The 57,671-nt window shown below is 40.6% G+C and carries 47 protein-coding genes and 1 tRNA gene (1 of these 48 running past the window's edge); 24 read left to right on the top strand and 24 right to left on the bottom strand.

The window, feature by feature from the left end:
- The 4 genes from H6G79_RS24775 to accD all read left to right on the top strand — a co-directional run.
- Positions 1 to 2,192 carry the 3' portion of a mannose-1-phosphate guanyltransferase gene (locus H6G79_RS24775; RefSeq protein ID WP_190593398.1) on the top strand. The gene continues 337 nt to the left of window position 1, outside the view, so only the last 2,192 of its 2,529 coding nucleotides appear in the window; its start codon lies off the left edge, out of view; its stop codon occupies positions 2,190 to 2,192.
- 346 nt (positions 2,193 to 2,538) lie between these two features.
- Positions 2,539 to 2,724 (top strand): hypothetical protein, encoded by a 186-nt coding sequence (locus tag H6G79_RS24770; RefSeq protein ID WP_015112758.1) that lies wholly within the window; start codon positions 2,539 to 2,541, stop codon positions 2,722 to 2,724.
- Between the two features lie 45 nt (positions 2,725 to 2,769).
- Complete coding sequence (gene ychF, locus H6G79_RS24765) at positions 2,770 to 3,861, top strand: redox-regulated ATPase YchF (protein WP_190593397.1); 1,092 nt, start codon at positions 2,770 to 2,772, stop codon at positions 3,859 to 3,861.
- An 823-nt stretch (positions 3,862 to 4,684) separates the two neighbouring features.
- Positions 4,685 to 5,635 carry an acetyl-CoA carboxylase, carboxyltransferase subunit beta gene (accD, locus tag H6G79_RS24760; RefSeq protein WP_190593396.1) on the top strand — a complete coding sequence of 317 codons (951 nt, stop codon included), beginning with the start codon at positions 4,685 to 4,687 and terminating at the stop codon, positions 5,633 to 5,635.
- Between the two features lie 83 nt (positions 5,636 to 5,718).
- Here the strand turns inward: accD and H6G79_RS24755 are convergent, their stop codons facing one another.
- Positions 5,719 to 7,107, bottom strand: a complete 1,389-nt coding sequence (locus H6G79_RS24755) for an MFS transporter (protein WP_190593395.1) — start codon at positions 7,105 to 7,107, stop codon at positions 5,719 to 5,721.
- Between the two features lie 197 nt (positions 7,108 to 7,304).
- On the opposite strand from H6G79_RS24755, the gene H6G79_RS24750 reads away from it, so the two are divergent.
- Entirely contained in the window at positions 7,305 to 8,507 is a 1,203-nt protein-coding gene (locus tag H6G79_RS24750; protein ID WP_190593428.1) for an ABC transporter substrate-binding protein, read from the top strand.
- A 259-nt stretch (positions 8,508 to 8,766) separates the two neighbouring features.
- Here H6G79_RS24750 and H6G79_RS24745 read toward each other — a convergent pair whose 3' ends face one another.
- Complete coding sequence (locus tag H6G79_RS24745) at positions 8,767 to 10,056, bottom strand: bifunctional oligoribonuclease/PAP phosphatase NrnA (protein ID WP_190593394.1); 1,290 nt, start codon at positions 10,054 to 10,056, stop codon at positions 8,767 to 8,769.
- A gap of 522 nt (positions 10,057 to 10,578) precedes the next feature.
- Complete coding sequence (locus tag H6G79_RS24740; RefSeq protein ID WP_062288673.1) at positions 10,579 to 11,076, bottom strand: HNH endonuclease; 498 nt, start codon at positions 11,074 to 11,076, stop codon at positions 10,579 to 10,581.
- 380 nt (positions 11,077 to 11,456) lie between these two features.
- On the opposite strand from H6G79_RS24740, the gene alr reads away from it, so the two are divergent.
- From alr to H6G79_RS24725, 3 genes are all read left to right on the top strand, one after another.
- Entirely contained in the window at positions 11,457 to 12,644 is a 1,188-nt protein-coding gene (gene alr, locus H6G79_RS24735; RefSeq protein ID WP_190593393.1) for an alanine racemase, read from the top strand.
- Between the two features lie 245 nt (positions 12,645 to 12,889).
- Positions 12,890 to 12,971: transfer RNA gene (locus H6G79_RS24730), tRNA-Leu, on the top strand.
- A 238-nt stretch (positions 12,972 to 13,209) separates the two neighbouring features.
- Positions 13,210 to 14,835 carry a hypothetical protein gene (locus H6G79_RS24725; RefSeq protein ID WP_190593392.1) on the top strand — a complete coding sequence of 542 codons (1,626 nt, stop codon included), beginning with the start codon at positions 13,210 to 13,212 and terminating at the stop codon, positions 14,833 to 14,835.
- Between the two features lie 75 nt (positions 14,836 to 14,910).
- Here the strand turns inward: H6G79_RS24725 and H6G79_RS24720 are convergent, their stop codons facing one another.
- The 7 genes from H6G79_RS24720 to H6G79_RS24690 form a co-directional block, all read right to left on the bottom strand.
- Positions 14,911 to 16,089 carry an FtsW/RodA/SpoVE family cell cycle protein gene (locus tag H6G79_RS24720; protein ID WP_190593391.1) on the bottom strand — a complete coding sequence of 393 codons (1,179 nt, stop codon included), beginning with the start codon at positions 16,087 to 16,089 and terminating at the stop codon, positions 14,911 to 14,913.
- Between the two features lie 132 nt (positions 16,090 to 16,221).
- Positions 16,222 to 16,830: a GNAT family N-acetyltransferase gene (locus H6G79_RS24715; RefSeq protein WP_199334088.1), complete on the bottom strand. Its 609-nt coding sequence runs from the start codon at positions 16,828 to 16,830 to the stop codon at positions 16,222 to 16,224.
- 81 nt (positions 16,831 to 16,911) lie between these two features.
- Positions 16,912 to 17,898: a glycosyltransferase gene (locus tag H6G79_RS24710; RefSeq protein WP_190593390.1), complete on the bottom strand. Its 987-nt coding sequence runs from the start codon at positions 17,896 to 17,898 to the stop codon at positions 16,912 to 16,914.
- Positions 17,899 to 17,976: 78 nt separating this feature from the next.
- Complete coding sequence (locus H6G79_RS24705; protein ID WP_190593389.1) at positions 17,977 to 18,579, bottom strand: FHA domain-containing protein; 603 nt, start codon at positions 18,577 to 18,579, stop codon at positions 17,977 to 17,979.
- A gap of 3 nt (positions 18,580 to 18,582) precedes the next feature.
- Positions 18,583 to 19,260, bottom strand: coding sequence for a hypothetical protein (locus H6G79_RS24700; protein ID WP_190593388.1), 678 nt, complete (start codon positions 19,258 to 19,260; stop codon positions 18,583 to 18,585).
- Positions 19,261 to 19,269: 9 nt separating this feature from the next.
- Complete coding sequence (locus H6G79_RS24695; RefSeq protein ID WP_190593387.1) at positions 19,270 to 19,863, bottom strand: Uma2 family endonuclease; 594 nt, start codon at positions 19,861 to 19,863, stop codon at positions 19,270 to 19,272.
- Positions 19,864 to 20,137: 274 nt separating this feature from the next.
- Positions 20,138 to 21,040 carry a hypothetical protein gene (locus tag H6G79_RS24690; RefSeq protein WP_190593386.1) on the bottom strand — a complete coding sequence of 301 codons (903 nt, stop codon included), beginning with the start codon at positions 21,038 to 21,040 and terminating at the stop codon, positions 20,138 to 20,140.
- A gap of 402 nt (positions 21,041 to 21,442) precedes the next feature.
- On the opposite strand from H6G79_RS24690, the gene H6G79_RS24685 reads away from it, so the two are divergent.
- Entirely contained in the window at positions 21,443 to 22,681 is a 1,239-nt protein-coding gene (locus H6G79_RS24685) for a glycosyltransferase family 4 protein (RefSeq protein ID WP_190593385.1), read from the top strand.
- A 38-nt stretch (positions 22,682 to 22,719) separates the two neighbouring features.
- Here the strand turns inward: H6G79_RS24685 and H6G79_RS36940 are convergent, their stop codons facing one another.
- Complete coding sequence (locus H6G79_RS36940; RefSeq protein WP_242048537.1) at positions 22,720 to 24,033, bottom strand: glycosyltransferase family 4 protein; 1,314 nt, start codon at positions 24,031 to 24,033, stop codon at positions 22,720 to 22,722.
- 154 nt (positions 24,034 to 24,187) lie between these two features.
- On the opposite strand from H6G79_RS36940, the gene H6G79_RS24670 reads away from it, so the two are divergent.
- From H6G79_RS24670 to H6G79_RS24660, 3 genes are all read left to right on the top strand, one after another.
- Positions 24,188 to 25,153 carry a DUF1822 family protein gene (locus tag H6G79_RS24670; RefSeq protein ID WP_190593384.1) on the top strand — a complete coding sequence of 322 codons (966 nt, stop codon included), beginning with the start codon at positions 24,188 to 24,190 and terminating at the stop codon, positions 25,151 to 25,153.
- An 80-nt stretch (positions 25,154 to 25,233) separates the two neighbouring features.
- On the top strand, positions 25,234 to 27,555 hold the full coding sequence (locus H6G79_RS24665; RefSeq protein ID WP_191049373.1) for a CHASE2 domain-containing protein: 2,322 nt from the start codon (positions 25,234 to 25,236) through the stop codon (positions 27,553 to 27,555).
- Between the two features lie 78 nt (positions 27,556 to 27,633).
- Complete coding sequence (locus tag H6G79_RS24660) at positions 27,634 to 28,434, top strand: DUF928 domain-containing protein (protein ID WP_190594672.1); 801 nt, start codon at positions 27,634 to 27,636, stop codon at positions 28,432 to 28,434.
- A 152-nt stretch (positions 28,435 to 28,586) separates the two neighbouring features.
- On the opposite strand, the gene H6G79_RS24655 is transcribed toward H6G79_RS24660, so the two are convergent.
- Positions 28,587 to 29,558, bottom strand: coding sequence for a GTP-binding protein (locus tag H6G79_RS24655; RefSeq protein ID WP_190594673.1), 972 nt, complete (start codon positions 29,556 to 29,558; stop codon positions 28,587 to 28,589).
- Between the two features lie 82 nt (positions 29,559 to 29,640).
- Positions 29,641 to 30,840, bottom strand: coding sequence for an RNA-guided endonuclease TnpB family protein (locus H6G79_RS24650; RefSeq protein WP_190594674.1), 1,200 nt, complete (start codon positions 30,838 to 30,840; stop codon positions 29,641 to 29,643).
- Positions 30,841 to 30,994: 154 nt separating this feature from the next.
- Here H6G79_RS24650 and H6G79_RS24645 point away from each other — a divergent pair, with 154 nt between their 5' ends.
- Positions 30,995 to 31,744, top strand: a complete 750-nt coding sequence (locus H6G79_RS24645) for an SDR family oxidoreductase (protein ID WP_190594675.1) — start codon at positions 30,995 to 30,997, stop codon at positions 31,742 to 31,744.
- Positions 31,745 to 31,958: 214 nt separating this feature from the next.
- Here the strand turns inward: H6G79_RS24645 and H6G79_RS24640 are convergent, their stop codons facing one another.
- Positions 31,959 to 32,627 carry an N-acetylmuramidase family protein gene (locus H6G79_RS24640; RefSeq protein WP_190594676.1) on the bottom strand — a complete coding sequence of 223 codons (669 nt, stop codon included), beginning with the start codon at positions 32,625 to 32,627 and terminating at the stop codon, positions 31,959 to 31,961.
- Positions 32,628 to 32,987: 360 nt separating this feature from the next.
- On the opposite strand from H6G79_RS24640, the gene H6G79_RS24635 reads away from it, so the two are divergent.
- Positions 32,988 to 33,605: a Uma2 family endonuclease gene (locus H6G79_RS24635; protein ID WP_190594677.1), complete on the top strand. Its 618-nt coding sequence runs from the start codon at positions 32,988 to 32,990 to the stop codon at positions 33,603 to 33,605.
- Positions 33,606 to 33,794: 189 nt separating this feature from the next.
- On the opposite strand, the gene H6G79_RS24630 is transcribed toward H6G79_RS24635, so the two are convergent.
- Entirely contained in the window at positions 33,795 to 35,087 is a 1,293-nt protein-coding gene (locus H6G79_RS24630) for an APC family permease (RefSeq protein WP_190594678.1), read from the bottom strand.
- Positions 35,088 to 35,542: 455 nt separating this feature from the next.
- On the opposite strand from H6G79_RS24630, the gene H6G79_RS24625 reads away from it, so the two are divergent.
- Positions 35,543 to 37,306, top strand: a complete 1,764-nt coding sequence (locus H6G79_RS24625; RefSeq protein ID WP_190594679.1) for an iron uptake porin — start codon at positions 35,543 to 35,545, stop codon at positions 37,304 to 37,306.
- A 128-nt stretch (positions 37,307 to 37,434) separates the two neighbouring features.
- Here H6G79_RS24625 and H6G79_RS24620 read toward each other — a convergent pair whose 3' ends face one another.
- The 4 genes from H6G79_RS24620 to H6G79_RS24605 all read right to left on the bottom strand — a co-directional run bounded on the left by H6G79_RS24620 (position 37,435) and on the right by H6G79_RS24605 (position 43,511).
- Positions 37,435 to 38,028, bottom strand: coding sequence for a Uma2 family endonuclease (locus H6G79_RS24620; RefSeq protein WP_190594693.1), 594 nt, complete (start codon positions 38,026 to 38,028; stop codon positions 37,435 to 37,437).
- 90 nt (positions 38,029 to 38,118) lie between these two features.
- A complete protein-coding gene (locus H6G79_RS24615; protein WP_190594680.1) occupies positions 38,119 to 39,879 on the bottom strand; it encodes a GTPase in 1,761 nt (586 codons plus the stop codon).
- A gap of 15 nt (positions 39,880 to 39,894) precedes the next feature.
- A complete protein-coding gene (locus H6G79_RS24610; protein ID WP_190594681.1) occupies positions 39,895 to 42,411 on the bottom strand; it encodes a GTPase in 2,517 nt (838 codons plus the stop codon).
- Positions 42,412 to 42,917: 506 nt separating this feature from the next.
- Positions 42,918 to 43,511 (bottom strand): Uma2 family endonuclease, encoded by a 594-nt coding sequence (locus H6G79_RS24605; RefSeq protein ID WP_190594694.1) that lies wholly within the window; start codon positions 43,509 to 43,511, stop codon positions 42,918 to 42,920.
- 90 nt (positions 43,512 to 43,601) lie between these two features.
- Between H6G79_RS24605 and H6G79_RS24600 the strand changes: the two genes are divergently transcribed.
- The 3 genes from H6G79_RS24600 (at position 43,602) to H6G79_RS24590 (ending at position 44,962) form a co-directional block, all read left to right on the top strand.
- Positions 43,602 to 43,967 (top strand): hypothetical protein, encoded by a 366-nt coding sequence (locus tag H6G79_RS24600; RefSeq protein ID WP_190594682.1) that lies wholly within the window; start codon positions 43,602 to 43,604, stop codon positions 43,965 to 43,967.
- A 95-nt stretch (positions 43,968 to 44,062) separates the two neighbouring features.
- Entirely contained in the window at positions 44,063 to 44,413 is a 351-nt protein-coding gene (locus tag H6G79_RS24595; protein WP_190594683.1) for a YtxH domain-containing protein, read from the top strand.
- A gap of 12 nt (positions 44,414 to 44,425) precedes the next feature.
- A complete protein-coding gene (locus H6G79_RS24590) occupies positions 44,426 to 44,962 on the top strand; it encodes a hypothetical protein (RefSeq protein WP_190594684.1) in 537 nt (178 codons plus the stop codon).
- Between the two features lie 98 nt (positions 44,963 to 45,060).
- Here the strand turns inward: H6G79_RS24590 and H6G79_RS24585 are convergent, their stop codons facing one another.
- Together H6G79_RS24585 and H6G79_RS24580 are read right to left on the bottom strand one after the other, a co-directional pair.
- A complete protein-coding gene (locus tag H6G79_RS24585) occupies positions 45,061 to 45,408 on the bottom strand; it encodes a hypothetical protein (protein ID WP_190594685.1) in 348 nt (115 codons plus the stop codon).
- A 175-nt stretch (positions 45,409 to 45,583) separates the two neighbouring features.
- Positions 45,584 to 46,144, bottom strand: a complete 561-nt coding sequence (locus H6G79_RS24580; protein ID WP_190594686.1) for a DUF3611 family protein — start codon at positions 46,142 to 46,144, stop codon at positions 45,584 to 45,586.
- 617 nt (positions 46,145 to 46,761) lie between these two features.
- Here H6G79_RS24580 and H6G79_RS24575 point away from each other — a divergent pair.
- Positions 46,762 to 47,109, top strand: coding sequence for a PadR family transcriptional regulator (locus H6G79_RS24575; protein ID WP_062298395.1), 348 nt, complete (start codon positions 46,762 to 46,764; stop codon positions 47,107 to 47,109).
- Positions 47,110 to 47,161: 52 nt separating this feature from the next.
- On the top strand, positions 47,162 to 47,695 hold the full coding sequence (locus H6G79_RS24570) for a cofactor assembly of complex C subunit B (protein WP_190594687.1): 534 nt from the start codon (positions 47,162 to 47,164) through the stop codon (positions 47,693 to 47,695).
- Positions 47,696 to 48,096: 401 nt separating this feature from the next.
- Here H6G79_RS24570 and H6G79_RS24565 read toward each other — a convergent pair whose 3' ends face one another.
- Positions 48,097 to 48,414: a DUF3155 domain-containing protein gene (locus tag H6G79_RS24565; RefSeq protein ID WP_062294629.1), complete on the bottom strand. Its 318-nt coding sequence runs from the start codon at positions 48,412 to 48,414 to the stop codon at positions 48,097 to 48,099.
- Between the two features lie 283 nt (positions 48,415 to 48,697).
- Here H6G79_RS24565 and H6G79_RS37450 point away from each other — a divergent pair, with 283 nt between their 5' ends.
- Together H6G79_RS37450 and H6G79_RS24560 are read left to right on the top strand one after the other, a co-directional pair.
- Entirely contained in the window at positions 48,698 to 48,829 is a 132-nt protein-coding gene (locus H6G79_RS37450; protein ID WP_277877320.1) for a hypothetical protein, read from the top strand.
- 70 nt (positions 48,830 to 48,899) lie between these two features.
- The gene (locus H6G79_RS24560) at positions 48,900 to 50,243 is read left to right on the top strand and encodes an ATP-binding protein (protein ID WP_190594688.1); all 1,344 of its coding nucleotides are present in this window, start codon (positions 48,900 to 48,902) and stop codon (positions 50,241 to 50,243) included.
- Positions 50,244 to 50,483: 240 nt separating this feature from the next.
- Here H6G79_RS24560 and H6G79_RS24555 read toward each other — a convergent pair whose 3' ends face one another.
- Complete coding sequence (locus tag H6G79_RS24555) at positions 50,484 to 51,725, bottom strand: S-layer homology domain-containing protein (protein WP_190594689.1); 1,242 nt, start codon at positions 51,723 to 51,725, stop codon at positions 50,484 to 50,486.
- Between the two features lie 295 nt (positions 51,726 to 52,020).
- A complete protein-coding gene (locus tag H6G79_RS24550) occupies positions 52,021 to 52,728 on the bottom strand; it encodes a conjugal transfer protein TrbI (protein WP_190594690.1) in 708 nt (235 codons plus the stop codon).
- A 495-nt stretch (positions 52,729 to 53,223) separates the two neighbouring features.
- On the opposite strand from H6G79_RS24550, the gene H6G79_RS24545 reads away from it, so the two are divergent.
- Positions 53,224 to 53,871 (top strand): class I SAM-dependent methyltransferase, encoded by a 648-nt coding sequence (locus H6G79_RS24545; RefSeq protein WP_190594691.1) that lies wholly within the window; start codon positions 53,224 to 53,226, stop codon positions 53,869 to 53,871.
- A gap of 596 nt (positions 53,872 to 54,467) precedes the next feature.
- Entirely contained in the window at positions 54,468 to 57,494 is a 3,027-nt protein-coding gene (sbcC, locus tag H6G79_RS24540; protein WP_190594692.1) for an exonuclease subunit SbcC, read from the top strand.
- The last annotated feature ends 177 nt before the right edge of the window (positions 57,495 to 57,671 follow it).

Here is a 57,671-nt window from a genome sequence, read left to right as displayed (position 1 = left end):
ATTTAACAGCAGCAATTGAATTTCATAAACAAAAACAATCAAAAGCGACTTTGATTTTAACTAGAGTTCCTAACCCCATTGAATTTGGCGTAGTAATTACCGACGAAGCAGGCAAAATTAAACGATTTTTAGAAAAACCATCTACAAGCGAAATTTTTTCCGATACAGTCAACACTGGAACATACATTCTTGAACCTGAAGTTTTAGATTATTTACCAGCTAATACCGAAACTGACTTTTCTAAGGATTTATTTCCGTTACTTTTAGCCAAAAATGAGCCGATGTACGGCTATATTGCCCAAGGTTACTGGTGTGATGTTGGTCATTTAGATGCTTATCGGGAAGCACAATATGATGCTTTAGATAGAAAGGTAAAACTTGAATTTGCTTATGAAGAAATTTCCCCCGGTGTCTGGGTAGGAGAGAATACTTTTATTGATGCAACAGCCCATATTCAAACTCCCGCCATAATTGGCGATAATTGCCGCATTGGGGCAAGAGTTCAAATTGAAGCGGGAACAGTTATTGGTGATAATGTGACCGTTGGGGCTGATGCTAACCTCAAGCGTCCAATTGTGTGGAATGGGGCGTTTGTGGGGGAAGAAGCCCAATTAAGTGCCTGTGTCATTTCCCGTGGTAGCCGCGTAGACCGCCGCGCCCATGTATTAGAAGCTGCCGTGGTGGGTTCGTTATCTACGGTGGGGGAAGAAGCACAAATTAGTACTAGTGTGCGTGTTTGGCCGAGTAAAAAAATTGAGTCTGGTGCAATTTTAAACATCAACTTAATTTGGGGAAATACTGCCCAAAGAAACTTGTTTGGTCAACGTGGCGTACAAGGTTTGGCAAATATCGACATTACCCCAGAATTTGCGGTGCGCTTAGGTTCGGCTTATGGTTCGATTTTAAAACCCGGTTCTAAAGTTACAGTATCAAGAGACCAACGGAACATTTCTCGGATGGTGACGCGATCGCTGATTGCCGGTTTAATGTCTGTAGGCGTTGATATTCAAAACCTTGATGCTACTGCTATCCCCATCGCCCGGACTGTGATTCCGATGATGTCAGTAGCTGGCGGTATCCATGTCAGAGTCCATCCCGATCGCCCCGACTACATCCTGATAGAATTTATGGATGACAAAGGGATTAACATTTCCAAAGCCCAAGAAAAGAAAATTGAAGGGGCATATTTTAAAGAAGATATGCGTCGGGCGTTGATTCATGAAGTTGGTGATGTGGCTTATCCCAGCCAAGTTATTGACAGTTACTGCACAGCCTTTGAAAAATTACTCCACGTTTCTACCCTCACCAACAGTCGCGCCAAAATCGTCATTGACTATGTTTATGCTGTCTCTGGGGCTGTTTTACCCCAAATGCTGGATAAATTCGGCGCGGATGCAGTGGTACTCAACGCCAGTTTAAATAAACACGCTGTCACCACGGCTGACCGCGAAGCCTTATTAACCCAGTTAGGTCATGTGGTGGAAGCCTTGAAAGCTAACTTTGGCGTGCAAGTCTCGGCCAATGGCGAACAGCTAATTTTAGTTGATGAATCAGGCTTTCCCATTCGTGGGGAAATGTTAACCGCCTTAATGGTGGACATGATATTGACATCTAACCCCAGAGGTACGGTAGTTGTGCCAGTTCACGCCTCTAGTGCGGTGGAACAAGTCGCCCGTCGCCATGATGGGAGAGTGATTCGGACAAAGGCTAACCCAACCGCCTTAATGGAAGCTTGTCAAAAAAATTCTAATGTAGTGTTGGGCGGTAGTGGCGACACTGGTTTCATTTTCCCCCAACTGCATCCGGGGTTTGATTCCATGTTCTGCATTGCCAAGATCATTGAAATGTTAACAATTCAAGAGCGATCGCTGGCTACTGCACGTTCCGAATTACCCCGCGTCATTCATAGAACTCAGACAATTCGCTGTCCTTGGACTGCTAAAGGTGCATTAATGCGCTACTTAGTAGAAACTCACCCAGCCCAAAACCTCGAACTCATCGATGGCGTGAAAATTGGTCAACCATTCGATGATAATTGGCTGTTAGTTTTACCCGATGCCAGCGAGCCATTAGTACATTTGTTTGCCAATAGTAGCGATCGCGATTGGGTAGACGACACCATTCGCAACTACCGCCACCGCGTCCAAACTTTTGTGGAAAGACAACAAGAATATCACCCAGCCGAAGTTTAACTTTGCTGGACAGGTGTGTAAGGGTGTAAAGAAGTTGAAAATCTATAGCGGTTCTCGGTTGGATGAGGTACATTTCAACCCCACCCCCAACCCCTCCCCGCAAGCGGGGAGGGGAGCGTTTGCGTCAGCAAATGCGGGGTGGGGTTCCAACTGTATTACAAGCAAGTAAGAACTGCTATATATCCTTACACCTTCCGCCTCCAGTAACTAAAGACCTGTAACCTGTAACCTACTACATTTCATACTTTAGACTTTATACTTCAGACTTTTTCCCATTTTTGAGGAAGATGTCAGCATCAAGGGTAATCATCTAGGTTGGGACAGTCAGGTAATTTAAGAACTACCCATGATTGATATTCAAGCTATTTCGATTCCTGAACCGCAAATTCCGACACCGCAACCCAACCCCCTACCCAGACCGGAACCGACACCACAACCAGTTATTCCCGAACCTGTACCAGAAACTGTACCTGCACCTATTCCGCAAACTGTTCCTGGGACAATTCCCCAAACCATACCTGAACCTGTTTGAATTATCTTAGTAGTTTGAGCCAAAATCTAAAATCTAAAATCCAAAATGCTAAGAGCCGGAATTGTCGGACTTCCCAACGTCGGAAAATCTACTTTGTTTAATGCCTTAGTAGCCAATGCGAAAGCGGAGGCTGCTAACTTTCCCTTCTGCACGATTGAACCGAATGTCGGCGTTGTCTCAGTACCGGATGAGCGGTTAAACGTGCTTTCGCAAATTGCTGGTTCTGTACAAATTGTCCCCGCCCGTGTTGAGTTTGTGGATATTGCCGGTTTGGTCAAAGGTGCGAGTCAAGGTGAAGGTTTGGGGAACCAATTTTTATCCCACATTCGAGAAGTTGATGCGATCGTTCATGTGGTGCGTTGTTTTGAGAATGATGATATTATCCACGTTGCCGGTTCGGTTGATCCAGCGCGGGATATTGAAATTATCAATTTAGAACTCGGTTTATCCGACTTAGCCCAAATTGAACGCCGTATTGAACGTACCCGTAAACAAGCCCGCACCAGCAAAGATGCTCAGTTTGAAATTACAGTTCTCGAAAAATTAGTAGCAGCCTTAAACGAAGGTAAATCTGTCCGTCAAGTCAGTTTAAATGAAGAAGAAGCAGCCATTATTCAAGGGTTAGGACTGCTCACCAGTAAACCGATTATTTACGCTGCCAATGTTTCAGAAGATGACTTAGCTACAGGTAATGAATTTGTCGAAAAAGTCCGACAAATTGCCTCACAAGAAAATGCTCAAGTCGTCATTGTTTCTGCTCAAGTAGAAGCAGAATTAGTGGAATTAGCTGAAGAAGACAAAGCAGATTTCTTAGAATCTTTAGGTGTGAAAGAAGGCGGTTTAAAATCTTTGATTCGCGCGACTTACACCTTGTTAGGTTTGCGGACTTATTTCACTAGCGGCCCCAAAGAAAGCCGCGCTTGGACAATTAATGCTGGTATGTCTGCACCCCAAGCCGCAGGTGTGATTCACTCTGATTTTGAACGCGGATTTATTCGCGCCGAAACCGTTGCTTACGATGATTTAGTAGCAAGTGGTTCGATGAAAAGTGCAAAAGAAAAAGGCTTAGTTAGAAGTGAAGGAAAAGAGTACATTGTCCAAGAAGGAGATGTCATGTTATTCCTATTTAATGTGTAGGTTAATATGAGGGTTTAGAGGTGAAGGGGTGTAAGGGTTCTAGATACATACACCCCCATACCTCTGTACCCTAGCCCTGTCAAGGTGACTTTTTTACCTGAGCTAAAAGCTTGGCAGTTGAGACGTTATAACCTGTTAATAATTGCTCTGACTTACCTCCAACAACTTCAATCAAACTTGCCATTGGTATGCCTATTTCTCTGACTTCCACCGGGATTTGGGTTACAGCTTTGTTCTTCTCTCATGCGATCGCCCCACTCTAGCCAATCGCAAGTTGAATATTCTGTAACCTGCAAGCGATCGCCTGATAAGATAATATAATTAAGATTGTTTACGCGCTTTTTGTGTCCTGTTTAAGACAAGCACTGACGATTATTAATGACTGTAACGGTCATTACCCCATTGCCGCTTCACCTTTTGATAATATTATCAACACTGTGACTTGTATTACCCTCTTAACGAAAGCGACCCTTTGGCAAGACTAAAGCCACAGATGCTAACTGCTCAGAAACTAGCAAAATTATTTACAAAATATGGAAACAGTAGATTGCCGCTAGGGTTGGGTAACAGCATCTTTTTTTCGGGAGTTGGTGTTCCAATGGACTTGACTTGACTAATACATTTACAAAATCATATCCGCGAGAGACTTGTATTGGTATAAGCATTTTCGTTAAGCTGGCAACCAAAGATGCAAAATAAGGTCTGAATTGCTTATAAGCGTAATTTTGGTTACGTAGTCATGAAGCATCTGTCCTTGGCTAATGACAGATGATTTATGACCAATGACTGTTTTTGACCCATACCCCACTTGAATAAGATAAAAATGGCAAACAACGAAGAATCACGCGGTTTAAAGTCTCTGTTTGATTGGTTTGCAAATCGAAAAAAATCAGGCTCTACCAACCTGGAACGACAAGAACGGGAAATTGCTGACGGGCTATGGCATAAATGTTCTCAGTGTGGTGTTTTAACCTATACAAAAGATTTGAGAGCTAATCAAATGGTCTGCGTCGAATGTGGACATCATAATCGGGTAGATAGTGATGAACGCATCCGCCAATTGATAGATAGCAATACTTGGCAACCGATAAATGAGCATTTGCGCCCGACCGACCCCTTACAATTTCGCGATCGCAAACCTTATAGCGATCGCCTGCGGGAAATGGAAACAAAACTCGGTCTTGTAGATGCGGTAAAAACTGGTTTAGGACAAATCAACGGAATGCCTGTAGCCTTGGGAGTAATGGACTTCCGGTTTATGGGTGGTAGTATGGGTTCCGTTGTTGGCGAAAAAATCACCCGCTTAATTGAACAAGCCACCGGACGACGTTACCCTGTAGTTATTGTCTGCACCTCTGGCGGTGCGAGAATGCAGGAAGGTATGCTTTCCCTGATGCAGATGGCAAAAATCTCCGCAGCTTTAGACCGCCATCGTGAAGCCAGATTATTGTACCTTCCCGTATTGACCAACCCGACCACAGGCGGCGTAACCGCTAGTTTTGCCATGTTAGGCGATATTATTTTGGCAGAACCCAAATCTACAATCGGTTTCGCTGGTCGGCGCGTCATTGAGCAAACCCTCCGCGAAAAATTACCAGAAGATTTTCAATCTGCGGAAGATTTACTCAAGCATGGCTTTGTAGACGAGATTGTGCCTCGTACTCAGTTAAAGAAAACTTTAGCACAGCTAATTGCTTTACATCAACCAGTTACAACAGCCCCTTCGATGATGCTGTGGGAGTCGATGACGTTGAGTTCTACAGCAGTTGAGTAATGAGGGAGTAGGGAATAGGGAGTAGGGAATAGGGTGATCGCAAGAACAAATACATAACTCCCCACTCACAACTCCCAACTCCCTTACCTTCCTGGTTCTTGCACAAAAAACAGTGGTACAAGTGCAGCTAGGCGCAACAAGCCAGAGAGGGCGAATAAGCCAAGTAAGCCGCCCCACAGGGCAAATTGAGCGATAAAACTGCCGATAGTTGTGCCTAAAGCGCCACTAGCACCAGCAACCGCAGCCGCGATCGCAAAATAAATTGACTGATTTTTCATGGGTGCGATCGCTAGTTGCAAATTGTTATTACACAAGTCAATTGCTGCCCAAGTTATGCCAGCCAAAATATGTAAAAGTGGCAACCATAGCCAAATATCAAGTTGACTGGCATTAATTCCCAACCACAAAATTGGTGTCAGCCCTACCAAAATTCCCACAAAAATTAAAATAGGCAAATTGCCTACCCGGTCTGCTAATTTGCCCCACCAAATCAGCATCAATAAATTTGCGCCAGCCTGTAAACTGCCGTACAGCGTTACCCAACTAACATCTATATTCAAAGTATCTAACATATAAAGGTTAAAGAAGGGTGCGCTCAAATGAACAGCAAACATCCATAAACTGATATAAATCAGAAATATTAAAAAATTGTAGTTTTTCCAAATACTAATAGTAGGTAACGTAACTAATTCATCTGTTGTGTTGTTTGGAGATATGGAAGCTAAAGAATTTTGCAATTGAGGATTGATGTCTATTTTGAAATATTGGCAACCAATACTAACAATGCCAAATATCACCCCAATTAACAGCACTATTCCATAGCCTTGAATATTTCCACCATCCCAATGAGATACGATTAAACCAGCCAAAGGCATACAAATTAAATTAGTCAAGCTAACCGCACTGTTACGAATCCCGAAATACCTACCGCGCAATCTTCGGGGAACAATTATGGCTAACCAACTCATCCAAGATGCACACCCCAACCCGCCTAAAAGATGAGTGGCTAAAACAATCAACAAGGTTAATACAACTAACTGTTGAGAAGTGATACTGCCCCAACTAAAGATAGCAATAGCGATCGCTAAAATGAGCCACAATAATCGAGATGTTCCGTATATCCCCAGCGCATAGCGAAAACGGCTAGTAGTACGTTCTGATAAATAAGCACCCAAAGGCTGAATCAGATTCACCAACATGGGTATAGAAGATAACAACCCAAACACCACCGGACTAGCATCTAATTCCACAAGGAAATTGCTAAGTAAAATACCGCCTGTAGTTATCGAAAAAACTGTTGCTAAAACAGCATCCACTGTAGAGGCGCGTAAACTAGTCCGAATAGCATCCTTGGGAAAACGAAAAGCAGGTTTTGGAGTTGGAACAAGAGTAGTTGGTGGGGTAACAATCTGGGGTATTTCCAGAGTTTCCAGAGTCAGAGAAGCAGCAGTTTCAAGCTGAACAGAATCCATAGTTGTTTTTGAAGTAACGCACCTCAGCGCAGTTTTGGTTATAATTTTTTGTTATTTTATCTTGCTTATTCTCAACAAAAATTCAGATTTATTAAACATCTGTCTTCAGCAACAGACGATATAAGTGAAGTGAAAACTTATGTCATCCATCTGTGAAAAGAATCAACTTGGGGAAATTTTTGGGTGTAGTTCTAGTGATGGCGATCGCTTTTATTAGCTGTCACCAGCTACCATTAACAACAACCAAAGCAGTCACCGTTAAACTGAGTGGCTGGGCTGGTTCTCAAGTTGAGCAAAAGCTATTAAAACAAGTTCTACAAGACTTTGAAGCCCAGCATCCCAACATCAAAGTTAAATATGAAGTTATTTCCGACCAATATATGGATGTCATCAAAACCCGTTTGGTTGGAGACGCAGCCCCTGATGTATTTTATCTTGATGCACTGGAAGCGCCTTTTTTGATGAGTCAAAATGTTTTGGAACCTTTAGATAATTACATTCAACCAGAATTTGACATAGAAGACTTTGAAGTTACCCTGTTAGATAGCTTTAAATATCAAAACCATATTTATGGGCTACCAAAAGACTATTCTACATTAGCTCTTTTTTATAACACAAAATCTTTGAATGCGGTGGGCTTAAATAGTCCTCCAACAAATTGGTCAGAACTGCGTTCTTACTCCCAAAAACTAACAAGCAAGCTCAACAAATATGGTTTTGGTGAATTACCTGAATTAGCACGACAAGTATATAAAATTAAAGCCTTTAATGGACGTGTTATTGATGAGAACGGTTACGCTACCTTTGCCAGCGAACAAAGTTTACAAGGTTTACAATTAGTTATCGACCAGTATCAAAAAGATAAATCATCCGCCCAAAAATCTGATGTTGGGACAAACTCAGGTAGCGAAATGTTTGGACAGGGTAAAGTCGCAATGGTGATTGAAGGTAACTGGGCGATTCCTTATCTCCAAGAAACTTTCCCTCAACTGGAATTTGCCACAGCAGAATTACCCACCATTAACAATCAAAAAGGCACAATGGTGTTTACTGTTGCCTATGTGATGAACAAGCAATCTCAGCAAAAAGCAGCAGCTTGGGAATTAATTTCTTACCTAACTGGTAAAGCCGGAATGCAAAAATGGACAGCTACAGGATTTGCACTACCAACCAGAAAATCGATAGCACAAAAATTAGGCTATGACAAAGATATTCTGCGAAAACCATTGGTTGCAGGGGTGAATTATGCAACACCGTGGCAAGTTGGTAAATATCCCGCAGCTATTATGAATAATTTTGATAATCAATTTGTCAGTGCTTTGTTGGGACAACAATCATTACAGCAAGCAATGTTAAAGGCGCAAACCACAGCTAATCAACAAATTAAACTGATGGAATAGTCTATGGGAATCCGGTTTGATTTCTGAATTTATTTGTGTAGGTAGGGAATAGGGAATGGGGAGTCGGGAGTAGGACAGAAGGCTGATCTGAATGTACTGATTTTTTTCCCAAATCAAATATGAGTCCCATAGCAGCGAAAAGTAAATGGTGTCCGATTTACTCAAGTTCATAGCATAAAGTAAATAAACAGCCAAGAAATAAATTTCTGGCTGCCAATTTAAATTAAGTTCAACTTTATCCTGTCTTCAATCGCAAGATTTACTCTGACTGAATGGGGTTATCTTTAGGGTTAACTAACTTCAGTAATTTCTGTTTAATCTGAGCGTCAAAAACTTCCCATTTCATCTTGGCGTAGGCTGGATTTTCGTTACTACCTGAGAGGAAACCCATTGGAATTTCAAAACCACCCGCACTGGTTCTACCACCGCCAAAAAAGCGTCCGGTGCTGTCTTGACCAAAGGCTTCTTTGATAAATTCATCGGGGTCGAGGGTGAGTTTGGTGGTTCGCAGGGAGCCGATGACAACTTCGAGTTCATCGTCTTCATCGTGAACAATACCGTAAACTACTGCGGTGTGGACGTTTTCTTCTGTGACTAAGAAATCAGCCGCTTGGGGAATCGCATCGCGGTCGTCGTAGCGCAGATAACCAACGCCGGCGATAGAAAAGTTATTCTGCACTATACGATTTTTTAGCGATCGCTCAATTACATCCATCACTCGCTTAGAACGGTTCGCCTGGAGAATCGCGTTTAATAATTGAGCATCATAAAATCGACTCAGGTAAGCAGCCGCCATAAAATCTTCTTCTTGTGCTTGCATCAGTCGATTTGTATCCGATCTCAAGCCGTGCATCAAGGCTGTAGCACATTTTACGTGTTGGCTAATGCTGCTGTCTAAAGCCAATAAACCTGACTGCAAATACTGAGTAAAAATCGTTGCTGTCGCTCTGACATAAGGACGGACATCAACAAACTCTGATTTAAGTTCTGATTGTAAGCTGTGATGGTCAATCACTGCTACTAAGGGTATGCCTGAATGCTGTACAGTCGCTAATAACTGACTGGTGGTTCCCTGGTTATCAATGAGTACAAAACCTTGATAACAAGACAAATCTTTAGATTTGACGTTTTGCGGTGTCCAACGCTGTGCAGGTAAATTTGTCAGCTTGACTAAGGCAATATTTTCCTGATGGCTCAACGTCCCAGCATAAATAATTTCACACTTAATATCATATTGTTGAGCAATTAGCTGGTAAGCCCACGCACATGAGAGCGCATCAGGGTCAGGAAAATCCTGCAAAATAATTAGCTGGCGCTCATGTCTATGGGCTAATAAGGTCTTTTGTAGTTCCTCTGCTTTTTGAAAAGTTAAGGAATTGTTACGTTGACTGAGATAAACACTCACCCCATCGCTGGTAGATGCTGGTAAGGATGGCCGATTCAGAGGTAGTTCAACTACTTCTTGGTGGTCTACCTCAGCATCTTCTGGATTGGGTTCTGTGGTCAATGAAAAACTCTCTGACTGCTTCAAGGAAGAATTTAGTTGCATAGAAAACATCTTTGTTAAGTGTGAGGCTGGATTGATTGAGAAAGTTACAATCAGGGTTTTACTGATTTAGCCACACATCTTGATCTTCGCAAAAATATAGAATACTTGGGATACGTATCTTGGTGTATTTTTTGTCAAGATAACCCGGCAAAATTTTATGAAGTTCTGCCAAATTACATATAACGGCAGAAAATCAATGTTTCAGCTTTGTGATCAAACTCTAATTTTTCCCTTCCCTAGACCATTCTCTCAGTTGGAGAGAATTTTTGACTCAAGTCTAGATTTTTTTGGTTTATGGATATACAATAAAAGACTGTTGAATTCTTTAGGCAGATGCCAGCACACTACTTTTGCAGCTACTGTCGGGTCATACCCATAAGCAGATGCAACTCCTGTATAGGATGCAACACCAATCATAGTAGTATGTGAGCAATCTAACCTACTGTTGCCCCAACTCAAACAAAACCATCACACCAACAATCAGTCATTGTGGCTGTGCTAACTAGGGTGGAATTATTAGTGTCAAAGACCTATCACATACTTTTGCCACTCTTGATGCAGCCCACTTTTAAGATGCTTACTAACCTCAAAATAGAGGCTGCTGTAAGGTTGGCGGGGTAGATGACGCAGTAGCATGTGGGCTTCTTGAGGCGTGCGATTGCCCTTTTTCACATTGCAACGGACACAAGCCGTAACGATGTTTTCCCAGGTATCGCCACCACCACGCGATCGCGGTATGACATGATCTAACGTCAACTCATCCCCTGTATAGCCGCAATATTGACAAGTGTGACCGTCACGGTGCAAGAGGTTCCGGCGAGTCAGAGGCATTTCCTTATAGGGAACACGCACGTAATGACGTAGGCGGATTACCGTTGGTAATGGAAAACCCGCGTAAAGTAGTCTGCCGTTGTGTTCGACTCGTTCTGCTTTGCCTTTAATTAACAAAACCGCAGCACGTCGCCAGCTCGTAATATTAAGCGGTTCGTAAGAGGCGTTTAAGACTAAAACCTTCCCCATTGATTAACGCTCAAGGTATTAGTTTTACATATATTAACACGATTCTCTTCTCCTTGGGAGATGAGAATAAATTATACTTCCGGAATAATTGAATAATTGTTGTATTTAAATTAGAAATTTGAAAATAAGAGCCGGAAAAGTTAAGTTGCACAGCACAATTTTGATGATAAATCACCAGTTAGCCTGATTTTGGGCAGAAATTTGCGGTATTAAGCAACACCTGTAAATTTTTATTAACTGGGGTTGATGATCTTTCCCAAACTCAAATACTTCTGATCTAAACATTCAATTGGTCTTAAGAAAAACTTTTCAATTAACACGGAAGTAGTTTATATGAGTATGAATATCTATTAGTGGTGGTGTGATAGGAGAACGGAAATATGCTGAGTCGTGATCAAATGACGGGTATTGCATCTAATCAACAGTGTGACACCTATGCGTGGTTTTCCCAGCGTGCGTGGGTAGAAATTGACCTAGAGGCGTTGTCACACAATGTCAAGCAACTAAAACAGTTGTTATCACCACGTACTCAGTTGATGGCGGTAGTAAAAGCTGATGCTTATGGGCATGGTGCAGTTACAGTCGCGCAAACAGCATTACAATCAGGTGCGAGTTGGTTAGGGGTGGCGACAGTCCCCGAAGGGATTCAATTACGAGAAGCAGGGATACAAGCACCCATATTAATTTTAGGGGCAACCCAGACACCAGAACAAATTCATGCGATCGCCCATTGGAAACTCCAGCCGACGTTGTGCAGTCCTAAACAAGCTTTAATTTTTTCCAATATTTTAGAAGCAATTAACTACGGTTCTCCTGTACCTGTACATATTAAATTGGACACAGGAATGTCACGGTTAGGGACTGATTGGCAAGTAGCAGCCGAGTTTGTGCAGTTAGTAGAACGCTTACCACATTTGACCATAGCCAGTGTTTACTCCCATTTAGCGACTGCCGATAGTCCTGATCCGGCAATTATGGCAGAACAGCATAGCAGATTTAAAACGGCGATCGCCCAAATTCAAAAAATCGGCATCAAAATTCCGAGCTTGCACTTAGCCAACACCGCCGCCACCCTAGCAGATTCCCAACTGCACTACGATATGGTCAGAGTGGGTTTAGGGGTTTACGGTCTTGCGCCTGCACCACATTTACAACGCAAGATTAACTTAAAGCCTGTTTTACAAGTAAAAGCGCGAGTTACCCAGGTGAAAACGATTGCGGCTGGAACTGGTGTTAGCTATGGTCATCAATTTGTGGCTGATAGAGAAATGCGTATTGCTGTTGTGGCTATTGGGTATGCGGATGGTGTACCACGTAACCTTTCTAACAAGATGGAAGTGTTGTTGCGTGGTCAGCGAGTACCGCAAATTGGCGCAATTACAATGGATCAGTTAATGATTGATATTAGCCAGCTTCCTGAGATTCAAGAAGGGGAAATTGTGACCTTACTAGGCGACCAAGGAAAAGAACAAATCACAGCTGATGATTGGGCTGCACAATTAAATACAATTTCTTGGGAAATTTTGTGTGGGTTCAAGCATCGCCTACCCCGTGTGGGAGTTATCTAGCATTCTTGGGAATGTTATGAGGGTGAAGTATACATAATTAGGACTAACGCATCAAAACGAAAAATCAAGGGTTTTGGTGAGGGTTTAGGGGTATAGGGGTGTACTTATTCAAAATTCTTACACCCATACACCCAATCTCCACGAATAATCTTTGTGCCTAAGTCCTGATAATTAATTATTTAAACTTCATCCTTTTAGTGTTTCTCTTCCTGGAAGAATATGCTATACTAGGGTAGTTGACTGATGCGGATGTGGCGGAATTGGCAGACGCGCTAGATTTAGGTTCTAGTTCCGAGAGGAGTGAAGGTTCAAGTCCTTTCATCCGCACTAAGTGTAAAAAAGCTATAAATTAAAGGTTTCAGGTATGAGCATTCTGGAACCTTATTTGTTTTTAGAGGAATAACGAACCACAGAGGCACAGAGGTTTCAGAGAAATAAGAGTTGAATAAATGTGATGAAAGGCGGGGAAAAGCGATCGCGATTCTGACTCATACAAGACGCATATATTCTTTTCCAGTCACTGTAATCTAAATACTAAATAGTAATCAAAAATGGGAATCTTGCTATGAGATACTTATTAATAGTTTGGGTACTCATACTAACGTTCATCTTTCCCAGTGAGGTACTTGCAGAAGCAAAACCCTCACATAACTTAATTCCTGGCTTGGGGACTTATCATCATCCAGTTTCCACCCAAAATCCTGAAGCACAACAGTTTTTTGACCAGGGATTAAACTTAGTTTACGGCTTTAATCATGATGAAGCGGTGCGTTCTTTTGAACACGCGGCGGAACTTGACCCAGAAATGGCAATGGCTTACTGGGGTATTGCTTTAGCTTTAGGGCCGAATATAAACGCCGTTATTACTACTGAAAAGGAACAAACGGCATATCAGGCAATACAACAAGCTTTGACACTGGCAGAGAAAGCACCAGTTCCCGAACAAGATTATATTGCGGCTTTGGCAAAGCGTTATGCTGCCAATCCTGATGCAGATTTGCAGGAATTACAGGTGGACTATGCCCAAGCGATGGCAAATCTCACCCAAAAATATCCTGATGATTTGGATGCAGCCACTTTGTTTGCAGAAAGTTTGATGGATTTGCATCCCTGGCAACTTTGGACACATGATGGTCAGCCGCAAGCAGATACAACAGAAATTGTCGCTGTTTTAGAATCGGTCTTGCAACGAAATCCCAATCATCCGGGGGCAAATCACTACTATATTCATGCGGTAGAAGCGTCTCTGCATCCAGAACTTGCCCTCGCCAGTGCAAAACGGTTGGAAACACTCGTTCCCGCCGCCGGACATTTGGTACACATGCCTAGCCATATTTATTTTCGTGTGGGAGATTATCAAGGGGCAATGCGATCAAATGCACAAGCGATCGCCGAGGATGCTGCTTATATCAGTAAAAATAAAATTCAGGGATTTTATGCCCAAATGTACTTTAGCCACAATGTACATTTTCTCATGGTGGCTAGTAGTATGGCGGGTAGATATCAAGATGCACTCCAAGCTGCTGATAAATTAATTGCCCACGCTAATTCTCTGGGTTCTCACATACCTCTGGTTGAGGGATTTTTGGGCAGTAAAATGCTGATACAGTCCAGGTTCAATGATTGGGATGCAATTTTACACACTCCACCACCAGATGCGACTTTGCCAACAACCACAGCACTTTGGCATTTTACCCAAGGTTTAGCTTATACAGCTACAGGCAATCTGCAAAGTGCGGCGGATGAAAGCAGCGCCTTACAAGTTGCAATCCAAAAACTTCCGCCTGGGGTGACTATTGGCTTTACTCCAGCTAATCGCATTCTTTATATCGCGCAAAAAGTTCTGGAGGGCAAAATTGCCAAAGCTAATCATAACTACAATTTGGCAATTAGATACTTAGAACAAGCAGTAGTAGCGGAAGATGCCCTTGATTATGTAGAACCACCAGATTGGTATTTGCCCACCAGAGAAGCATTAGGGGGTGTGCTGTTAGCCAAGGGTGATTATGCTACAGCCGAGAAAGTGTTTCGTGCTGATTTAGAAAAGTATCCCCATAATGGAAGGTCTTTGTTTGGTTTGCAAGCAAGTTTGCAAGCCCAAGGTAAAGATGATGCAGCTAAATTGACGCAGACTGAATTTATTACCGCATGGCAAAACACAGACACGCAGTTAAAAGTAGAAAATTTGTAAAAAAGAAGTGGGTGCGATCGCACCCACTCTGAGATATTCTATAAATTAATGATGGCGAATCTTGGCAATAACCTATCACCTATATAACTTTCGCCGCGATGGAGTTCGGCGTAAAGGTACAACTTCAGCTTCGTTACTTTCCCTGGCTACTCGAATTAACAATGCAGCAGCAACTAAACTAGCAATCATCGAATTACCACCGTAACTAAACATGGGTAAAGGTAAGCCTGTAGTTGGTAAAGCGCCTGTCGCAACGGCGATATGTAATAAAGATTGTCCAATCATCACAATAGTGACACCGATCGCCACTAAACGATTAACGGGATTTTTGGCTTTCATCGCCACAATTAATCCCAAAGTGGTAAACACTGCTAACATCAGCAGCAGGGCGATACCACCTGCAAAACCAAATTCTTCGGCGAAAACAGCAAAAATAAAGTCAGTATCTTGAATGGGTAAGAAAAATTGTTTTTGCTGCGAAAAGCCATAGCCAGCGCCCCAAGTTTGTCCAGAACCAACAGCGAGTAAACTTTGAACTAACTGATAGCCATCACCTGTTGCATCTGCCCAAGGATTGAGAAAAGACATTACCCGCTTGCGCTGATATTCTTTGATGCTAATACTGAGTACGGCTAATAATACTCCGCCTATTGCTGTGCCGGCTAAATATTTATAAGGTAGTCCAGCCGCTAAGGCAATTAGCCAAATTGTCATCCCGCAAAGTGCAGTTGTACTCAAGTTAGGTTGGGCAAGAATGCCCAAAAGTACCAACCCAAAAATTAACAACCAAGTCAAACGCACTCGCCCAGGTATTTGTTCCCATTGTCCAAAAAGTCTGGCACTTTGCAACACTAAAAAAGGTTTGATTAATTCTGATGGTTGGATAGGGATGGGGCCAATGGCTATCCAACGCGCTGCATCAAACGCTTTTTTACCTAACCCTGGGACAAGAGTCACGAAAATTAACAGTAAAAACAGTCCTAAAAACCAATGAGATACCCGCAAAATTTTGCGTAACGGCAGATTCACAATAAAATTGAAGATAACTAGGGAAACTATCACCCAGATAATCTGACGTTTGAAATAATATAATCCGTCACCTTGACGCGCGTCGGCAACTGGGTAAGATGCTGAATACAGCACAATTAACCCAAAAAATAACCAAATCAAGGTTAACCAACGCAACAGCCGCGCCTCTACAGCCCAGCTAGTAACGGAATTATCAAAAATGGGAATCAGTCGAGTTAGATTCACGATTCAGTACAGGTAATGCTTAAAAGTTAAGGTATAAACTCATAACTTATAACTTATAACTCTTCTATAACGACTGGTAAAGTAAATTCAATTAAATGCTTAATGTAGATATTTAAAAGAAATCGATCATTATCATGAACTGCTATGGTCAGCAGGGCTGTTATTTTGCCAGTCTAGTCGGTTAAGACGATAAATAAAGCACTCATCCTCACCGAATCTTCGGTGTTCAACAAATTGGAAGCCAAAACGTTCATAAAAGCGGTGGGCGCGGGTATTGTTGGCAAGTGGATCAATAATTACAGCTGCTACCGATGGCTCGGCAAAACATCGAGCCAGGGCTAACTGCATCATTTTTGTTCCATAGCCTTTGCCTAAATCTGACTCTTCCCCAATCCAGATATCGATAGCCCGCAGATTTTCTGCAACATCTCCCCAATAATGGCTTTCCTCACGAGCCGGATCGATGATCTGGATAAATCCAATGGGACGACCATCGATTTCAGCAATCAATTGCTCTCTCCAATCAGGGGTTTTTTCCAGTTCTACTACCCAGTTCCAGTCATCGTTAGGATCTGAAGCCATCACATGAGGCTGTTCATCCCAATTTCGTAGCAGATCCAAATCAGCAGAGGTGGCAAAGCGTAGGTTAATCACAACTTCCTTGAACTTCAAACTTGTTGTAACTTTGACTATTTTCGCTGGATCAACCGGCGATCGCAGGTGTAGCAGTGATCCACACATGGCCATTGTTTATGGCTTGGCTAAAACTCTATCCTAAGCTTCTGCAAGATTGCTACCACAAGGTTAGTTTCAAGGAGAATTTCAAGCGGAGATGTAGTGTAGTGCTTGGACAGCACCGTTAATATAACTTGGCATAGACAAATTTCTTGTCACCTCTATTCTGTCTAAAAGTGTGCTGACGGTTGTAATGGCCTGTTGTATATTTTGTACCCTGTAAACTTGATTAGCTCTTTTGGCTTGGCGATCGTACAATCTTTTCAAGGCAAATGCTACCAAAGGTACACCCACAGCCGCACATTCGTAAACTGTGTTATATCCTGCGCCACCAACAACAATATCAGCAGCCGCTAGACATTCAATTCCTGGATGGTGTGATATCCATAAAGTTTCGGGAATATCTGCGGGACAATTAGCGGCTAAAATTCTCACCGCACAATGGGGGAAACTTTGCTGTAAGCGCAGGGTGAGTTGGGCAAAGAAAGACAATTCTGAAGCGTTCCCGGCTGCACAAACTAAAATCGTTTTGATATCTGGGTTAACTTTGAAAATATGCGATCGCACACTCATTCTATCCGGTAATTCTTCACAATTGCGAATTAACCAAGGGGCTGTATGCTGCACATTTGGTAAGTCAGCCAAGGGTAAATCTTGCCCTTCGCCGGGAACAATCACTGTATTGTAGTTATGGGCGACAAAAGATCGCAAATTTTTGGCGGTTACATATTCTGGGTTGATATCTCGATGAATTAAAATGCGTGGTATGGCTTGCAACTGCGGTAAGATGTCTGCGAGTTCACCGCCTAAGCCTCTAGGAAAAGTGTCTATAATTAGGCGATCGCATTGAGTATTCAAGATGATTTCTCGTACTTGCTGACAAGTTGCAGAAAAACCAGCCTGTTCAGAAATATAGTTTACTATGCAATTTTCATGATTAATTTTTAAGGCGTAGGGGCTGTTAGTAATAATCGTAACTTTTCTATCTTTAGCGGCAATTCTCCCCAAAGCCAAAGCCCGATTTAAATGTCCCCAACCACCCCCAAGGGCGTAAATTAACCAAGTGTTTGTCAATTGTTATTTGTCATTTTTTATTAACTAATAATTCCCCACTCCCTACTCCCTACTCCCCACTCCCCACCCCCTTCACATTCAACTTGCTCCCATATTGGTTTCAAAATCACTATCTCTTTCTGCTTCAAAACTGACAGCATCAGCTTCGGTAAAGTCTACATTACCTGTTTCGTGGTTGTATGAATAGTTATCGCGGTCATGATAGTAACTACTACCCCAATAACGGTAACTACCATATTCGGGATAATAGGCATAATCATCATCATAAGATGTATTACAGTCAGGGCAGTTGGTTCTATCGGTGCGTCCACAACGGCGTTTAAATAAAAAGCCTACCATGCGATCGCACTCTCCTAGATTGGCAAAGTTGACGACAATTTCACAACTGCCAATTTGAATGCGATCGCCATTTTGCAAGATACCATTAGTTAACTGAGTATCATTAATTTTGATAGAATTATTTGTATTTTGGTTAATAATTATCAACTCTTGATTTTGCCAGTCAATCAAAGCATGGTAATCTGCAATTAAGTCATCCTCGATAACTATTCGAGAAACTCTTTGTTCATAAATTTGCTGTGGCATGGCATTAAATTGTTTACCAATAGCCACTGGAGTTTCTAAGACTGGTTCTCTGCGATCGCCTGTATTTGGATCTATCCAAGTTAGCTGTATTTGCAAAGTCTATTGTCCTCCTGTTAAATTGACTGCATAAGCTAAGGCTGCTTGCTGTTCGCGGTTGAGAACATCGAACCCAAAACAAGCAAATGCAATTGGTGAAATGCTTGATTTGGTATAAAACACGGTTTTACCTGATGGATTTCTTAAAGCCGTCTTACCTTCTTTAATTCTAATTTGATAAACTAGCTGTTTATTAGGTTTTAAAATTTCGATACCTTGATCATTTGATTTAATCTGATAAACTAATTTTTTCCCTCCATCTTCTAAGCCATAATCACCATTACTCTGTTTTTTCAAACTATATAAATCTTGGTTTTGACTAGAATTTTCTAACTTCCAAGACCCTTTTTCCGTAACTACATAACCCAAAGTTTTATCCGCAGGATTTTTAAATTTTAATTTACCAGATTTTTCTGATTTAATTCTAGCTATTTCTTGCTCTTTTCCATCAACTAATTTAGCGCCATCTGCTTGCGGCTTAAGTTCAAATAAATCTGTCCCAGTTTCGGTTTTAATTTTAATTTTATCAGTCCGCGTGGCTACATTAGTTGTATTTTCAGCCACAGGAGGACTATTTACTTGATTTGGCTGTTCTACAGTCTTGTTACTTGCATTGCTACAGCCTAAAATAGCGGTAATCAAAAAAACTAAAGTTGCAATTTTTAAAACTCTATTCTTCATAGATTTAGTTTAGCTTTCTTCATTGTTGTCCGTAAAATTAACTCGTTCATAAATATCACTCAATGCAATTTCAACATTAAGTGTTTGAATCGATAAAGTTGCTGATTGAGTTTCAGTCTCAGTAAATAACCATTGACATTCAGCAGTTTTAACATACTGCATAACATGATAGTTATACTGGTCAATTAAAATATATTCCTTAAACTCAGGAATTGAGCGATAATAAGTAAATTTATCACCTTGGTCATAGTTTTTAGGTGATTTTGATAAAACTTCGGTAATTAAACAAGGGTTCATCACAGTAGTCGTATTTGTTCCTGTATACACAGGTTCTCCAGCAATTACCATCACATTTGGATAAGTATACTGGCGATATCGAGGAACCCATAAGCGGACATCACTGATATATATTTCATAATCTTGAGCCTTCAATATCATTTTTAGAAATACAGCTAAATTCAAAGCGATTTTATTATGATTAGTAGTACCACCAGTCATGGGAATAATTTCTCCATCACGATATTCATTCCTAAATTCTGCTTTCTCTTCCAGTTCTAAATATTCTTCAGGTGTGTAATGGTGTGGTTTGATTTCTAACTGCATATTTCACCTGCTTTTAAGTTTGTTTAATCATTATCAGTCTATTGTAGTATCTTGATCACTATAGTATTTCTATTTGATATGTGAACAACAGAGACAAGGGAGACAAGGATGACAGGGTAGACAAGGGAGAAAGAGGTTTATAAATTATTTTAGGATTGCTATAGATACTACTACTAACAGTTTGTATTATTGCGTTTTTCATTCCAATAAAGTACATTCATCTAGTCTCTAGTCCATATAAACTTGTACTGTACTCAACTGAAAAATGCTGTATTTATTTAGACAAAGCTTTTGCTAGATTCAGCACTTGATAAAGGCTTAAAAACATCGCTGTAACTGTTTGATATATTTCCTCTTGATTGTCAGCGACATTAGGGGCTATTCTAACTGCAAGCTGCATAGATTTATCTGTTAATCTTAAGTTTCGCAGATTAGATAATTTTGGTAATTTTAATGCTCCATCAATTTCGTCTTTTAAAACTTTGATTGCACCATAGCGACGCTGAGGATAGACCATATTTAAGTGAATATCTAATCCTCCAGATTTAATTTTTGATTTATATTTATTTTTACCACTGCTACCACGTTTCCAGCCGTATTGCTTTTTAGATAAAGAAGTTGCAGATAATTCAAAGCGAGTCTTGTCTAAAAACTGTCCTTGAATTTTCATCCATTCATGTTGATAATTATCTATTTTCCAATCAGTTTTACTAGGGTGGGGTGTGGTACTGATTTTATGCTCGTTTTTTTCAGTTATTTTAAAAGATAGATGCAAATCAATAGTTGCATTTGTATCCATATCTCTCGCTAACATTTGTAAGATTTTTTGTGTAGATTGGTAACGATAATTAATCACGTTGATTCTACCGAACTTTGACCGCTTGACTAATGCCAAAATAAAAGCGATCGCCAGCCCAAAAATTGCTAAAGTTAATAAGAGGATCAGCACACCTAATAATTGAGCATCAGGTATAATAATAGAGCCAACAATTATTAAAATAACTGCAATTAATATTCCCCAAAAGTAATTTAATGCCTTTTTGCCATATTCTTTTTGTTTCAGTTCGGCAAGGTGATCAATCTCTGCTATCTCTTGCAAATCAGCTATTACTTGCTTAATTGATGCTTGCGCTGTATAAGTCAAGTTTTGCCGGAATTGTTTTACATCAATAGGCATATTATTTACAACTAAATCAGCTTTAATAGAATTTATTTGATTTTTGTTAAAAAAAGTAATTTTTCAATCTATTTCAATATTTTGAAATATTTTTTAATAAATTATACTTTGCTTTTACCTTGATTATACTCAATTATCAAAATAGAGCAATTGTATCTGATATTTGCAGTATGTGTAAGGTTGGTATTCACGACTATATTCTATAGCAATCCTATTTGAGTTGTGAAAAAGTATTCTTTTTAACGAACCGCAAAGGGCGCATAGACGCGATAGCGGCTTCCCGAAGGGTAGGACACAAAGAAAGAGAAAGAGGAAAAGAAAGAGAATTTCACAAATGATTGAGGATTACTATAGGTTAATTGAAAGTTTAGCTAAAAATGCCTACCTGCCATCTATATATTTATGAAGCAATCAAAAATAGCTTATATTTCATTTGATACTGTACCCGCACCAAAAGGAGCAGCAATTCATATTACAGCATTTGCTCAAGCTTTGGGAACTGCTTTTGATGGCATCCAGTTAGTAACAGTTTCACCAACCAGAGAATGTATAGATAGTCAAGAGATTTATCCACAAGTTACACACACAGCTTTAGCTGCTTGCGGCGATAATTTGATTCAGCGAATTTTGAATTTTCGTCATTTATTGAAATTATGGTTGCAAGACAAGCAATTTCAAGTTATACATATTCGTTCAATTTATGAAGGCTTTGTAATTGCACAAAATAAACAGAAATATTGTCAAAAATTAATTTTTGAAGTGAATGGACTACCTTCCATAGAGCTAAAATATCGCTACCCAAACGTTGTGGATGATCAAGAGCTTTTACATAAGTTATATACTCAAGAGCAAATTTGTCTAGCAGCAGCAGATTTAATTATCACACCCAGTAGTATTACCTCAGAATATTTACAAAGTCGAGGTATATCAGATAATAAAATTCGAGTAATTCCTAATGGGGTAGATTTGGATGTATTTACCTACTCTGGAAAAAACCAAAATTTAAACAATCAATCTATCAATCTCATATATTTTGGTACTTTGTCACCGTGGCAAGGTGTAAATTTAGCAATTGAAGCTTTAGCTTTAATCAACCGCGAGATTCCTGCTGATTTAACAGTAATTGGACAAGCCAGATATGACCAAATTAAAACTTTAAAACAACTGGCTGTGAAATTAGAAGTTGCTGAACAGGTTAAAATACTAGAACCAATATCACAGCAAGAATTAGTTCAATATATTCATCATGCTGATGTGATTTTGGCACCTTTAACACCAAACGATCGCAACTTAATTCAAGGCTGCTGTCCACTGAAGATTTTAGAAGGAATGGCGACAGGTACACCTGTAATTGCTAGTGATTTACCAGTAGTGCGAGAACTTGGAGAAGATGGCGTACATTTTTTGTTAGTTAAACCCAGTTCCGCCAAAGCTATAAAAGATGCAGTCTTGCGCTTACAAAATGAACCAGAATTAGCAACTTATCTCGCTGCTAATGCTAGAGGGCGAATAGAACAGCATTATACTTGGCAACTGGCAGGTGAGGCTTTAATTGCAGCTTATACCGAGTTGGGGGTTGAGGAAGGGGAGAAGGGAGACAAGGTAGACAAGGGAGACAAGGGGGATAGGGTAGTTTGCTGATTTGATTTTGCATTTTGACTTTTGACTTGATTTCACCCTTAGTTTTTTAAAAGACGGTCGAGAACAATTTGCAGTCGCTGTTGTTCTTGAGGGATAGAATATTCTTTGAGGATGCGATCGCGTGCAGCTTGAGTAATTTGAGATTTGATGGTGCTGGGCATTGTCAAACATTCTAAAACAGCTTCACCTAATTTATGCAGTTGCGATCGCGGCAAAATAAAACCATCTTCACCATGTGTAATTACTTCAGTGATACCCCCCGCATCACTAGCAATACAGCAACAACCACAAGCCATTGCTTCTAAAAGTGCATTTGGCATTCCTTCCCACAGTGAAGGCTGGAGATACACATCACACAATTGTAAATGCGCCGCCACAGCTTGAATATCAGGTAAATGTCCCGTCATAATAATTCTTTGTGCATGTTCTGGGTATTGAGTTGCATAAACTTGCAGCACAGATTCCTGAGAAGCCCTTACTTCACCGATAATCAATAAACAAGCTGGACGCTGATTTCGTACTGTGGTTAAAGCATTTAATAAAAATTGCTGTCCTTTCTTCTCCCGCAATTCTCCACAAAACCCTAATACTACTTCTTCTGGCGCAATTCCTAAAGATTCCTTATTAATTTTCCCTACTGCCGACTCTACGGTATACACGCCATTTATCGTATCACTCTTGTTACCCCACCCTAACCCTCCCCTTTCCAAGGGGAGGGAACTAAGATTGCTTATTTCCCCCCTTGGAAAGGGGGGATTAAGGGGGGTAATTTGACTGGTTTGTACACCGCAGATTATCGACTGAGGCGCAAAAATTTCTGTATCTACGGCATTTTTTAACACCAACACATCATCCCTTCCACTCAATAGCTGAATTTTGCGCGACATATCAGCACTCACAGCCGTAATGACTTGAGTTTGTTGCAACGTCCATTGCAAACGGGCAAAATCACCAGGGGGAAACATTTCTTTATCAATATCATTACCACGGGCGCTAACAGTGCTGGGTATTCCTTGCATTCCCCCAAACCAAGTTGCTAAAAAACCGCTTGGAAATACATAATGCCCCCACACTGCATCATAATGCCAACAAGAATGCAACCATTCCAGCACATTTAAAGTATGGGGCATAGTCATATCCCAATTCCGGTATAGCCCAATACGATAAACACGGGATTTGCCATCTATACTTTCCGGTGGTAGAACTTCCCCCGGTTGTAGATAACGACTCCAGGTAACAACATCAACTGCTACACCCAACTGACAAAGCGTTCCCACCAACCTTGTCGCACTCCTAGCCAAACCCCCCACATCCGGGGAAAATCTTTCTGTAATTAACAGCAACCGCTTCATACAAACTTTATATATCTTTGCCTTGCAATAGCACAAATTTATGAATACACAAAAATATCAGGATATTTCTTTTATTTCTTGATTTTGTGGCATAAATTTATTGAGCCTGGGCGATAGATACTACAACACAGTCCTGAACACTAGGTATAACATTATGACTCGCACCACCCAGAGAGTAGATGATTTAGGCATCACGTTGCCTATCACTCAAGCCGCTTGTAAGATGGCTGAAAGATTTGCCCATCAACAACCAAACTCGACCAAAGCGGAACAAGTACGATTAAATACATTAGCCGTCTGGGTGGTGAATGAGTATTTGCAATTAATGGAAATTCCCACCAACCGCAACGTTGGCGATAGTTGGAACCCAATAATGCAGTTATGTAGTAACGTAGCTGACCTAGAAATTACCTCTGTTGGTCGTTTAGAATGTCGCCCAGTCAAATTAAATGAACAAACTTGTTTCATTCCGCCTGAAACTTGGGAGGACAGAGTAGGTTATGTAGTGGTGCAAGTAGATGAATCACTCCATGAAGCCCATATATTAGGGTTTATGCGGAGTGTGCATGATGAATTTTTACCATTGCATCAACTACAACCTCTAGAAGCATTAATTGACCGCATCGCCCAATTACAAGCTTCTCCAGCTAAAGCTTTAGTAAATTTAAGCCAATGGTTTATCGGTCAAGTGGATGCAGGCTGGCAAACAGTGGAAGCTTTAAGAGAATTGTTAGATTCTAGACCTAATTATGCTTTTCGTGGTAGTGTAACTACGGAAGAATCATCGGCTAACCAACAGTCACAAACTACTAAAAGAGCAAAACTCATTGATTTGGGTATTCAAATTGCTCATCAACCCTTAATGTTGATTGTCGAAATTAGCCCAGAAGAAAATAAAACCAGTATTCGTTTGCAACTGCACCCCACAACTAATCAAGTTTATTTGCCAGAAGGTGTAAAACTCACAGTATTAGATGAGTCAGGCGCAGTATTTTTAGAAGCCCAAGCTCGCAGCGCAGATAATTACATTCAATTGCAATTTCGGGGAGACATTCAAGAACAATTTAGCGTCGAAATTTCGTTAAATGATATGAGTGTGAGAGAACAATTTATGATTTGAAAAAACAAGCTAGAGGCTAGGGTCTAGATTTAAATTGTTACTCTGCAATTTGCGATAAAATTTAAAATTTTTTATTGGTCATGGCTAAGTTAGTGGTTTTGAAATTTGGAGACGTTAGTTTTAACCAAGGGTTTGCTGTGACGCTTCAGATTGGTGAAGAAAGCGATCGCCCAACCACAGAAATCACTGGTAGACTACCACCATGCCCAGAAATGCCGCTATACTACACCCGTTGGCAATCAAGTTATCGTCAAATTGGTAATACCTTTCGCTTAGATGCTGAGAAAATTCAAGTCACAAATGTTTCTATTACCCAAAGTTGTCAAGATTTAGCCCATGTTTTACAGGCACGTTTTAATACTTGGTTGCGTTCCGAAGAATTTCGCCCACTGCGGGAGAAATGGCTAGAAAAACTCATGCCTACTGATGAGGTGCGGGTAATTTTACAAACAGATAACAGTCAATTGCAGAGATTACCTTGGCATCTGTGGGAATTACTAGAACGTTATCCCAAAGCAGAAATAGCGATCGCCTCACCAACCTACGACAGCATCCCCCAACTCCGCACGCAAAACCAAAAAGTTAAAATTTTAGCCATTGTTGGCAACAGTCAAGGCATTGACACCCAAGCAGATTTAGCCATTTTACAACAATGTCAAAATGCCGATATCACCTTTTTAGTAGAACCACAGCGTCAAGAATTAAACGATTTTCTCTGGCGGCAAAATTGGGATATTTTATTCTTTGCGGGACACACTTCTAGTCAGGGAGATGATGTCACCGGACGAATTTATTTAAACAAAACCGATAGTTTGACTATTCACGAGTTAAGATACGCCCTCAAACAAGCCATTGAACGCGGCTTACATTTAGCAATTTTTAACTCCTGTGATGGTTTGGGACTAGCGCGAGAATTAGCTGATCTGCATATTCCCCAAATGGTGATTATGCGCGAACCTGTCCCCGACCAAGTAGCCCAAGAATTTTTGAAATATTTTTTAACAAGTTTTGCCGGGGGCGAATCTTTATATCAAGCAGTCCGCCAAGCCAGGGAACGTTTGCAAGGCTTAGAAGATAGATTTCCCTGTGCCACATGGCTACCAGTAATTTGTCAAAATCCTGCCCAAATCCCCCTAACTTGGCGACAAATCACACCCCCAATCAAAAGTAAATCTCAATACCCCAAATTGCACTGGAAATTAGGCATAGCCTCTAGTGTCATTATGACATTAGCAATTTTGGGGCTGCGGTTTTTCGGAGTTTTCCAAAGTGCAGAACTCCAAGCTTACGATCAAATGATGCGATCGCGCCCCGATGAAGGGTCAGATCCGCGACTATTAATAGTGACCATTGACGATGCTGATTTAGTCAACCAACGCCGTAGCGGTCAGGTTTTGAAGGGAACTTCTTTATCTGATCAATCACTCAATGCCTTACTAATCAAATTACAAGAATACCAACCGCGAGCGATCGGCTTAGATATTTATCGTGATTTTCCCGCCGAACTCCCAGAACTAGCTCAAAGGTTGCAAAAAACTGATAATTTAATTGGTGTGTGTAAAGGTAGTGATTCAACTGTCATGACCAAAGGCATTGAACCACCACCAGAAATTCCCAAAAATCGGCAAGGATTCAGCGACTTTCTTCATGATCCTGATGGAGTGGTGCGTCGCCATTTGATGTTTTTTACCCCAGAAACAGCATCTCTGTGTTCTGCTGACTATGCGTTCAGCACACAATTGGCATTTCGTTATCTTTTACCCTTGGGAATTCAACCAAAATTTACCCCCCAAGGAAATTTACAGTTAGGTAATACCATTTTTCCCCGTTTATCATCTCGTAGTAGCGGCTATCAAGGCATTGATGCCAATAGCGGTCAAACCTTACTCAACTATCGCGCTACCAAGAAAATTGCTGAAACCGTCACACTCACCCAAATTTTATCGAGTCCGATGAACTCTAACGCCATCAAAGACCGAATTATTTTGATTGGGGTGACAGCTAAAGGTGATTTTCCTGACTATTGGGCAACACCATTCAACAGCAGATTAGACGCACAAATGCCCGGAGTTACTGTTCAAGCACACATGATTAGCCAAATTATTAGTGCCGTCTTAAATCAGCGACCATTGCTGACAGTGTGGCCTTTTGGATGGGAAATACTTTGGATTTGGGGCTGGTCTGTGGTTGGTGGCTTGCTAGTTTGGCGGTGGCGGCGACTACCCTTGTTGGCATTAGCCTTGGGTCTTACCTCTGGCATACTTTATTTACTGTGTCTTGGTTTATTAATCTGGGGTGTATGGGTGCCGTTTGTGCCTTCAGCTTGGTTGCTAGTAGGAACAACAACTACTATTGCCATCCAAAATTGCCCGTCAAAGTTTTGGCAAAAATTTAAAAAATGAACAATTAACCGCTTGAAACAGTAGTCTACAGAGATATACTCAACTGTCTCAGCCTCACACAACTGGAGTTTACAACTGATGAAACTACCACTCGGATTAACTCTAGGCTATGTAGGTGTTTTAGCCAGCCAAACCCTAGCACTAGCAGCAACACCAAAGCCAATGGCAACACCAATACCAATGGCTAGTCACAACATGAAAACTGTATCCCAAACAGTAAATTTTAATCCACCTAAACCACCAGCAGATCCACCACCAGGAGGTCGGGTATTAGGAGGTGCAAAACGCGGTTCTTGTCCCCAAGTCAAACAAGATTTGACGGCTTTAGTACCGTATACAAAAGAACCATCTTCAATTACCAATGTTTGGTCATTAACTACATCACCACACCCAACCTTTTGGTTTTATGTGCCGTATTCCCAAAAAGACAATCTTCCCTCTATGTTTGTCCTGCAAGAAGATCAGCCGCAATCAAAGGAATTGTATAACCAACCAATAGCACTGCCAAAAAATCCCGGAATCATTAGTGTGACTTTACCTGCTAATGCTCCCAAATTAGCTGTCAATCAACGATACCGTTGGTTTTTGACTTTTGCTTGTGAGACTAAAGAACCATCACCTCCTATTTTTGTGGAAGGAGTAGTGAAACGAGTTAACCTCAGTCAAACAACTATCAAGGAACTGCAAACAGCCACACTTTTAGAACAATTTGCCATCTATGCTCAAAATGGTATTTGGCATGAAGCCATCACAATACTAGCCACCCTCAGACAAGAAAATCCCCAAGATTCAGCCTTGAACACACAATGGCAAGATTTGTTAGCCAGCATCCGTTTAAACGATGTCGCCACAGAACCAATTTTGTCAGATAAGCATTAAATAAGGGTGTAAGGGTTTAGGGGTGTAAGGGTTTAGGGGTGTAAGGGTATAAGGGTGTAAAGGCTTAGGGTTTAGGGGTGTAAGGGTTTAGGGTTCTGAGTCATGTACACTGAGCGAAGTCGAAGTGTACATGACTCAGCATTCAGCACTTTCTACACTAGACAAGCCAAAAAATCTTGTTTGAGTTTGGCTTCATCTAAATTACGACCGATGAAAACCAACTCGTTTTTCCGGGTTTCGGTGGGTTTCCAAGGTCTATCGGGTCTGCCATCAAATATCATGTGTACGCCTTGAAATACAAAGCGATTGTCTTCCCCTGCAATATTTAAAATCCCCTTCATCCGAAAAATATCAGTACCTTGAGTTTGTAATAATTTACTCATCCAAGCGTGTAGTTTCTCGCCGTCGAGTGCGCCTGCTGCTACTAACGCCACAGAATAAACGCTTTCATCATGTTCGTGGGCATCTTCGCCTAAAAAATTCGGGTCAATTTCTAAGGCGCGATTCAAATCAAACGCTTGCACACCCAATAAGGAATCCATTGCTAATTCTGAGTTGCGGGTGCGATAGATTTTGGCGATCGCATTCATCCCCCGAATCCGCTTTTCTAATTCTTCTAACTCTTCTGCTGCAACTAAATCGGTTTTATTAAGTAAAATAACATCCGCAAACGCAATTTGTTCTTGAGCTTCATCAGCTTCCCAATGTTGCCAAATATGCTTGGCATCCACCACTGTCACCACTGCATCTAGAGACAGTTTCGCCTGCATGTCTTCATCAACAAAGAATGTCTGAATCACTGGAGCCGGATCAGCCAAACCAGTAGTTTCAATTACTAAATGGTCAAACTTATCACGTCGCTTCATCAAATTACCGATGATGCGAATTAAATCACCACGAACTGTACAACAAATACAGCCATTATTCATCTCAAATATTTCTTCATCGGCATCAATAACTAATTGATTATCAATGCCCACTTCCCCAAACTCATTCACAATCACAGCCACTTTTTTACCATGTTCATAAGTGAGAATGTGATTGAGTAAAGTTGTTTTGCCTGCGCCCAAATAGCCAGTCAAAACAGTTACGGGAACTGTATCTGTTATTACATCAGCCACCATATCATCAAAACCTCTGCTCTCGCTTGCATGATAATCTCACCCATAATAAGCGGTTTTATATTTTTGTGGTGAACTACCTACACTACCGCAAGCGGTTAGTGTAAGCTTCCTGCCCAACAGAAAGCGTGACAGTGGATTTCTTGCGTCCTCCCTTGACACGACTTACATCTGGGCGACAGGCTTTATCCCCCGTTCCAGAGGTCAAAATTCGTAGTCCCTCATCTCTGAGGTTAATGCTTGCGTTGATATCCCTGTCATGCTTCTCATAGCAGTTTTCGCAAGTCCAGAATCTTACATCTAGCGGTAAACTACCGACTTGGTTTAAGCACACATGGCAGGTTTTTGAACTAGGAAAAAATCTATCAACTTCCTGATATATTTTCCCCGACATCTCCGCTTTATATTTAAGCATTGTGCAGAACATACCCCATCCAACTTGATGTATAGATTTGGCTAGTTTATGGTTTTGCATTATGCCTTTAACATTGAGATTTTCCAGCACTATAACTTGATTTTCGTTAACTATCCTACGCGATAGCTTGTGCAGAAAATCCTCACGGCAGTTAGTGATTTTTCTGTGAACTCTAGCAACTTTTTTTCTAGCTTTGATGCGGTTATTAGAACCCTTCTGTTTTCTAGATAATTGCTGCTGTTTAAGTTTTAAATTCTGTTCATGCTTGCTCAGTATTTTAGGATTATCAAACTTAGACCCATCGCTAGTAACTGCAAAGTGAGTCAGTCCCAGATCAATACCTATCGCTTTACCTTCTGTATTTGATAATGGTTTATCTTTACCATCGTCAGAAATAATTGCCGCAAAGTATTGATTAGAGCAGTTTTTAGATATGGTTACAGTCTTAACTTTACCCTCAATAGGTCTATGAATTATTGCTGATATATCTCCTATTTTTGGGAGGGTCACGCAATTATCAGAAACCTTGACGTTTTGAGGATATTGAATTGACTGTTTACCATGCTTTGATTTGAATCTTGGATATTTAGCTCGTTTTTCAAAAAAATTATTAAATGCTACCCCTAGGTTTAAACAGACTTGCTGCAAGCATTGTGAATAGGTCGATGTTAGCCATTCGTACTCTTTCTTTAACTGGGGAATTATCTTTTTAACTTCGTATCCAGATAACCCCTTACCTGTCTCTTTATATGTTTGGTTCATCAAATTCAAGCAATAATTCCAAAGCCAGCGACAACAGCCAAAAGCTTGCGCTAGTGACTGCTGCTGCTGGACATCTGGATATAACCTGACTTTAACGACTCTTAACATATCATTAGAGTAAACAAAATTTGCTATAAAAAGTGTAGCATAAGAATTGCTAGTAATCTCTGCAAAAACTAGCCAATCTTCTAGGTTTAGTCATGGAAATCTTATGGTAGATTCGCTCTGACTGCTTTAAGCATCTATCCCAAAGGAGGAGCCAATGACGAGTAGCGCATCAAATGGCAAGATTGCACTAATTACTGGCGCAAACAAAGGCCTAGGATTTGAAATGAGCCGCCAACTCGCCCAGCAAGGATTAACAGTTCTGATAGCAGGACGCAATCTCCAAGCCGCGCAAGCAGCAGCAACGACACTGAAAGATGAAGGATTCAAAGCTGAAGCGATCGCCCTCGATATTAATAGTAGTACTCAAATTCACACAGCCGTTCAAGAAATCGCCGACAGATTTGGCCAGCTTGACGTTCTGATTAACAATGCAGGAGTGATGCTGGATGGAGATTGGGGCATTAGTAACGCCAGTTCTGTTTCTCTAGATATCATTCGCAAGACTTTTGAGACTAACTTTTTTGCCTTAGTAGAAGTGACTCAAGCATTACTGCCATTGATTTTGAAGAGTAAAAGCGGACGGATTGTCAATATGGCCAGCATTGAAGGTTCACTCACCCTCCACGCTGATCCAAACTCGTTTATCTATGATGCTAAACCCTTTGCCTACAATGCTTCCAAAGCAGCCGTTAATTCCTTTACCGTTCACTTAGCCCATGAACTACGCAATACACCAGTCAAAGTCAACAGCGCCCATCCCGGCTGGGTAAAAACAGAATTGGGTGGAGAAGGCGCAATGATGGACATTGGCGAAGGTGCAAAAACAGGCGTGCAGTTAGCTACCCTACCTGATGATGGGCCAAGTGGCGGCTTTTTCCATCTGGGTGAGCCTGTACCTTGGTAGTAATGAAGGGTTCGTAGTTGCGATTTATCACTTAAATAAAGGGCTAAAGCCCAACTACAAACTTTAAAAATATAATTAGCCTGCCTTCGCAGGCTTCGTTTGTATAGCCCCAGACTTCAGTCTGTTCGCGTAGCGTGCGCCTTAGCGCAGGGGCTATATGTTGAAAGTGAATGCACACATCTTTGTGCTTCATTCCTGTAAGAAGAGAAAAATTCTATAGGGCTTTTTTGTAAGCTGCTTCCAACTTGGTATGATAGTTATTCTTTTTATAGCCAGGGCCATTGTAGCCCCTAGCAAAACCATCCCAATCTTTTCGCTTTAGCTCATCTAACAAATTATTATTCACAATAAAATTCATCATGTGTCTGGCTTGCCAGTACTCTCCAGCAAAGTTTTCTTCAATAAATTGCTGAATCGAAGCACAACCCGCAACAGGATAATTAAACCCCATCACTTGCCCCAATCCAAAAGATGCGCTTTTTAAAGCCTGAATTTCATCAAATGCCATTGCATCTAATAATCTGTCCCATTCACTAGAACCACCTTTATATTTACTTTTATCCCAACTAGGGTAAGACAAATCAGGACGACTTTTAGAGACAGGTTTAGGAGTTAATTTATAAAACCAATGCCCTTCAAACAAAATTTTTGGGCGTGCTGGCGATGGTTCTTTCAATAAAAATCCAGAACCATTAGATTCAACTTCCATCACAGCTTTCACTAAAGCGACTTCTAGCCCAAATTCATTACTTAAATCTTTATAATCTGATTCAGATAATGCTGTTTGAACATATCCTGAAGGAATAGTACAAATAGATTTTCTACCATCTGGATAAGTAATTAAGGGAAAGGCATATTTGATTCCTGTGTTTACTGGTTTCATAATTTTTCAATCCATTTGATTAAATCAACAACTTACAGCAGTTTTCATTGTTAAGAGGTACACAAAAATAGGCAGAGTGTCTCTATGCCCCTATCGAGGTGTACTTGACTCAACGGAGAAATGCTGGATAAAAAGTATCTTCTATGAATACTTTCATCTTAATTTGCCAGAAATATGCAGAAAATAGGTTAAAAATTCATGAAAACTGTTAATATTCATCAAGAGATAACGAACAGTTGACGTTTTTTAGTACTGATGCAATATTCCAGCAATATCTCAATGTCTCAATTTTTTGGGCGACCAATTCGGGAGCGTTTAGATTAGAGATAATGTTTCCACAGTCGTAATCATTGATTATCTATGACTCAAGCCATCCCCAATTTAGTCACCTTTGCGGAATTTATCGATCGCCTACGTGAAAATTCCGGGGTACGCTACGAATTACATAATGGAAGTATTGTTGAAATGGCACAACCAGTAGGAGACCATGAGGAAGTCAAGGGCTTTTTGACGATCAAGCTTAGTACTGCAATTGATAGATTAGCCCTTCCCTATCTTATTCCCAATCAAGTTATTGTCAGACCACTAGAAAAAGATTCTGGTTATTTTCCCGATGTTTTAGTGCTGAATCGTCCCAATCTGGCAAATGAACCATTATGGAAAAAAGAATCTGTGGTCAGTTTAGGTGCATCAATACCTTTGGTAATTGAGGTTGTGTCAACCAACTGGCGAGATGATTACTACTTAAAATACGCTGATTACGAAGAGATGGGTATCCCCGAATACTGGATTATAGATTACGCAGCATTGGGTGGACGTAATTTTATTGGGAATCCCAAACAACCAACCATCTCTGTTTGTAATTTAGTTGAGGGAGAATATCAGGTTAGTAAGTTCCGAGATGATGACCGAATTATCTCCCACACTTTCCCTGACTTGAATCTCACCCCAAACCAAATTTTTCAAGCAGGTTTGTAGATTTCACATAGCAGTCCTAGTTGATAGGTTCGCAACAAGGACAAGGGAGACAGGGGAGACAAGGGAGACAGGGGAGACAAGGGAGACAAGGTAGACAAGGGAGAGAGATGTTTATAAATCATTTAGGATTGCTATATCTGTAACCTTTCACCCTTAACCCATAACCTGTAACCTATAACCTGTAACCTGTCACCTCTCACCCACCATCCGTCGGATTTTGTGCCAAATTAAGCCAGCTACAATTAACCCTAAGCCGACTTGCCAGATAGCCGAGTCTACCCAAAAGGCGAGGAATAAACAAGATAACAAACCCAACCAGCCTACCCACACAGGATACAGTCTTTCAGATGGCAAAAGTTTGAGAGAAGCTAAGTTAGTAATTGCGTAGTAAATTAAAACACTAAAGGCGCTAAACGACCAAGTAGTTTTGACGTTACCCAACAAAACTAAAAGTGCGATCGCAATTCCCACGAAAATTACCGCCCAATATGGGGAATTTTGTTCGCGGTTGAGTCTGGCTAAAAATCTCGGTGCATCGGAACGGCGACCCATTGCCAACAACACACGGGATAAGCCTAAAATCAAGTTCAACAGCACACCTAACATTGCTGTCATTGCACCTATAGCTAACACCAAAGCGACACCAGAACCAGCCACATTCCGGGCCACTACTTCTAAAGGTGCGGCTTTGCTTTGCCCTACGGTATTACTTAAAAAATCTGCCCCTACAGCCCCAATTGCCACAGTAGCGACAACTATATATAACAGCATTGTCAGCAGCAAACAGATAATCATCGCTTTGGGTATTGTAACTCTGGGCGATCGCGCTTCTTCTCCCATTGTGGCAATACGTCCATAACCAGTATAAGCCACAAACATCAAGGCGCTGGCTTGCAGTACTGCCCCAGGAGAAGTCGTAAAAAAAGGTGTTAAATTTGTCATTCCTACCGTGACTGCACGAGGTAAACAAACCAACACAAATAAACCTAAAGACAGCAATGTCACCGAAACAATTACCGTATTAGCAGTATTAGACCGTCTAATCCCAGTTAATACAATTCCTGTGATCACTACTACCGCCAACATAGCCACAGGTACAAGCCAACTATTACTCCACCCGCAAATATTCAGAAAATAACCAGCAAAACCCAAAGCAGCCGTCGCCGCCGAAGCTGTTTTCGCTACTAAAAACATCCAACCTGCGGTAAAACCAAAAGCCGGAGTTAGATATTTGTAACCATATTCATAAGTACCACCACTAACTGCATGATTAGCAGCTAACTGGGCGCTACTCAAACCATTACAAGTAGCCACAATTGCCCCAATTACAACCGCCAGAATTACTGCTGGCCCGGCTATTCCGGCTGCAATTCCAATACTGACAAATACACCCGTTCCGACAATCGAACCCAATCCCATCAGGGTTGCACCAAAAACTCCTAACTCGCGTTTGAGTTGGGTTGGTGAATTGCTAACGGACATCTTTATGTATCTCCTGATTTAGAAAATTAGAGATGTTGGACTTATTGCTGAGGATATAGCAATCCCAAATGATTTACAAACATTTATCTCCTTTATCTACCTTCTCCCCCTTGTCTTGTCTCTTTAAAGTCTCTTATTCATATCTCAAATAGGAGGGCTATACCACTCTACAAAGATGGCAGAGATGCAGAATTTTGCTGCTTTGTCATTTGTAAAAATATATGATGTAAAAAATACATCAAAATCATGCTTTATTAGAATTGGTGTATTTAGCTAAATATCTTTGTCTTAATAGGCTGAAAAGCTTATAGAGAAGTATTTTTAGACTTTTTAATTTTTTTATACGAAAAAAGTAAAAATATTTTTTTGTATAGCTCAATACTTTTAAGCTGAGTATTTAGACATACAGTAATTGATACGAAAAACCTGAGTAATATTACTGGACAATTTCAATAATGTCTGATATTATGCGTCGTTCTTTGGGGATAGCATCAATAGTTATAGGGTTGAATGCGATCGCGGCAACAACTGTATCTGCCAATCCGACAATCCCAAGCAATGTAATTTCCGAGACAAGTATTGCAGACTCGGAAAATGAGATTCAAGGTCAAGTAACATCGGTCTCGCAACTGACAGATGTGCAACCTACAGATTGGGCATTCCAAGCATTGCAATCATTAGTTGAGCGTTATGGTTGTATTGCAGGCTACCCAAATAGCACCTATCGCGGTAATCGCGCCCTGACTCGTTATGAATTTGCCGCAGGTTTGAATGCTTGTTTGAATCGAGTTAATGAATTGATTGCCAGTAGTACAGCAGACTTAGTAACCAAAGAAGACTTAGCAACTTTACAAAAACTGCAAACAGATTTTGCTGATACTCTGGCAGAAGTCAGAGGCAGAGTTGATGCCTTAGAAAATCGCACAGCTATTTTAGAAAGTCAGCAATTTTCCACCACCACTAAATTCAACGGAGAAGTAATTTTTAGTGTGGGGGGTGTGTTTGGTGAAGATAGAGCCATAGACTCTGACCGTTGGCGGAGAATTGAAGGCGGAGCAAGTACTAGAGAAGCTGAATATGCAGCCTCTGGAGGTCGGCGATTGCAAAATAATACAATATTTAGCGATCGCATCCGCCTTAACTTAGTCACCAGCTTCACAGGTAAAGACCAACTATTAACCCGTTTAGAAGCGAATAACACCGTACTGTTTAACAATGCCATTACGGGTACAAACATGACCCGCCTTTCTTGGGATGGGGATACAAATAATGAATTTTTGATTGGGAAATTATATTATCGCTTTCCCGTTGGTAACAAACTCAACGTCATTGTTGATGCCATTGGTGGGGAATTTTACGACAACTTCAACAACTTTAACCCCTTACTAGCATCAATTCCCTTGGGTTCTATTTCTCGCGCCAGTCGTTTTTCTCCGATTTACCGCGCCAGTAACAGTGGTTCTGGGGTTAATTTTGGTACAGGCGTGAGTGTTAACTACAAACTCAGCGACCAGATTACTTTCTCTGGTGGTTATCTTGCCAGAAGAGCCAATGACCCAACAGAGGGAAGAGGTTTATTTGATGGTAGTTATGGCGCATTAGCCCAATTAGCATTTCAGCCGAACAAAGACCTAGCATTAGGATTTACCTACGCTCACGCTTACTTTAGTGGTGCTAATAATGATGTCGCAGTTTCTGGGTTGTATGGTGGTGCTTTTGCAGATCAACCCTTTGGCGCTGGCCCTGGAAATACAGCTACAAGTCCCCGTGGAATTGCCACCTCTGCCAATTACTACAGTTTCCAAACCAGCTATCGTGTCAACTCAAAATTTGTCTTGTCTGGTTGGGTGGGGTATACTCAAGCGATCGCCGAAACTACATTTTTACCAAACGTCAATCGTGGCGATAAAGCAGATATCTGGAATTGGGCAGTGACTTTCGCTTTCCCAGACTTGGGTAAAAAAGGTAACTTAGGTGGGATTATCTTTGGTCAACCGCCAAAAGTTACAGATAATGACTTTGGTGAAAATGTGCGAACTGCGACTAGCGCCCGTCGGGAAGACTCTGATACCTCCTACCGTTTAGAAGCATTGTATCGCCACCAAGTTAATGACAATATCTCCATTACACCAGGACTACTGGTAATCTTTAACCCCGAACATAACAGCAACAACGATACAATTTACACTGGTATCATTCGGACTACATTCCGATTTTAGTAGTCCGCCACACCAACTATCTCAACTCATAGATCCCCGACTTTTTCAAAAAGTCGGGGATCTGAACACCTGCAACCTGTCAAATTAAATTTCTCCTCGTTATGGGGAATCGAATATGTTCTCACATCTCAAGGATTAAGTATTGTAGTTAAAGATAAGATAAATCCTGGCAATACATCTTCACCAGACAATGTAGGTGGTTGTTCAACAGCAAAATTAATCACTTCCACTGCAATACCAGGGCGATAAATTTCTACTAAAGGTGTGAACGGATCAATTAACCAACCCAAACGCGCACCATTATCTCGATACTCCAGCATCTTATCCCGCAATTTTTTGAGAGAATCAGTTTGAGAACGCAGTTCAATCACAAAGTCAGGGCAAATGGGCGGAAAGCGGCGTTTTTGTTCAAGTGTCAGTGCATCCCAGCGTTCTTGCTTCACCCAGGAAGCATCCGGTGAACGATACGCACCATTGGGTAAGCGAAACTCTGTAGAAGAGTCAAACACTTTTCCCAGCTTGGTTTGACGATTCCATAAACTCATTTCTGTGTTAATGTCTGAATTTCTAATACCGCTTTCGCCGCCAGTTGGTGGCATAATAATTAATTCTCCTTCGGCAGTGAGTTCGATACGCCATTCATCATTGGCTAGACATATTTGATAAAACTGCTCGTCTGTCAAACCTACTGCTGGTGGTATGTTGAGGGTGAGAGGTTCCATCGATATTGTGTCCATCAGATTAATTTTATTATCTGCGATCGCTGATTCCCAAGGAGTCGTTTAGAGCGATCGCCTGCGATGAGATTTTCGTTAAACCACTGTACTTTCTGTTGCTTTATTTATGTAGCGGAGAATTGATTCAAAATCTTGGCGGATTTCCAAAACCTTTTTCACCCAAGTATTTGATGCTGCGATCGCATTTTCTTCTTGCTGACGGGCTGTAGCAATTTTATGTTCTATTTCATCGTAGACTTGTTGTTCAAATTCACGTAATTGTAATTCAATTTGGTTTTCCAAATCTTTAGCAATCACTTGAAACTGACTAATAATATCATTACGAACATCTGCCATTTGTTTTTCTCGTTGTTGTTCCTGTTGTGCTGTGTAAGCATCTGTCGCTAATGAAATTAGTGCCACTGCTGGGCCAAGAAACATGGCAGCGTTACCGATATTTTTAGCGATACCAACTGCTTGCCAAGGTTTAAAATCAAAGCCTACAAATTTTCCTACTGCTAAAACAGTCTGATGTAAACCGCTACCTGCTACATCCATAGAACGTAGAAAAACACTGCTACTACTAGCTGTAGATAAAACCTCTCGTTTGGCAAAATTGCTTAATTCAACTCCTGCTTTCTCACCAATATCTTTCAGCCAGTTAATTTGTCCTTTGATTCGGTCTACATCTATAGCATCATTTGCATTATTAGTAGAGATGTTTTGATTTTTATCCAAGCAAGTTATGAAAGTTTGTACTAAATTACCTTTGAGAACTTCTTCAACTTCTTGTCGGATATCTTCAACTGCTGTATTGATAGCATCTTGTAGTTTTGTTTCGGCTTTTTCATATTGATTTTGAACATTAATTTCAGTTTGTTTGTTCAAAATTTTAAAGTCTTGATCGCTACCCACAGCAGAAGCTAAAGATGTACCTTCTTTGGCTATTGCTGCCAACATTTGCAGAGATATATTTTTTACTTGAATACGCAGGCGATCGCGTTCTTTACGTACTGTACGAGATAAGCGTGTTAAGACTTCTAAAAAAGCAGAATCCTGGTTGGAATTGCGTGTAAAACTTAACTGGGCTTCATCAACACAACTGAGTACTATTCGGATAGGCGTATCAAAACGAGCTAATACTGAACGGCTTTTAACAAATTTATTCAGTTCATTCAGAAAAGTTTGGAAGCGACTGATATCAATTAAAAATTCATCATTTTGATCTACACCATCACAATAGTCTTTAGCATCAATAAAACATACAGGAAATTCATCAAGTCTATGAGGTTTAATCGCTTCTTCTAGACTATGACGATAGTTAGCAATCTTTTGTGCTTCTTCTCCTGCTTCATCTGACATTTTATTGACAACAAGCATCATTTTCCAACGATAGCCTTTTTCGTATGCTAATTTTTTAAAATTAGCTACTGTGACAGAATCAAAGAGCATATATGTCAAGCAAAATACCAACAAATCAGCTTTATTGATAGCATCATAGGTAATCTCATCATGGTCTTGACGGTCTGTAAACAGTCCGGGTGTATCTATAATTTTGATACCTTTATAGTCATAACTAGCAGTTTTATCTGTAGCAATATCAGAATCAATGCGAATATCACGTCTTCCAGTCAGAGCAGAGATTGTCGTAGATTTACCCGCATTATATTGACCAACAAAAGCTAAGGACAGAATTCCTTCTTGATTATAAGCTTTTAACTCATCACGCAGTTTCTTACGAATAGCTAAGATTTCAGTATGTGTACCTTCAGCTAAAATTTCATCAAATTTAACTAAGGTCTTTTTAAATTTATCATTGACAGCAGCAGCATTAAATATTTGCTTATTCTGACTCATTTTTCTGTCCTAATTTTAGATTTGTTCGCTAGATTGAATGGAAATATCTTCCTGAATAATCCGGTTGATATCTTTTGATGATTTGCGTAAAGTTAATTTTGCTTTAGTATAAATTTTCATACTTTTACCAAAATCACGATCTACTTTCGCTATGGTGTTAATAATTCCTTCATCAGTGAGTGTTTCATATTTATTAATAACCCAATCAATGATGCGTTTTGCATAAGCACGATTAAGATAATTATAATTATCATCTAACTTATGTTGAGCTATTTTTAATTCCCTAACAATTGTCTCAATACCTTGGATTAAATTATTGAAGTAATTATCTAGACTGGTTGATACATTAGCTGTATATTGAATCAAGTCATTCTTGGCTTTTTGTTGCGTATTTTGCTTGTTGATATTAATCTGCTCCAGTAAAGATTTAGAAATTTTTTGTACTGCTTCCCGCCGCTTTTCAGATTTACTTTTAAAAAATCCTGTAAGAGTACTAAAAACACCAGCAATTATCCCAACTGCAATACCAACAGGTGGAACAAATGGTATTAATATAGCTCCTGCTATCGTCAATATTAGCCCACTATATCGGAAGAAGTCATGAAAGTTATTTGAATCCTGCTGTGTAAATCTAAAGTAACCACCACCTAATTGAGACATAAATTTAATTTCATTACCTATTTCCTCTAAAAGTTCTTGAATATCTTTATTGAAGTTTTCGATACTTTCATGAAAGACATTAGTTAATCTTTCATCAAATCGGATATTTTTCAGGTTACGTTCCCAGCCTTGATTTAGTCGAGATTCAGTCGAATCCCAATGCTCTTCAGAAAAACTTGCTACAGGGTTAGAAGCATCTTGAAAAATAGATTCTATTTCCTGAAGTAAACTCTGTTGGTGAGATTTGGTAAATTTATGTATGTCTTTACAAATATGTTTTTGTTTCTCTTTGAGAGTTTCTCCTAATTTTTCATATACTAGAAGCTGTTTTTTTATCCATTGGTTAGGATCATCAATCGCACTGACGGTAGAACCTAATAAAGTTTGCGATCGCCGAATTTTTCCATAATCAACTAAAGATAGGCGAATAGAGTCTAAAAATTTTTGCATTTGACTTGCTTGAAATAGCTGGTCTTTAATCTCTTCATGTTCTGGTTCGCGGGACATTTGCGCCGCGAGAAGCATGACCGGAATAATTTCAAAGTAGTCATTAGCATAATTTTGTTTAGCATAGCGGCGAATACGTTCAATATGACCACCCAGATTACTTTGACCATCTACAGCAAATAGTTTTTCTGGATTTGCTAAGAAATGTTCCAAACGCCGAGAATCACGCAAGTTATTTTTGACATTCAACAAAATAATCAGTGGTTTTGCTTTTTCTTTCAACAGTTGTAAAAACTTAAATTCTGTTTCTTGAATACTGTCATTTGTAACCACATAACAAATCACATCAGATTCTTCAATCACACTTTCAGCAATTTCTTCATCTGTTTTACCACCAGGCGCACCAATTCCAGGCGTATCAATAATCCGAATATTTCTCCACTCATAAACTCGATTAAAGCGCGTAGTGCGTTGTTTACCTACACCAATAGCTTCCCATCCACCCCCAGTAATAATAGCGTGGAGAGTGCTTTTTCCCGCTTTAGTTTTACCCATAAACGCAATACTGAAATGATTTAGAGCGCGTTCCTTGGCCGAAAGTGACTGACGTACACTTTCCATTTCTTTGATGATCTCTACAGTTAGAGCTTTTCTAGTAGCTTCAAGCTGCTTTGCTACCTCTGCGGCGGTTTTCGCTTGTCCTTTACCATTTGCTTGGTGCTGAATAGCTGTAAGCTGTTCTTGGATACCTTTTCCCAAATTATGCAGTGTTGATCCAGTCCCCTTCAGAGCTAGTTCTGCATATTTGTAATCTTCACTAGCAATCGCTGCACATTCCTCAACTGATCCCTTGTATTCTTCACCTGATAATAAAATTTCTTGGCGTGATTGCTGAATTTGCCGTCCAATATTTTCCGGTGCAATCTTGGCTACAGAATCTACCAGAGCGCGTGACAAGATAGAATCTGCCCCTTTTAAAAGACGCGCTCCAAAAGATAATTTCGTAACTTCCTTTTCCTCAGAAGATTTATTAATTTTGCTAAAACCTTGTGCTTGCTCAATTAGTGTTTCTATTTCTCCATTTGACCAATTCCAAATCTCTGCTATTTCATCTACCATTGCTCGCTCTATGGCGGAAAAGAAACCATCTATATAAGCTACTGCAAGTACTTGTCGCATTGCTTCACTTTGCCCACTTAGCGGTATTTGGCGAGCTACATCATCTACCGATAAATAGTCTTCGTCTTGAGCTAGAATCTTTTCCATCTCCTCAATAGTGCGCTCTCCAATCTTGCTTCTTTTAGCAAGTTCTTGCAGAGCTTGTGCTTCTTCACTGTGGATTTGTTGATCAGCACACACCATGTGTGTAATTAGTAAAAATGCAAAGTTTAATTGCTCTACAACTACGGCTATTTGCTCAGACATGTTTTTACCGCGAATTATAAATTTAGACTAAGCAATAACCAGTAAAAAGGTGTCAGAAAATATACTTAATTATAATTACGTCTTGTATATATATTCCGAGAAAATTACATATCTTGAACTTCATAAAAATACAAAGTCTTAAATTTAGGATACAAAATCAAAAATTATGACTTATGTAAGAACTCTCTCAAATTCTTATAAATTCCCGTCATGAGAGTCCTTACTTGTATCCTGTGGATTTGCCGTTAGATATTCTCGTAAGAGTAGTAGTTTGTGCGGCTACCTTTTTTCAGAATTTGGTGTTTCAGATGACTCTGAAGTTATAAATTTATCCACATTTATCTGCGTAGCCAAAGCAAGGTGCTAATGTACCTACATTTGTGGTTAATGATTCTTGTCTATACTTTACTGAAGTGAAAAACTCTATATGTATTTTTTAAACTTATAATTATACCTAAATCAAAGCTATCCGATAGTAGCAATTCTACAAAAATAACAAACCCAATTTAAGGGTTTAAGATGAGACGTACATCTAAAACAAACCCAGGTAAGACATCTTCACCAGACAATGTAGGTGGTTGTTCAAAAGCAAAATTAATCACTTCCACTGCAATACCAGGGCGATAAATTTCTACTAAAGGTGTGAACGGATCAATCAACCAACCTAAACGCGCACCATTATCTCGATACTCCAGCATCTTATCCCGCAATTTTTTGAGAGAATCAGTTTGAAAACGCAGTTCAATCACAAAATCAGGGCAAATGGGTGGAAAGCGGCGTTTTTGTTCAAGTGTCAGTGCATCCCAGCGTTCTTGCTTCACCCAAGAAACATCCGGCGAACGATACGCACCATTTGGTAAGCGAAACTCTGTAGAAGAGTCAAACACTTTTCCCAGCTTTGCTTGTTCATTCCAAATGTAAAGTTTAGCTGTCAATCCTGAATTTCTAATACCACTTTCGCCGCCAGTTGGTGGCATAATAATTAATTCTCCTTCGGCAGTGAGTTCGATACGCCATTCATCATTGGCTAGACATATTTGATAAAACTGCTCGTCTGTCAAACCTACTGCTGGTGGTATGTTGAGGGTGAGAGGTTCCATCGGTATTTTGCCCATCAGATTAATTTTATTATCTGCGATCGCAACTTCTACCAGACCCAAACATCAATCAAATTCTTACGTATGTAAACAATGGTTACAGTAGTAGTCATCATTAATACTCTCATTTCCCTATTGCTGTTCTACGTAGCTTGGCAAATCTGGCAAATTAAGGGAAGAATCGCATGGATAACTGATAGGTTAACCGCCTATGAGCAATGTAGCCAGAATCTCCTGTCCCAAGCACCCCAAAATCTGGATATTAGTCAGCAAAATATCCGCAACCTCAGACTGGGAAATCAATCTCTACAATTGCAACTTCAGCAAGTACGGCAAATTGTGAGTCTGCTATTGTTAGGACAGCGACTAAGTAAACGCTATATTCGTCAATCTCATTCTTTCGGGAGAACAAAGACAGTTCCCAAAACCAGAATAAACAACAGCAACCTTTCTCGTTGATCAATTGTCAAGATAAATTAACTCAATCAAAACATTCTGGTTATACAAGAGGAAACAAGCCACCTAAAATAAGTGTAAGGAGAGAAACAACTCAGATGTCTAATAACCGTTCTGGAGTCTTTATTGGCGGTATGATGCTAGGAGCAACCATCGGTGCTTTAACCGGTTTGCTAATTGCTCCGCGCACAGGACGCGAAACTCGTAAACTTTTGAAAAAGTCTGCTGATGCCATCCCAGAATTAGCGGAAGATTTATCAACAAGTGTACAAATTCAGGCAGATCGTCTGTCTGCTAACGCATTACGTAACTGGGATGAAACTTTGGATAGACTCAAAGAAGCGATCGCAGCTGGCATTGATGCTAGTCAGCGCGAAAGTCAAGTTTTGCATCGGCAAACAACCGAAGAAGACTCAGATTCAATTCCCCAGCCTTTGGAACGCTCATAGATAGCATAAGCCGTGATTGACCCCCTATTTTGGTTGGGACTGTCCCTACTCTTAGTCGCCGCCAGCTTAACTGCTGTTTTAGTGGCGGCCATACCCGCATTGCTAGAAGTAGCCCGCGCCGCCCGCAGTGCCGAAAAGTTGTTTGATACCCTATCGCGGGAGTTACCACCTACTTTAAATTCTATCCGCACCACTGGTATCGAAATCACTGACTTAACTAATGATGTCAGTGAAGGTGTCAAAAGTGCTAGTCAAGTCGTTCAACAAGTTGATCAAAGCATTGATGGTGCAAAAAAACAAGCCCAAAATCTTCAAGTTGGGACTCGTAGCTTTGCAGTTGGGATAAAAACTGCGTGGAAGACCTTTGTGCGTCAGAAATCCTCTAAGCGCACAGTAGAACGTTTACCAATTACCGAAAAACCACAGCTAACATTACGAGAACGAGAAGCCTTACGCCAGGAAAATCGCCGCACCAAAACCGAAGCCTATCGTTCTAATAATGTTTCTAATTGGGATAATAATGCTGAAGATGACAACTATCTTTCTTAAGTTGAGATCAACAGGATTTAGTATGAATTTAAATCCCAAAAACTGATCAATAAAACTGTAACCTATAACCTCTCACCTGTAACCTGTAATCTGCTATATCAATTTTTAGAGTCTGTAGTTATAGTTGTGGAATTGGTTTGAGCCAAAATGGTATCGTTACCAACTTGGCCGTTACTGTCAGTAGCTGTAAATGTTCTAGTATTAATTGTCATCTGCTCTTTATCATCCCTATTCTGCCCAGGGGAAGGTAGCCAGTATGCTAAAACGCTAGTCACCCCACCCCAGTAGAGTGCTGTATTCTGATCATTACTTGGTTTTGACACCAATTGAAAAATACACAGTCCCAACACCACAGCACTAAAAGCAACTTGTACACCAAATCTCCAAGCACTCTGATCAAAATTTTGTCTTGGTTGATTTCTCCTGGGGTCAAATGAATTTGTCATAATATCCTCAAAAGATAAATTTCATCCTCAAGTAAGCTTTAATACTACTTATGAGTAGTAAGTTTTTTTACAACTATATGCTAAGTTACAAGCTTGTGTAAGTTGGTTTCGGAAAAGTTAAACGTAAACTTTTGCTTACTGACAGGAAAATTTTAAATCAGCCAAGAAAATCAGGTTATGGGCGGTTGATGCGGTTGATCAGCCAAAGCGATGCCACTAATCCAGCAAAGTGGGCAGAAACGGTGTTAGTGTTTGCCTGAACTACCAACATATCCAAACCACTAATAATCCGCGTTGGATCAAAAAATTGTGTAGTGATGGCTTGGGGAGAGATTGATCTAGCTACCAAAGTCCCAACGATCGCCTGCGCTCCTAAAAGTGTTACCAAAGTCCCAATCAAATTTATCCACAAGCCTAAGCGTAATACTTGTACAGTTTCGATTTTGCGTGGGCGATTACTGGGATTTGAAGATTCTAGTTGTCTGCCAATTCTGGTGTAGCGAAAAGCAATATAAATACCCGCACCCAACACAATTAACCCACAGACAGCCAGAAATACTCCAAATCCAGTCCCTGGATTATTACTAGGGCTACCGGCTCTTTGGGAGAAAATAGCAAACAATAACACAATGATGCTGGAAACTACCCCTAGCACTAGCTGAATCCAAAAACTAATCCAACCTATGAGACGGAATGTTTGAGCGATCGCTCGCAGGGCATCGGAATTTTGCGACATACTAATTAATATACTTAGCACTTGCTAGATTTGCTTAGGACTTACGCAGTGAGACCAAAAATCAAGGGTTTGGGCGAGTCTGGGGTGTACGGGTATCAGGGTGTATGTATTCAAAACCCTTACACCGTTCGGCTGGCGCTCACGGCGAAGCTCCTTCACCCATTCTTCACAGATCATCTTAGTGCGTAAGTCTTATTACTATCACACTTACCAGATGACCTATGAGTAGCTCAAGTAGAACTTTGTCATGAAAGAAAATTTACAGACAAAATCGCATTTTACTTGTAAAATTTCTTCGATGGCATTTTATGCTTATGCAGTTCTAATCGGCTCGGCATCATTTGACACCAATTACAGTGGCTATGCCTCTGTCTTTCTTGCTCCTCACCACACTGCCTAGAGCTTAAATAGGAGGGTATATCTTACACTCCTTAGAGTTTCGCTTGTATCCCATGACTTTATCTGCGTGGGGCATATTTGTTTTACTTTTTTTACGTTGACGCTTTGACAATCCTGCCTAGTGTCTCTGTATGAATGCTTACTTTTATTAGTACTACATACGGAACACAAGGATGATAAACCCCACACTAGGGCATTTTTTTAGCCATTCACCAACCATGAAACTTGAGGATATATATCAATTCTTTGAAAATCCTCCGCCAACTTACCTCTGTCAGGAACTAGCAATTTGTTACATACTGTCTGTCTTACTGCAAGGTGAATCCTACGGCACCGAGTTAATTCAACGTTTAGAAACTGAGTATCCAACCTATCGGCTTTCAGATACCGTGCTTTATAGTGCGATCAAATTTCTGGAAGACGAAAGGGCAATTAATGGGTATTGGAAGAAACTCGAAGGACGAGGACGACCGAGGCGGATGTACCAAGTTTCTCCAGAATGGCAAGTTCAAGCGCAGGATTTAACACGTCTTTGGCAAGAGTACATCAACGGGAGGACAAATTAACTAATAATTAATAATGAATAAATCTCCTCCCGTTAAACACTAACAATCAGTTATGGATACTGCTATTCTGCCATCTACGTTTCTGCTCACCTTGTTGTTATTAGTTGGGTTGTTTTTCTTTATTCGTGCTGCTACCAAAGACCGCACAGAAACGGCTCAACTAATATCTGAGCAGGACGAAGCTGTATTAATGCCTCAATTACAGGATTATTTCCGTTCCCGGTCTTACCGAGTGGCAGAGGTAGACCGAGATCAAAATCAAGTCACATTTGAGGGTTTTGTCCAACCCAGCTTATTTTTAGCAATTTTTTTAACCCTACTTGCAACTGTAGGTTTAATTTGTTTATCTTTTGTTTTGTCACTGCTTCTGCCCAACATAAGCAGTTTTTTTCTGGGAATAATTCTGTTAGCACCTTTGAGCGGTCTATTTTATTGGAAAAAAGCAGGAAGAACCGAGAAAGTCTTACTTCATCTGCAAAAAGCTAATCAAGATGAACCCAACTCTCCGGGTAAGATTACTGTAACTGCCCATCGAGATGAACTGATTGAGTTACAGAAGGCACTCAACTTAAAGCTGAGTGATTAAATTTTGTTTTTTAAGCTGTTTCTAGTGATTCACAAAGAAGAAATAAACAATAGGGAGTAGGAAAGAGGATTTGTGGGATGTAAGTTTTCTCTGTAACGAAACGTTTGAGAGAAAAATGTATCTTGTAACGTAGCCTTCCAAAGCAAAGTACAACTCTACTGTTGCTTTTAGATGCTCTTAATCACTCTTTCTCACTCCCTGATGTGTATTAGTTGATGATTCAACTCATACAAACCAAATTGGCTTGAATCAAGTTGTTTGTCCAACTGCCTGGACTACCCTCTACTGGCAAATCAGGCCCAAATTTAAAAAAAATTGAAAATTTTGCATAAACTGAGCAACTTTGCCAGTTAAATGAATATTCAGAACACATTCAACAACGTAAAAGTACCAATTCAAGTTCAACGTGCAGCTACTGCCACAGGTTCTGAACCAGCCGGAGCTTCTAACGTCCGTAGGCTGGGAAACAAGAAATGGTTTTCTTCGACGTATTGAGCTCCAAACAGACCTTTTTCTGCCCAGAAATATCGGTCTGTTGTGTGTTCATTGCGCTTTACGAGTAGCAGAGCTGGTGGCAAGATCCCTTCAGCCTGAATGAATTTCCGTGCTGCTGTCACAGGTTTTTCTTCGCCGCTTTCGATGCTATATTGAGGCACATGCTCTAAAATCCGCCGTCCTTCCTGGCGACGACGACTCTTCCGTTTCCGTCTCCTTGCCAACCTATTTTCCTCCTCTTTCAAGCTATTAGATTGTAGTGATAGCTACAAAATCCGTCGTAATTATAAAAGTTCTAGTTCAAAAAATCAAGAGTTTATAAACTTTTAATACAATAAAAATAATTTTTCTGAAGGCAAATAAATCACACAACTAGTAAAGTACACAATTTCTTTATTTGTACCATTATTTTAGAAGCTTTCGTTAAGCTTGATAAAAAGAGAGTTAGAATCAAGCAGATTCTTGAAGAAAAATTCAGGAGCCAGTATTCAGGAGTCAGAATTAATTATGAGTGAACCAGACCTGCCACTAATTCTAGATGTAGCCTTCCTGAAGGGTAAACCAGCAAATCTTAGATTTATGTGGAGTGTAACTGTCATTCATCTGTCAGTTACACTCAGTGTAGATTCTGTATTCTGACTCCTGAGTTCTGAGTTCTTTGTTGTCGAAAATTCCTTCAAAGCCTGTGATCCTGAGCAAGAAATGAAAAATGTTAATGTCTGCTAGTTCAGATTTTGTGGCTTTATGCCGAGAACAAATAACATTGTTAGCCCAAGGTTTGGGAGCTTCTTTAAGTGTGGTGTATTTAACACAAGAATTGGTAGAAGCGCCAACAACTGAGGCGAAACTTATTCCTGTGGTTGTTTATCCAGAAACCGCAGGATTACCACCTGAAGAAGAAAATACGGAAGTAAAAGCACGCAAACAGTTGCAAATTAGTAATATTTTGCTACTACCGCAACAGCAAAAAAGGTTACTAACCGCAGCTACAGAATCTCCGACTGATACAGAACAACCTAATTTCCAACAAGAGTATTTGCTGAGTGGACACCAGATTGTTATGCCTTTAGTTCATGAAGGTGTGATGATGGGATTACTGGTAACATGCAGAGAAGACCGGGCTTGGAATCAACAAGAGCAAAATACAATTCAAAAGATAGTTCAAACTTTGGCGATCGCTTGTGTTTTAGATCAGCGTCGCGCTTGGTTGCAACAGCAGCTACATCAACAACAAGTGCTGCAAGAACAGCAACGAGATTTATTAGATAACTTGCTGCACCAATTTCGCAATCCCTTGACAGCATTGCGGACTTTTGGCAAATTGCTATTTAAAAGACTGCGCCCAGGCGACCCAAACCGAGAAGTCGGGGCGAGTATTGTCCGAGAAAGCGATCGCCTCAAAGAATTATTGCAACAATTTGAGCAAGTTATTGACTGGTCAGAATTGGATGTAGCACCAAGGGCATTACCAGAAAATGAAGTGTTTGTAGAAGCAACTGTCCAAGCAGAACCTAAACCGATTTTATTATTGCCAGGTACAGGCGAACAAGCAACGGATTGCTCTTTAGCTGATTTATTAGCACCATTATTACTATCAGCCAAAGCGATCGCTCAAGAACGACACCTGAAAATCAAAACTGATATTCCGAAAAGCTTACCTTTGGTGCGTGTTAATCTTAAAGCCTTACAAGAGGTATTGAATAACATTATTGATAATGCTTTGAAATACACACCCAAAGGCGGCAAAATTTTCATCCAAGTAGGTCAAACAAGAGATAGCTTTTTGGGTGTTGCTATTAGTGATACTGGGCCAGGAATCCCCCAAGAAGACATAGCACATTTGGGTGAAAGACATTACCGGGGTGTACAAGCCCAAACAGAAATTCCCGGTACAGGCTTGGGACTAGCGATCGCAAAACAATTAATCGAGCAAATGCAAGGTGAAATTGAAGTTTTCAGCCCCGCAATTACAACCGCGATCGCATCATCCGATGCACCAGGAACTACATTTATTATTTGGTTGCCAATTAGTCAAATGAAGTATGAAATGTGAAGTATGAAGTATGAAATGGGAAATTTTCTCCTTCATAACTTTGACTAAACTCTACACTAGCTCCTAGTACAGGTTGGCGGAAATCAACAGACCACACTTCGGCTACTTCGGCTGCGCTCAGTACAAGTACGCTCAGTGACTATAAGAAATTGCTAAAAGGCTTGTATTATGAGTATTCTTTCTTTTTCCTTTTGACTTTTTACTTTTGCCTTGTTGTACTAGCCCCTAGCGCCTTTCACACTATCTCACTGACACCAACAGATTTTGATTAATGGTCATTTCTAAATCTGTGTTGGGGTTAATGGCGATTAAATCAACACTGTTGCGACCGAAGAACAAGCCAATTAAACCACCGATCGCCCCACCACCGAGAACTTCTTCGGTTGCGATCGCGCGATCGCCTGTCACCGCAGATACCGCCGCCGCCGCCGCCGCACCTAAGACTGTATTGGTAATAATGGCTCTTGTACTAGTACCTTTGTTGACTGTTTCGGTTTTGGTAATCACATCAGAAGTAGCAGCAATTTGATACTCCTGACCTGTGGTTAACACTAGTTTTTGTCCTACGAATTGCGAACCGCCTTTGGCTGGTTTGAGTTGACCAACAACTTGACTACCAGCCGGAATTACCACAGTACCATCTTGGGTAACTACGTTTTGGTCAACAGTCAGTGTTAAAGGTGCAGTCTCATCTTTAGTTACCAAGATTTTTTTCGCTTGGTCATACTTCACAGGGATAACAGTTCCTTGGGGAATTGTAATTGAGACGGGTGTAGGTGTTGTGGGTTGAGACGCAACTATGTAAGGTGAGTTAATTGCCGAAGCTTGATTAGAACTCACCAAGGCTTGGTAAATAAAAGCTGCTACTTGGGCGCGTGTTGCAGTGGCATTTGGGCTGAGGAATTTAACATTAGGATAGTTGACCACAATTTGCTGTTCTGTCGCCGCCGCAATCGGACTACGGGCATAACTCGCAATTCCTGAAGCATCATTGAAGTATTGCAGAGTGCTTTCCACATTACCACTAGGGTTATATTGCAAACCATTAGCCAGGGAAACTAACACCTGTTGACGAGGAATCGCTTGATTTGGCTCAAAACGATTTCCAGGATATCCCGATAGGAAACCAATGGTATAAGCTTGCTGAATGGCGCTAGATGCCCAGAAATTGCTGGGTACATCTACAAAGTTGATTCCTTGTCGTTGTGGTGCTTTTGCAAAAGCCTTATTTACCATCGCAGCAAATTGAGCGCGGGTGACTGCTTCTTCTGGGCGGAAACTACCATCAGGAAAACCTGCAATTACACCCCGTTGTGACAATTCTTGGATAAATTGTGCTGCCCAATAATTAGAAGAAACATCTGTAAAAGTAGTTTGAGCTAAAGAAGGTGTAGCAGTTATAAAAGGTGCGACAGCGCCAGCAGTAATGGTCAAAGCCATGATTGCAGCAGTTTTAGATTGCCAACGATTTAAAGTAAACATTAATTTATGCCTCTTTACATTTATTTTGTTTCTGTTAATTACTTAGACCATTTTGGATATAAAAAGTTTCTATTATTTGATATTTTTGGGGAATATTTTTAGATTTAAGTTGCTGAAATAAATAGGTAATAAGTCATAGTATTTATGTGTCTGATTCATTACTTATTCCAGATGACATATTAGGAGTTAATGGTTATTTATCTCCGATATTTTTATCGATAAAAATGAAGCGATCGCCCAGACGTTGACACAGGCGATCGCTGATAGCATGATTAAATTCACGATGGAATTTTAGTTAATAGGTATTATTTCGAGAAATAACTAAATTGCTGGTCAGTGTGATGTCCAAATCTTCTTCAGGTCTGAGAACAAACACATCAGCTTGGTTTTTCCGCAATAGCACACTCGCAGCAGCGCCAACCGCACCACCAGCCACAGGTTCTAACACTTCTATCCTTCTGTTACCAGTTAACAATGAAATAACAGTGGCCGCACCTGCACCAATAGCTGCATCGGTTAAAATTTGTCCAGTATTAGCACCTTTGCTGATTCTTTCTGTTTCGGTAATTGTGCGAGAATTCGCATTAATTGGTAATCTGCGACCAGAAGGAAAGACGAGTTCGGAAGCAACAAATCTCACACCCTTGCTATTATCACTATTTCTGTTGTTGGAGGAACTTCTGCCGTATAAATCGACAGGTTCTAATCTACCAACCACTTCAGTTCTAGCAGGAATTAAGACATTTCTATTTCTATCGATGATGTCGTTAGCTATTCTCAGCTTGATGGACATACTTTCGCCTGGGGTGATCACGATTTTTTCTTTTTCGTAAGTTACAGGCAAAGTTACATTAGCAGGAATTGTAGTTGAGCGTGATTGCCCAAGATTATATTGCGCTTGGGCGGGAGCTAATGCAATCATGGGAGCGATCGCACCTGCTGTAGTTAAGGCTATTGCCATGAATGCAGCAGTTCCAGATTTCAGCCGATAAAGGTGTGTCATAACAAAATTTACGTTTATGTGTGTGACCTGTGTAATGACGAGGTGTTACTGAGATTGTTTCTGACTCATCGTGGAACTATCTCTCGGCATATTCCGTAGGTAAGACTGATTGAATGACGAGGAGTATTTGCTGTGGTTCCACCAAATTTTACACTTTTAAAATATGTTGCTCACCCAAGATTTTGATACTTTTAATTGACGCAAACTTACTAAATTTGTTCCATCATCATTTTGTTTTACATTTTATAGGACTCATATTTGATTTGGGAAAAAAATCAGTACACTCAGATCAGGCTGCTTTCCTACTCCCTACTCCCCATTCCCTACTCCCTGCCTACACAAATAGATTCAGAAATCAAATCGGATTCCTATATATCTAAAAATAAAAGTATTTACACCATCATATAATATACAAAATTTGACAAATATATCTTGTCAAAGTGTTGCATAACATAGTTACAACAAGGCATTTACTTAGACATTAATGGTAAGTTTATGCAAGTAGTCAAAATAATTGATGCCTACAATCACGGTGCAGTAGATTATGAACAGATTATGCTGCGCTACTGGCACATTGAGCGTCAACCACTGATTGATTCCCTACAACTTCAACCAGGACAAACTGTACTGGATGCTGCTGTTGGCACAGGATTAAATCTTCCAGCTTATCCCCAAGGTGTAAGCGTTGTGGGTGTAGATTTATCTGAGAAAATGATGAATGAAGCCAGCAAAAAAACTGTCGCCGCAGATATCTCTTTTAAAGTCGCTGATTTGCTAAATCTGGATTTTGCCGATAATAGCTTTGATGCTGCTGCATCGGGTTTTACACTGTGTGTTGTCGCTGATCCTGTACGCGCTTTGAGTGAAATTTTACGTGTTACAAAATCCGGTGCATTAATCGCAATTCTCGATTATTGTAAATCACGAGATCCAGAGATTGAGAAATGGCAGGAATTAATCTATGATGCCGCTTTAGAATTAGGTTTTCCCACAGGCAAGATTAAGTGGAATGCGTTGATGGATTACGATGAGTTAATTTATCACAGCAAGTTGCCGATTGAGGTACTGCAAGATGAGCGTATCGAAAATCCCAACCCGTTTTTATGTGGTTGTCAATTACTGCTGCGAAATTTGAAGGGTTAGGTTCAATAAATATATAGCAGCCCTAATTGAGAAATGAACAAAAGAGACAAGGTAGATAAGGTAGAGAGATGTTTGTATATCATTCAGGATTGCTATATAGCAATTCTATCTGAGTTGTGAAAAAGTATTCTTTTTAACGAACCGCAAAGGGCGCATAGACGCGATAGCGGCTTCCCGAAGGGTAGGACACAAAGAAAGAGAAAGAGGAAAAGAAAGAGATTTCACAAATGATTTAGGATTGCTATAGTAGAGACTTTGTATACAAAGTCTCTACAGTAAAAATAAATTGTCTCTCAAGCTTACATCTCTTTATTAACAAAATAATTTGTGGCGTTGCTGAATCGAGGTATGAATTTAAATGTAGAGACGTTTCATGAAACGTCCCTACAAGGGTTTTATCAGAAAACAAATTGATTTTCATACATGAAATCAGCAACGCCTAATTTGCCAGAAGGGAAAAACTTGCTCATCATATTGTTAATTTTCGTAAAATTACGGACTTAAGGACTAGAATACTGATATCCACCTAGCTAAACTATCTAGAGTGCATCTGTACTGCTTGTTGATGAAAACCTAGATGTGGCGCTATTGCCTCAATGATTCCAGTACAACTTATCCTCAAAAACTTCCTTAGTTACCGTGATGCTACTTTAGATTTTCGTGGTTTGCATACGGCTTGTATTTCTGGTTCTAATGGTGCGGGTAAATCGTCTTTGCTTGAGGCGATTACATGGGCAATTTGGGGTGAAAGTCGTGCTGCTGTTGAAGATGACGTGATTCACGCCGGGGCTAAAGAAGTCCGCGTTGATTTCACGTTTCACATTAACCAGCAACTTTATCGCGTCATTCGCACCAGAATTAGAGGTGCAACCAGTGTTTTAGAATTTCAAATCGAAACGCCTGCTGGTTTTCGTCCGTTGACTGGTAAAGGAGTACGGGCAACACAGGACTTGATTTTAGAACATATCAAACTCGATTACGATACTTTTATTAATTCTGCTTACTTGCGTCAAGGTCGTGCGGATGAATTTATGTTGAAGCGCCCGACAGAACGTAAGGAAATTTTGGCAGAGTTGTTAAAACTCACCCAGTATGATGATTTGGAAGAACGGGCGAAAGAATCTTCCCGACAATATAAAGCCAGGGTGGAAGAATTAGAGCGTTCTTTGGAAGCGATTAAAATTCAACTGCAACAACGAGAACTTACAGAAGCGCAACGGGTAGAATTAGAAGCCGAACTTAATCAACTACAACAAGTACAAGCTTTTGAGAATATTCAATTACAAAGCTTGCAGGTTGTCCAGCACCAGCGACAAAATTGGGAACAACAACTGAGCTTTGTAAGGCAACAATATCAAAATTTAACTCAAGATTGCGATCGCCTCCACCAAGAACAATCATCTGTTAAAACCCAACTGGCGGAGTTAGCCGCAATCTTAAATCAAGAAGCAGACATTAAAAACGGTTACGCCCATTATCAAAGTCTCCAATCTCAAGAAGAAGCTTTTGCAGCTAAATTTGAACAACACACCCGCGCCACAACATTACGTCAACAAAAGCAGCAGCAATTAACTAAGCAAATTCACGAAATTGAAAGACAACTCCAACAAGTCCAAGCACAATTGGAAGCGTTAGCACAGCAAGAACAGGAAATTCAGCACACCCTCAGTAAATCAGGCGAAGTCGAAGCCGCATTAGGACAACTCAACGCCGCCCGTCGTCGGGTGACGCAGTTGGATGAATTACAGATGCAGGTTTCGCCTTTATTGCAACAGCGTCAAAGTTTGCAAACTTATTTAGATAGAATCCAAGCTAGTTTAGTCGCCAGATTAGAACAAATCCAAGCCACAGAAAATCAACTACAACGCGCCTCCCAACGCTACCCGGAACTACAACAAGCGGTGATGGCGGTGGCGATGCAAATTGAACAGATGGAGAAAGAGCGAGTTTATTTGCAACGGGTTCAAGAAAAAGGTCAAGAAAGAAGGCACTTTATTGAACGCTTGCAAGGACAACAACGAGAATATGAGAGGTTATTAGGCGAATTAGACCAAAAATTACAAATGCTTCGCAACCCTGATGCAATTTGCCCATTGTGTGAACGTCCGTTAGATGAGCATCATTGGAATCGGGTTGCTGATAAAACTAAATCAGAGTACAAGGAAACAGAGGAACAACTGTGGGTATTCCGTGAGCAATTAGCTTGTACAGACAGAGAAATTCAGGCTTTGCGGCAAGAATACCGGGCAATTTCCCAAAAATTGTCCCCTTATGATTCTTTGCGAGAACAACGCGGACAATTAGCCGCCCAACTAGAATCAACCAGCGATGCAGAAGAACAGTTAGAACAACTGGCGCAGGAAAGACAACATTTAGAGCGATCGCTCCAAGTGGGTGATTATGCCCAAGATAAACAGCAAGAACTGAGAAAATTAGACGAATATCTGCAACAATTAAATTACAATGAGCAAGACCACGCCCTAGCGCGGAGTGAAGTTGAAAGATGGCGCTGGGCAGAAATTAAACAAGGTCAAATTAAAGACGCACTCAAACGCCAAACTCAACTAGCCGCCCGCAAACCAGAATTACAAGCAACTATCGCCCAATTGCAAACCAGAATCCAGCAAGAACAAATTGATTCTGAGTGCGCCCAACAAATTGCCGCCCTAGAGCGTCAAATTACAGAAATTGGTTATAGTGCAGAGCAGCATAATAACTTACGTCAAGCCGTCCGCCAAAGCCAAGGTTGGCAATTACGCTATCAACAATTACTCTCAGCCCAACAGCAATATCCCCAATTGCAAGGGAGATTACAAGAACTAGAAGCGGCGAAAACTACTCGGTTGAACGAACGACAACAACTCGCCAGCCAAATTGATGAAATTGTCCAACAACTAGCCCAGTCTGCCAACCCGATTGAGCAAATTCAAGCTTTAGAACAGCAATTAGCTATCCGCCGCCGACAACTTGATGAACAAATTGCCAAATTAGGGCGTTTAGAACAACTCGCCCATCAATTAGAAACCTTGCAAGTGCAGTATGAAGAACAACAACAACAACTGCAAGCTTGTAAAAAACAGTACCGTGTTTACCACGAGTTAGCTTTGGCATTTGGTAAAAATGGTATCCAAGCATTGATGATTGAAAACGTACTACCCCAACTAGAAGCTGAGACAAATCAGTTATTGGCGCGGTTGAGTGCCAATCAGTTGCATGTGCAGTTTGTTACGCAAAAAGCTGGACGTAGCGGCAAATCTACCAAGAAAAATGCCAAGTTAATTGATACCTTAGATATTTTAATTGCCGATGCCAAAGGAACCCGCGCTTATGAGACTTACTCTGGTGGGGAAGCCTTTAGAATTAACTTTGCGATTCGGTTAGCAATGGCGAAATTATTAGCACAAAGGGCGGGGGCGGCGTTGCAATTATTAATTATAGATGAAGGCTTTGGTACACAAGATGCCGAGGGATGCGATCGCCTGATTGCCGCCATAAATGCGATCGCCTCTGATTTCGCCTGTATACTGACAGTCACCCACATGCCCCACCTCAAAGAAGCCTTTCAAGCCAGAATTGAAGTGCATAAGACTCAACAAGGTTCACAGGTAAGGTTGTCGGTTTAGTAGAGACACGCAATTTCCCGTTTTTCTTGCGGTTCTAAGTTAGATGTACACAACTGGATTAAGCGTGACGTACTCCACACACTCCCCTTCGGGTGAGTGTGGGCTTCTCAATGACTCTTCTAGGAAGACATTAATTGAGCTTTAAGACCATGCGTCCCACGGTTCTTTATGTTTATA

This window comes from Anabaena sp. FACHB-83 (assembly GCF_014697485.1).
GTDB lineage: Bacteria > Cyanobacteriota > Cyanobacteriia > Cyanobacteriales > Nostocaceae > Nostoc_B.
The sequence above is the reverse complement of the archived record's forward strand: the minus strand, read 5'-3'. Positions and strand labels throughout refer to the sequence as shown.

Coding starts and splice junctions, on each gene's coding strand:
- H6G79_RS24745 (WP_190593394.1), bottom strand. CDS start 10,056: ATGCAACTAAATTCTTCCTTGAAGCAGTCAGAGAGTTTTTCATTGACC.
- H6G79_RS24615 (WP_190594680.1), bottom strand. CDS start 39,879: ATGAGTCAGAATAAGCAAATATTTAATGCTGCTGCTGTCAATGATAAA.
- H6G79_RS24550 (WP_190594690.1), bottom strand. CDS start 52,728: ATGACACACCTTTATCGGCTGAAATCTGGAACTGCTGCATTCATGGCA.
- alr (WP_190593393.1), top strand. CDS start 11,457: ATGCTGAGTCGTGATCAAATGACGGGTATTGCATCTAATCAACAGTGT.
- H6G79_RS24645 (WP_190594675.1), top strand. CDS start 30,995: ATGACGAGTAGCGCATCAAATGGCAAGATTGCACTAATTACTGGCGCA.
- H6G79_RS24630 (WP_190594678.1), bottom strand. CDS start 35,087: ATGTCCGTTAGCAATTCACCAACCCAACTCAAACGCGAGTTAGGAGTT.
- H6G79_RS24575 (WP_062298395.1), top strand. CDS start 46,762: ATGAAACTTGAGGATATATATCAATTCTTTGAAAATCCTCCGCCAACT.
- H6G79_RS24635 (WP_190594677.1), top strand. CDS start 32,988: ATGACTCAAGCCATCCCCAATTTAGTCACCTTTGCGGAATTTATCGAT.
- H6G79_RS24685 (WP_190593385.1), top strand. CDS start 21,443: ATGAAGCAATCAAAAATAGCTTATATTTCATTTGATACTGTACCCGCA.
- H6G79_RS24715 (WP_199334088.1), bottom strand. CDS start 16,830: ATGTGTGGATCACTGCTACACCTGCGATCGCCGGTTGATCCAGCGAAA.
- H6G79_RS24560 (WP_190594688.1), top strand. CDS start 48,900: ATGTTAATGTCTGCTAGTTCAGATTTTGTGGCTTTATGCCGAGAACAA.
- H6G79_RS24600 (WP_190594682.1), top strand. CDS start 43,602: ATGGTTACAGTAGTAGTCATCATTAATACTCTCATTTCCCTATTGCTG.
- H6G79_RS24625 (WP_190594679.1), top strand. CDS start 35,543: ATGTCTGATATTATGCGTCGTTCTTTGGGGATAGCATCAATAGTTATA.
- H6G79_RS24640 (WP_190594676.1), bottom strand. CDS start 32,627: ATGAAACCAGTAAACACAGGAATCAAATATGCCTTTCCCTTAATTACT.
- H6G79_RS24610 (WP_190594681.1), bottom strand. CDS start 42,411: ATGTCTGAGCAAATAGCCGTAGTTGTAGAGCAATTAAACTTTGCATTT.
- H6G79_RS24650 (WP_190594674.1), bottom strand. CDS start 30,840: ATGTTAAGAGTCGTTAAAGTCAGGTTATATCCAGATGTCCAGCAGCAG.
- H6G79_RS24605 (WP_190594694.1), bottom strand. CDS start 43,511: ATGGAACCTCTCACCCTCAACATACCACCAGCAGTAGGTTTGACAGAC.
- H6G79_RS24770 (WP_015112758.1), top strand. CDS start 2,539: ATGATTGATATTCAAGCTATTTCGATTCCTGAACCGCAAATTCCGACA.
- H6G79_RS24545 (WP_190594691.1), top strand. CDS start 53,224: ATGCAAGTAGTCAAAATAATTGATGCCTACAATCACGGTGCAGTAGAT.
- H6G79_RS24690 (WP_190593386.1), bottom strand. CDS start 21,040: ATGCCTATTGATGTAAAACAATTCCGGCAAAACTTGACTTATACAGCG.
- ychF (WP_190593397.1), top strand. CDS start 2,770: ATGCTAAGAGCCGGAATTGTCGGACTTCCCAACGTCGGAAAATCTACT.
- H6G79_RS37450 (WP_277877320.1), top strand. CDS start 48,698: ATGAGTGAACCAGACCTGCCACTAATTCTAGATGTAGCCTTCCTGAAG.
- H6G79_RS24655 (WP_190594673.1), bottom strand. CDS start 29,558: ATGGTGGCTGATGTAATAACAGATACAGTTCCCGTAACTGTTTTGACT.
- H6G79_RS36940 (WP_242048537.1), bottom strand. CDS start 24,033: ATGAAGCGGTTGCTGTTAATTACAGAAAGATTTTCCCCGGATGTGGGG.
- accD (WP_190593396.1), top strand. CDS start 4,685: ATGGCAAACAACGAAGAATCACGCGGTTTAAAGTCTCTGTTTGATTGG.
- H6G79_RS24665 (WP_191049373.1), top strand. CDS start 25,234: ATGGCTAAGTTAGTGGTTTTGAAATTTGGAGACGTTAGTTTTAACCAA.
- H6G79_RS24570 (WP_190594687.1), top strand. CDS start 47,162: ATGGATACTGCTATTCTGCCATCTACGTTTCTGCTCACCTTGTTGTTA.
- H6G79_RS24700 (WP_190593388.1), bottom strand. CDS start 19,260: ATGAAGAATAGAGTTTTAAAAATTGCAACTTTAGTTTTTTTGATTACC.
- H6G79_RS24595 (WP_190594683.1), top strand. CDS start 44,063: ATGTCTAATAACCGTTCTGGAGTCTTTATTGGCGGTATGATGCTAGGA.
- H6G79_RS24585 (WP_190594685.1), bottom strand. CDS start 45,408: ATGACAAATTCATTTGACCCCAGGAGAAATCAACCAAGACAAAATTTT.
- H6G79_RS24755 (WP_190593395.1), bottom strand. CDS start 7,107: ATGGATTCTGTTCAGCTTGAAACTGCTGCTTCTCTGACTCTGGAAACT.
- H6G79_RS24740 (WP_062288673.1), bottom strand. CDS start 11,076: ATGGGGAAGGTTTTAGTCTTAAACGCCTCTTACGAACCGCTTAATATT.
- H6G79_RS24725 (WP_190593392.1), top strand. CDS start 13,210: ATGAGATACTTATTAATAGTTTGGGTACTCATACTAACGTTCATCTTT.
- H6G79_RS24660 (WP_190594672.1), top strand. CDS start 27,634: ATGAAACTACCACTCGGATTAACTCTAGGCTATGTAGGTGTTTTAGCC.
- H6G79_RS24695 (WP_190593387.1), bottom strand. CDS start 19,863: ATGCAGTTAGAAATCAAACCACACCATTACACACCTGAAGAATATTTA.
- H6G79_RS24580 (WP_190594686.1), bottom strand. CDS start 46,144: ATGTCGCAAAATTCCGATGCCCTGCGAGCGATCGCTCAAACATTCCGT.
- H6G79_RS24555 (WP_190594689.1), bottom strand. CDS start 51,725: ATGTTTACTTTAAATCGTTGGCAATCTAAAACTGCTGCAATCATGGCT.
- sbcC (WP_190594692.1), top strand. CDS start 54,468: ATGATTCCAGTACAACTTATCCTCAAAAACTTCCTTAGTTACCGTGAT.
- H6G79_RS24750 (WP_190593428.1), top strand. CDS start 7,305: ATGGCGATCGCTTTTATTAGCTGTCACCAGCTACCATTAACAACAACC.
- H6G79_RS24670 (WP_190593384.1), top strand. CDS start 24,188: ATGACTCGCACCACCCAGAGAGTAGATGATTTAGGCATCACGTTGCCT.
- H6G79_RS24620 (WP_190594693.1), bottom strand. CDS start 38,028: ATGGAACCTCTCACCCTCAACATACCACCAGCAGTAGGTTTGACAGAC.